Source organism: Candidatus Bathyarchaeota archaeon (assembly GCA_030739585.1).
Classification (GTDB): domain Archaea; phylum Thermoproteota; class Bathyarchaeia; order TCS64; family TCS64.
Window position 1 is genome coordinate 285,348 of sequence record JASLYX010000001.1, and the last position, 57,355, is coordinate 342,702.

General features: G+C 49.6%; 61 protein-coding genes and 2 tRNA genes (1 of these 63 running past the window's edge). 42 read left to right on the forward strand and 21 right to left on the reverse strand.

The window, feature by feature from the left end:
• The 11 genes from QGG23_01435 to QGG23_01485 all read left to right on the forward strand — a co-directional run.
• A protein-coding gene (locus QGG23_01435; GenBank protein ID MDP6048101.1) for a PKD domain-containing protein crosses the window boundary here: on the forward strand, positions 1–891 show its 3' portion. Its footprint begins 570 nt before the window's first position; 891 of the gene's 1,461 nt are visible here — the last part of the coding sequence; its start codon lies off the left edge, out of view; its stop codon occupies positions 889–891.
• Positions 892–1,047: 156 nt separating this feature from the next.
• Positions 1,048–1,671 (forward strand): molecular chaperone TorD family protein, encoded by a 624-nt coding sequence (locus QGG23_01440; protein MDP6048102.1) that lies wholly within the window; start codon positions 1,048–1,050, stop codon positions 1,669–1,671.
• A gap of 518 nt (positions 1,672–2,189) precedes the next feature.
• Positions 2,190–2,612, forward strand: a complete 423-nt coding sequence (locus QGG23_01445; GenBank protein ID MDP6048103.1) for a hypothetical protein — start codon at positions 2,190–2,192, stop codon at positions 2,610–2,612.
• 114 nt (positions 2,613–2,726) lie between these two features.
• Positions 2,727–3,713, forward strand: a complete 987-nt coding sequence (locus QGG23_01450) for a Gfo/Idh/MocA family oxidoreductase (GenBank protein ID MDP6048104.1) — start codon at positions 2,727–2,729, stop codon at positions 3,711–3,713.
• A 299-nt stretch (positions 3,714–4,012) separates the two neighbouring features.
• Positions 4,013–4,474, forward strand: coding sequence for a 30S ribosomal protein S13 (locus tag QGG23_01455; GenBank protein MDP6048105.1), 462 nt, complete (start codon positions 4,013–4,015; stop codon positions 4,472–4,474).
• A 12-nt stretch (positions 4,475–4,486) separates the two neighbouring features.
• Positions 4,487–5,038: a 30S ribosomal protein S4 gene (locus QGG23_01460; protein MDP6048106.1), complete on the forward strand. Its 552-nt coding sequence runs from the start codon at positions 4,487–4,489 to the stop codon at positions 5,036–5,038.
• Positions 5,013–5,423 (forward strand): 30S ribosomal protein S11, encoded by a 411-nt coding sequence (locus QGG23_01465; protein ID MDP6048107.1) that lies wholly within the window; start codon positions 5,013–5,015, stop codon positions 5,421–5,423. Before QGG23_01460 ends, QGG23_01465 begins: the two co-directional genes overlap by 26 nt.
• Complete coding sequence (locus QGG23_01470) at positions 5,377–6,471, forward strand: DNA-directed RNA polymerase subunit D (protein ID MDP6048108.1); 1,095 nt, start codon at positions 5,377–5,379, stop codon at positions 6,469–6,471. The genes QGG23_01465 and QGG23_01470 overlap by 47 nt, the downstream gene beginning before the upstream one ends.
• A complete protein-coding gene (locus QGG23_01475; protein MDP6048109.1) occupies positions 6,458–6,805 on the forward strand; it encodes a 50S ribosomal protein L18e in 348 nt (115 codons plus the stop codon). Before QGG23_01470 ends, QGG23_01475 begins: the two co-directional genes overlap by 14 nt.
• A gap of 124 nt (positions 6,806–6,929) precedes the next feature.
• Positions 6,930–7,874 carry an LLM class flavin-dependent oxidoreductase gene (locus tag QGG23_01480; protein MDP6048110.1) on the forward strand — a complete coding sequence of 315 codons (945 nt, stop codon included), beginning with the start codon at positions 6,930–6,932 and terminating at the stop codon, positions 7,872–7,874.
• A 111-nt stretch (positions 7,875–7,985) separates the two neighbouring features.
• A complete protein-coding gene (locus QGG23_01485; GenBank protein MDP6048111.1) occupies positions 7,986–10,088 on the forward strand; it encodes a thioredoxin domain-containing protein in 2,103 nt (700 codons plus the stop codon).
• Positions 10,089–10,635: 547 nt separating this feature from the next.
• Here QGG23_01485 and QGG23_01490 read toward each other — a convergent pair.
• The 3 genes from QGG23_01490 to QGG23_01500 all read right to left on the reverse strand — a co-directional run bounded on the left by QGG23_01490 (position 10,636) and on the right by QGG23_01500 (position 13,462).
• Complete coding sequence (locus QGG23_01490) at positions 10,636–12,003, reverse strand: hypothetical protein (GenBank protein ID MDP6048112.1); 1,368 nt, start codon at positions 12,001–12,003, stop codon at positions 10,636–10,638.
• A 3-nt stretch (positions 12,004–12,006) separates the two neighbouring features.
• Positions 12,007–12,906 (reverse strand): MoxR family ATPase, encoded by a 900-nt coding sequence (locus QGG23_01495; GenBank protein ID MDP6048113.1) that lies wholly within the window; start codon positions 12,904–12,906, stop codon positions 12,007–12,009.
• A gap of 316 nt (positions 12,907–13,222) precedes the next feature.
• Positions 13,223–13,462 carry a DsrE family protein gene (locus QGG23_01500; protein ID MDP6048114.1) on the reverse strand — a complete coding sequence of 80 codons (240 nt, stop codon included), beginning with the start codon at positions 13,460–13,462 and terminating at the stop codon, positions 13,223–13,225.
• 159 nt (positions 13,463–13,621) lie between these two features.
• Between QGG23_01500 and QGG23_01505 the strand changes: the two genes are divergently transcribed.
• Both QGG23_01505 and QGG23_01510 read left to right on the forward strand, forming a co-directional pair.
• Entirely contained in the window at positions 13,622–14,449 is an 828-nt protein-coding gene (locus tag QGG23_01505) for a hemerythrin domain-containing protein (protein MDP6048115.1), read from the forward strand.
• Positions 14,450–14,454: 5 nt separating this feature from the next.
• Positions 14,455–14,928: a 4Fe-4S ferredoxin gene (locus QGG23_01510; protein MDP6048116.1), complete on the forward strand. Its 474-nt coding sequence runs from the start codon at positions 14,455–14,457 to the stop codon at positions 14,926–14,928.
• 135 nt (positions 14,929–15,063) lie between these two features.
• Here QGG23_01510 and QGG23_01515 read toward each other — a convergent pair whose 3' ends face one another.
• Complete coding sequence (locus QGG23_01515; protein MDP6048117.1) at positions 15,064–15,471, reverse strand: thrombospondin type 3 repeat-containing protein; 408 nt, start codon at positions 15,469–15,471, stop codon at positions 15,064–15,066.
• Positions 15,472–15,971: 500 nt separating this feature from the next.
• Here QGG23_01515 and QGG23_01520 point away from each other — a divergent pair, with 500 nt between their 5' ends.
• Positions 15,972–17,057 carry a hypothetical protein gene (locus QGG23_01520; protein ID MDP6048118.1) on the forward strand — a complete coding sequence of 362 codons (1,086 nt, stop codon included), beginning with the start codon at positions 15,972–15,974 and terminating at the stop codon, positions 17,055–17,057.
• Positions 17,058–17,239: 182 nt separating this feature from the next.
• Here the strand turns inward: QGG23_01520 and QGG23_01525 are convergent, their stop codons facing one another.
• Positions 17,240–18,790: a hypothetical protein gene (locus QGG23_01525; protein ID MDP6048119.1), complete on the reverse strand. Its 1,551-nt coding sequence runs from the start codon at positions 18,788–18,790 to the stop codon at positions 17,240–17,242.
• 324 nt (positions 18,791–19,114) lie between these two features.
• Here QGG23_01525 and QGG23_01530 point away from each other — a divergent pair, with 324 nt between their 5' ends.
• From QGG23_01530 to QGG23_01550, 5 genes are all read left to right on the forward strand, one after another.
• Entirely contained in the window at positions 19,115–20,083 is a 969-nt protein-coding gene (locus QGG23_01530) for an acetamidase/formamidase family protein (GenBank protein ID MDP6048120.1), read from the forward strand.
• A 136-nt stretch (positions 20,084–20,219) separates the two neighbouring features.
• The gene (locus tag QGG23_01535; protein MDP6048121.1) at positions 20,220–21,017 is read left to right on the forward strand and encodes an amidohydrolase family protein; all 798 of its coding nucleotides are present in this window, start codon (positions 20,220–20,222) and stop codon (positions 21,015–21,017) included.
• Positions 21,014–21,733, forward strand: coding sequence for an amidohydrolase family protein (locus QGG23_01540; GenBank protein ID MDP6048122.1), 720 nt, complete (start codon positions 21,014–21,016; stop codon positions 21,731–21,733). Before QGG23_01535 ends, QGG23_01540 begins: the two co-directional genes overlap by 4 nt.
• Before the next feature lie 187 nt (positions 21,734–21,920).
• Positions 21,921–23,567, forward strand: coding sequence for a thermosome subunit beta (thsB, locus tag QGG23_01545; protein ID MDP6048123.1), 1,647 nt, complete (start codon positions 21,921–21,923; stop codon positions 23,565–23,567).
• An 86-nt stretch (positions 23,568–23,653) separates the two neighbouring features.
• Complete coding sequence (locus QGG23_01550) at positions 23,654–24,544, forward strand: DUF4438 domain-containing protein (protein MDP6048124.1); 891 nt, start codon at positions 23,654–23,656, stop codon at positions 24,542–24,544.
• 12 nt (positions 24,545–24,556) lie between these two features.
• Here QGG23_01550 and QGG23_01555 read toward each other — a convergent pair whose 3' ends face one another.
• Positions 24,557–24,844 (reverse strand): sulfurtransferase TusA family protein, encoded by a 288-nt coding sequence (locus QGG23_01555; protein ID MDP6048125.1) that lies wholly within the window; start codon positions 24,842–24,844, stop codon positions 24,557–24,559.
• Entirely contained in the window at positions 24,841–26,388 is a 1,548-nt protein-coding gene (locus QGG23_01560; GenBank protein MDP6048126.1) for a nitrite/sulfite reductase, read from the reverse strand. The genes QGG23_01555 and QGG23_01560 overlap by 4 nt, the downstream gene beginning before the upstream one ends.
• A gap of 188 nt (positions 26,389–26,576) precedes the next feature.
• Between QGG23_01560 and QGG23_01565 the strand changes: the two genes are divergently transcribed.
• From QGG23_01565 to QGG23_01580, 4 genes are all read left to right on the forward strand, one after another.
• A tRNA-Glu gene (locus QGG23_01565) sits at positions 26,577–26,655 on the forward strand.
• Positions 26,656–26,702: 47 nt separating this feature from the next.
• Complete coding sequence (locus QGG23_01570) at positions 26,703–27,017, forward strand: hypothetical protein (protein MDP6048127.1); 315 nt, start codon at positions 26,703–26,705, stop codon at positions 27,015–27,017.
• A 313-nt stretch (positions 27,018–27,330) separates the two neighbouring features.
• Positions 27,331–27,732, forward strand: a complete 402-nt coding sequence (locus QGG23_01575; protein MDP6048128.1) for a hypothetical protein — start codon at positions 27,331–27,333, stop codon at positions 27,730–27,732.
• Between the two features lie 560 nt (positions 27,733–28,292).
• The gene (locus QGG23_01580; GenBank protein ID MDP6048129.1) at positions 28,293–29,537 is read left to right on the forward strand and encodes an MFS transporter; all 1,245 of its coding nucleotides are present in this window, start codon (positions 28,293–28,295) and stop codon (positions 29,535–29,537) included.
• A 15-nt stretch (positions 29,538–29,552) separates the two neighbouring features.
• On the opposite strand, the gene QGG23_01585 is transcribed toward QGG23_01580, so the two are convergent.
• Genes QGG23_01585 through moaA form a run of 6 tightly spaced genes read right to left on the reverse strand, consistent with a single transcriptional unit; the run spans position 29,553 to position 33,280 of the window.
• A complete protein-coding gene (locus QGG23_01585) occupies positions 29,553–30,770 on the reverse strand; it encodes a molybdopterin molybdotransferase MoeA (protein ID MDP6048130.1) in 1,218 nt (405 codons plus the stop codon).
• Positions 30,767–31,270, reverse strand: a complete 504-nt coding sequence (locus QGG23_01590; GenBank protein MDP6048131.1) for a MogA/MoaB family molybdenum cofactor biosynthesis protein — start codon at positions 31,268–31,270, stop codon at positions 30,767–30,769. The genes QGG23_01585 and QGG23_01590 overlap by 4 nt, the downstream gene beginning before the upstream one ends.
• A complete protein-coding gene (gene moaC, locus QGG23_01595) occupies positions 31,267–31,719 on the reverse strand; it encodes a cyclic pyranopterin monophosphate synthase MoaC (GenBank protein MDP6048132.1) in 453 nt (150 codons plus the stop codon). Before moaC ends, QGG23_01590 begins: the two co-directional genes overlap by 4 nt.
• Positions 31,703–32,128: a molybdenum cofactor biosynthesis protein MoaE gene (locus QGG23_01600; GenBank protein ID MDP6048133.1), complete on the reverse strand. Its 426-nt coding sequence runs from the start codon at positions 32,126–32,128 to the stop codon at positions 31,703–31,705. The genes moaC and QGG23_01600 overlap by 17 nt, the downstream gene beginning before the upstream one ends.
• Before the next feature lies 1 nt (position 32,129).
• Entirely contained in the window at positions 32,130–32,378 is a 249-nt protein-coding gene (gene moaD, locus QGG23_01605; GenBank protein ID MDP6048134.1) for a molybdopterin converting factor subunit 1, read from the reverse strand.
• Positions 32,366–33,280, reverse strand: coding sequence for a GTP 3',8-cyclase MoaA (gene moaA / locus QGG23_01610; GenBank protein MDP6048135.1), 915 nt, complete (start codon positions 33,278–33,280; stop codon positions 32,366–32,368). Before moaA ends, moaD begins: the two co-directional genes overlap by 13 nt.
• A gap of 118 nt (positions 33,281–33,398) precedes the next feature.
• Here moaA and QGG23_01615 point away from each other — a divergent pair, with 118 nt between their 5' ends.
• From QGG23_01615 to QGG23_01625, 3 genes are all read left to right on the forward strand, one after another.
• Entirely contained in the window at positions 33,399–34,403 is a 1,005-nt protein-coding gene (locus tag QGG23_01615) for a substrate-binding domain-containing protein (GenBank protein ID MDP6048136.1), read from the forward strand.
• Between the two features lie 94 nt (positions 34,404–34,497).
• On the forward strand, positions 34,498–35,142 hold the full coding sequence (locus QGG23_01620) for an ABC transporter permease (GenBank protein MDP6048137.1): 645 nt from the start codon (positions 34,498–34,500) through the stop codon (positions 35,140–35,142).
• Between the two features lie 2 nt (positions 35,143–35,144).
• On the forward strand, positions 35,145–36,200 hold the full coding sequence (locus QGG23_01625; protein ID MDP6048138.1) for an ABC transporter ATP-binding protein: 1,056 nt from the start codon (positions 35,145–35,147) through the stop codon (positions 36,198–36,200).
• A gap of 388 nt (positions 36,201–36,588) precedes the next feature.
• Here the strand turns inward: QGG23_01625 and QGG23_01630 are convergent.
• Positions 36,589–36,683 (reverse strand) — tRNA-Arg (locus tag QGG23_01630).
• A gap of 199 nt (positions 36,684–36,882) precedes the next feature.
• Between QGG23_01630 and QGG23_01635 the strand changes: the two genes are divergently transcribed.
• The 10 genes from QGG23_01635 (at position 36,883) to QGG23_01680 (ending at position 44,239) form a co-directional block, all read left to right on the forward strand.
• Positions 36,883–37,353 carry an RNA-binding domain-containing protein gene (locus QGG23_01635; GenBank protein ID MDP6048139.1) on the forward strand — a complete coding sequence of 157 codons (471 nt, stop codon included), beginning with the start codon at positions 36,883–36,885 and terminating at the stop codon, positions 37,351–37,353.
• Entirely contained in the window at positions 37,350–38,054 is a 705-nt protein-coding gene (locus tag QGG23_01640; GenBank protein ID MDP6048140.1) for an RNase P subunit p30 family protein, read from the forward strand. The genes QGG23_01635 and QGG23_01640 overlap by 4 nt, the downstream gene beginning before the upstream one ends.
• Entirely contained in the window at positions 38,051–38,371 is a 321-nt protein-coding gene (locus tag QGG23_01645) for an Rpp14/Pop5 family protein (protein ID MDP6048141.1), read from the forward strand. The genes QGG23_01640 and QGG23_01645 overlap by 4 nt, the downstream gene beginning before the upstream one ends.
• A 232-nt stretch (positions 38,372–38,603) precedes the next feature.
• Positions 38,604–38,831, forward strand: a complete 228-nt coding sequence (locus QGG23_01650; GenBank protein MDP6048142.1) for a DNA-directed RNA polymerase subunit N — start codon at positions 38,604–38,606, stop codon at positions 38,829–38,831.
• Between the two features lie 2 nt (positions 38,832–38,833).
• Positions 38,834–39,445 carry a 30S ribosomal protein S2 gene (gene rpsB, locus QGG23_01655; GenBank protein MDP6048143.1) on the forward strand — a complete coding sequence of 204 codons (612 nt, stop codon included), beginning with the start codon at positions 38,834–38,836 and terminating at the stop codon, positions 39,443–39,445.
• 8 nt (positions 39,446–39,453) lie between these two features.
• Positions 39,454–40,296 carry an AmmeMemoRadiSam system protein B gene (gene amrB, locus QGG23_01660; protein ID MDP6048144.1) on the forward strand — a complete coding sequence of 281 codons (843 nt, stop codon included), beginning with the start codon at positions 39,454–39,456 and terminating at the stop codon, positions 40,294–40,296.
• A 6-nt stretch (positions 40,297–40,302) separates the two neighbouring features.
• The gene (gene mvk, locus QGG23_01665; protein ID MDP6048145.1) at positions 40,303–41,286 is read left to right on the forward strand and encodes a mevalonate kinase; all 984 of its coding nucleotides are present in this window, start codon (positions 40,303–40,305) and stop codon (positions 41,284–41,286) included.
• Positions 41,287–42,066 (forward strand): isopentenyl phosphate kinase, encoded by a 780-nt coding sequence (locus tag QGG23_01670; protein ID MDP6048146.1) that lies wholly within the window; start codon positions 41,287–41,289, stop codon positions 42,064–42,066.
• Positions 42,063–43,163 carry a type 2 isopentenyl-diphosphate Delta-isomerase gene (fni, locus tag QGG23_01675; GenBank protein ID MDP6048147.1) on the forward strand — a complete coding sequence of 367 codons (1,101 nt, stop codon included), beginning with the start codon at positions 42,063–42,065 and terminating at the stop codon, positions 43,161–43,163. Before QGG23_01670 ends, fni begins: the two co-directional genes overlap by 4 nt.
• A gap of 101 nt (positions 43,164–43,264) precedes the next feature.
• A complete protein-coding gene (locus QGG23_01680; protein ID MDP6048148.1) occupies positions 43,265–44,239 on the forward strand; it encodes a polyprenyl synthetase family protein in 975 nt (324 codons plus the stop codon).
• A 66-nt stretch (positions 44,240–44,305) separates the two neighbouring features.
• Here QGG23_01680 and QGG23_01685 read toward each other — a convergent pair whose 3' ends face one another.
• From QGG23_01685 to QGG23_01700, 4 genes are all read right to left on the reverse strand, one after another.
• A complete protein-coding gene (locus QGG23_01685; protein MDP6048149.1) occupies positions 44,306–45,310 on the reverse strand; it encodes a 5,10-methylenetetrahydromethanopterin reductase in 1,005 nt (334 codons plus the stop codon).
• A 1-nt stretch (position 45,311) separates the two neighbouring features.
• Entirely contained in the window at positions 45,312–45,569 is a 258-nt protein-coding gene (locus QGG23_01690; GenBank protein ID MDP6048150.1) for a hypothetical protein, read from the reverse strand.
• Between the two features lie 86 nt (positions 45,570–45,655).
• Positions 45,656–46,912 (reverse strand): bifunctional phosphopantothenoylcysteine decarboxylase/phosphopantothenate--cysteine ligase CoaBC, encoded by a 1,257-nt coding sequence (gene coaBC, locus QGG23_01695; protein ID MDP6048151.1) that lies wholly within the window; start codon positions 46,910–46,912, stop codon positions 45,656–45,658.
• A 176-nt stretch (positions 46,913–47,088) separates the two neighbouring features.
• Positions 47,089–47,583, reverse strand: coding sequence for a deaminase (locus tag QGG23_01700; protein ID MDP6048152.1), 495 nt, complete (start codon positions 47,581–47,583; stop codon positions 47,089–47,091).
• Between the two features lie 56 nt (positions 47,584–47,639).
• Between QGG23_01700 and QGG23_01705 the strand changes: the two genes are divergently transcribed.
• From QGG23_01705 to nth, 4 genes are all read left to right on the forward strand, one after another.
• Positions 47,640–47,807, forward strand: coding sequence for a hypothetical protein (locus QGG23_01705; GenBank protein MDP6048153.1), 168 nt, complete (start codon positions 47,640–47,642; stop codon positions 47,805–47,807).
• A gap of 157 nt (positions 47,808–47,964) precedes the next feature.
• Positions 47,965–50,223, forward strand: a complete 2,259-nt coding sequence (locus QGG23_01710; protein MDP6048154.1) for a DEAD/DEAH box helicase — start codon at positions 47,965–47,967, stop codon at positions 50,221–50,223.
• A gap of 14 nt (positions 50,224–50,237) precedes the next feature.
• The gene (locus QGG23_01715; GenBank protein MDP6048155.1) at positions 50,238–51,692 is read left to right on the forward strand and encodes an asparagine synthetase B; all 1,455 of its coding nucleotides are present in this window, start codon (positions 50,238–50,240) and stop codon (positions 51,690–51,692) included.
• Entirely contained in the window at positions 51,692–52,336 is a 645-nt protein-coding gene (gene nth / locus QGG23_01720) for an endonuclease III (GenBank protein ID MDP6048156.1), read from the forward strand. Before QGG23_01715 ends, nth begins: the two co-directional genes overlap by 1 nt.
• A 427-nt stretch (positions 52,337–52,763) precedes the next feature.
• Here the strand turns inward: nth and QGG23_01725 are convergent, their stop codons facing one another.
• The 3 genes from QGG23_01725 to QGG23_01735 form a co-directional block, all read right to left on the reverse strand.
• Complete coding sequence (locus QGG23_01725; GenBank protein ID MDP6048157.1) at positions 52,764–52,928, reverse strand: hypothetical protein; 165 nt, start codon at positions 52,926–52,928, stop codon at positions 52,764–52,766.
• 110 nt (positions 52,929–53,038) lie between these two features.
• Positions 53,039–54,145, reverse strand: coding sequence for a hypothetical protein (locus QGG23_01730; GenBank protein MDP6048158.1), 1,107 nt, complete (start codon positions 54,143–54,145; stop codon positions 53,039–53,041).
• A 6-nt stretch (positions 54,146–54,151) separates the two neighbouring features.
• Entirely contained in the window at positions 54,152–55,357 is a 1,206-nt protein-coding gene (locus tag QGG23_01735; protein MDP6048159.1) for a methionine adenosyltransferase, read from the reverse strand.
• Between the two features lie 272 nt (positions 55,358–55,629).
• Between QGG23_01735 and QGG23_01740 the strand changes: the two genes are divergently transcribed.
• Positions 55,630–56,547 (forward strand): SHOCT domain-containing protein, encoded by a 918-nt coding sequence (locus QGG23_01740; protein MDP6048160.1) that lies wholly within the window; start codon positions 55,630–55,632, stop codon positions 56,545–56,547.
• A 98-nt stretch (positions 56,548–56,645) separates the two neighbouring features.
• Complete coding sequence (locus tag QGG23_01745) at positions 56,646–56,951, forward strand: hypothetical protein (protein ID MDP6048161.1); 306 nt, start codon at positions 56,646–56,648, stop codon at positions 56,949–56,951.
• The last annotated feature ends 404 nt before the right edge of the window (positions 56,952–57,355 follow it).

Genomic DNA, 57,355 nt, shown 5'->3' on the forward strand with positions numbered 1-57,355 from the left:
TTGAAGGTGACCCCCGTTGAAGACGCGGAAGCTACCGGTTTCGGCTCAATTACCACACAGGAGAATCAGGATGCCTTAGGCAGGGGAGTATGGAGCGACTCAACATGGAAGGTCGTTATCACACGCAGAATGGAGACCGGAGACCCCAACGACGCTACGATAAGGGCCGGCGCTGAAACTCCTATAGCCTTCGCAGTGTGGGATGGGACGAGCGGCGATAGAGGGGGTCGTAAATCCGTTAGCTCATGGGTCACATTGAACGTGGACATCTCCGTTCTTAACACACCCCCGGTTGCATCCTTTGACTTTTTCCCCTCCTCTCCTAAAAGTAATGAAGAGATAACCTTTTCCGACAGGTCAGTTGATACTGAGAGTGAAATCGCGTCATGGAGTTGGAATTTCGGGGACGGAGCTAAGTCAGATGAAAGAAACCCCGTCCATGAATATTCTGGTGAGGGGTATTTCTCTGTAACTTTGGTAGTGACCGATTCTGAAGGAGGCCAAAATACGGTATCTAGACTTGTGAAGATTGAGAAATCGCCTCCAACAGCAGATTTCTCATATTCACGAATGAGTCCGACGGTGGATACTGATATCCAGTTCACCGATAAATCCTCAGACTCTGACGGAACAATTGTATCATGGGACTGGGATTTCGGGGACGACTATCACTCCAACATACAGAGCCCGACTCACGAATACGTTGATCCCGGTCGCTACACCGTCACTTTGAAGGTTCTCGATGATGATGGGCAGGAGGACACACATAACATAAGAATAAATGTTCAGCAGATTCCATCTCTGATCCGAACGTCCATATCTCTAGTATTGTTCACCGTGATCGGAGTCATTTTACTATACCTAGGCCTCAGTTTAAGCGAAAAAAAGTAAAGACTGTTCTGAATAAAAGAGGGATGTGGAAAGGATGACAAAATCTAAATTCAAGTGTCACTTTTACGCTCGCGTTCTCAGCATTCATGGTACCATGGTCAATGCTCTGTGGGTAGACTTACGTTCATTCCCAATAAATATGGGACTTGTTTGGTTTTGACATCACAAAGTAGCCTCGTTTCATCATTGACCTACCGAGCCACCCTCTACAGCCTCCTAGCCAAATCCTTAGGCCCTCCACAGCAATCTCTATCCGATTTAGGGTTTCTCCAGGATCTATTCAAAACCTTTGAGACAACGGATATTCTTGCACTTGAGAAAGAGATGGAGACCGTAAAGTTTGAACTCGGTCAGGAAAGCATCACGGCTGATATGTTGAACGGTGAATATACTCACTTATTTCACAGAGGTGCATGCCCTCCATACGAAACATCCTATAACCCTGAGAGAAGCTTCTCCAAGACCAACGATCTGGCAGACATAGCCGGATTCTATATGGCCTTCGGGATTAAACAAAAAAATGAGACTCCAGACCATATTATCTCCGAACTGGAGTTTATGGGGCTGCTTTGCCTCAAGGAGGCCCTCGCCGTGGCCAACTCGTTGCAGGATGAAGCAAAGATATGTTTTGAGGCTAGAAAAATTTTTTTATCTGAACATCTAGGAAATTGGATATCTAAATATAACATACGGATGAGAAAAGAGGCTCGTCTCGGAATTTATCCCTCCATCGCAGATCTGGTTTATGCCCTCGTCACCCTTGATGCTGCTAGCAAGTAACAAGAGGGCCTTAGATCATGATTAAGGGGATGCTAAACGATCGATTCCCCATCGAGACTCAGTATAACGTTCTCAGATGGACGATTCGTATACTTCTTGTCTCCGCATTGATGGAGTTCTTACTCCTAAGGATATTCATGCGTATGGGCATCGTGCTGCCAAGAGGTGGACTGGCCGACGCGATATACAACCTCCTAGTCTTCTTCTTCGGGATTGCATCATTCAATTTGGCCTTTATTTTATCCTCAGTATCTTTAGGCCTAATATCGTTTATAATGACCCAAAAAGCCTACTTAACTTCAGTGATTTCTCTAATCATTTTCTGTGTACTTTTAACTGGTGGAATGCTGATTTCTGGTCCAAATCCTAGAATCTCGTTGATTTATTATTTCTTATCTAGCGCTATCCTTGTAACATCCATCCTATTCTCCATACAGAGGAAAATAGCGCATACATCCTTCACATTGTCTGTAGTTGCAGGTTTTTCAGGTTCATATTATTACATGGTAGCCTCCTCAATGGGTGAATTCGGTTTCACCCTCCCGTTCGTCTTAGAGATATTCAGTCTGGGCGAACTCATAGCGTTGATTGTGCCCTTGATCGCTTTTTTCACCCTTAAGTCTGAATGGGATTGGCGATGCGCCATTATCGCCTTTGTCCTGGTACCCTTTTTTATCATTGCCACAAGGAGTCCTCTTCTCGCTCCCATCGCGACGTGGTCTGTGTATTTCACGCTCCATCTACCTGCCCCCTTCTATGTGGTCGCCTTATGGTTCTATATCTATATGATTGTCGATCTCTTCCAACAAAGGTCTCCTATAGTGTTCTCGTTTCTTTTTCTCTTGCTGGCCGGGCGGATGTTAAACACTATCTATCTCAACCAACTGGCCCTCCTCAGCGTTTTGGTGTTGATCATGCCCCTGTATCAAGGTTCCTCATAAGAACCACCGCGTGCGTCTCTTGACCAGTTCCTTAACAAAAAATAATTAGATATCCCCCATTTTAAACGCGCGGGGCATAACTCTAAATGGATACTAGCCTTGGGAGAAGGGAGATTGAAGATCGCGCAAGTGGGTTTGGGCTCCTTCGGGAGGAAGTGGATGAATGTCATCCTCAGAGATGGAGAATGGGAATACTCGGCCATCGCGACTAGAAACGACAAAGCCCGTGAGGTAGCAGGGGATTGTTGCGGCCTCCCTGAGAGCGCTAGATTCTCTAACTTCGAGGAGATGCTAGAACACTCAAAAGATACAGACGCCGTTCTGATCACGACGCCCTACTTTATGCACACCGAACAGGTCTTGATGTCGTTGAGCCATATGAGGCACGTTCTTGTGGAAAAGCCTCTCTGCGCTTCCCTGGAAGAAGCTCAGAGCATTAGAGATGCAGTAAGGGACAGCAGGATGACCCTCATGGTTGCCGAGAACTACCGTTTTAGTCCAGGATCCATTTTGATGAGGGACCTGATCTCCACGGGTAAGATTGGAGAACCCGAGGCGATATTCATCCAGTACTTTGTAAGACACAGGTTCTCGGAATCCGACTGGAGGAACCAATACCAATACCCCCTACTTGTTGAGAATGCCACCCATCACTTTGACATGCTGAGATATATCACTGCGACGGAGCCCGTCACCGTCATAGGTTCGGCGTTCGGATCAAGGTTGACCGATCACTGGGAGTATCCGACTGTAAGTGCCCAGTACGAGATGACTGGCGGCCTCAACGCCCATTTTGCAGGAAGCTGGGCCTATGATGGCTTCAGGACGCCGTGGGAAGGGATCTGGCGGGTTCACGGCACCAAGGGCTCGATCCTCTGGGATGGAGATATCACGATATCAAAGGGAAACACTAAGCAAACGATACCGGTGGAGACCTTTCCCCCCAGCCATTCACTGAAAAAAGTATTGGATGAGTTCATGGGTGCCTTGCTGGAAAAGAGGAGACCGGCTATAGATATAGAGGATAACATCCAGACTCTTCGGATGGTCTTCTGCGCTATCGAATCTATGGAAAACATGACCCGCGTAACCATCGCGTAAGAAATATTCTTTCAAATATCCACAGCAAAAGGGGATCACACGTTTGCTTGACTTCGATCACATTGAACTTCAACTCCGCGAGCTGATTTCTCTCTCGACGAGAGATCTTTGAATATTACGCGTGCTTCAAAATATACACGCATTTGTAGTGGTATTTCAGTAGATTTTTATCTTAGGCTTTGGGTCTAGTGAAGGTAAGTCTAGAAAAGCATAAAGACCCTATAACGCGCAGAGAGAAAATCATGAATTAATAAGGTTTTTATGCTTTATGTTAACCTACAAAGTCGGGAGGATTCGGCGTGTCCAAAGAATTTAACTATATCGTACGGCTGCATGGTTCCAATCTAGACGGAACTAAGCTTCTACCCTATGCCATGACTGATCTTAAGGGCATAGGTATTCGTGTGGCTAGGACTATGATCAAAAAACTGGCCCTCGACCCATCCGAGAGGCTGGGAAACCTGTCGAAGGGTGACGTGGGAAGGCTCGAAAACATCATCGACAATCCGTCTTCCCATGGGATACCCCTTTGGATGCTTAACAGGCGGAAGGACCCCCAGACTGGCCTTGACCGTCACCTGCTTGCCTCCGATCTCACCCTTGCTCAGAGGCAGGATATCGACGTCATGAGGGAAACCCGGAGTTGGAAGGGGGAGCGACACGCCCGGGGTCTAAAGGTAAGGGGGCAGCGAACCAAGACGACGGCTCGTAAAGGCCGGAGCGTCGGCGTCAGCAGAGCAAGAATTCAACAGAAAAGCTGAGGTGGATAATATATGGGTGATCCTAAGAAAAAGCATAAGTTGTATACGACACCAAAACGCCCTTGGGATTTCGCGAATCTAGAGGCGGAGCTCAAACTGGTAGGTGCGTACGGTCTCAGGAACAAGAGGGAGCTTTGGCGTCATAAGACAGAGTTGAGCACTTTGAGACGAAGGGCTAGGGAGATCGTCTCAATGGGGATCACTGAGAGGGAGCAGTTAGAAACCGATCTTCTCGGTCGGCTCCACAGGCGGGGACTCATTCAGGAGAAAGGTAACCTTGACGATATCCTAAGTCTGAACGTACAGGATCTTATGGAACGGAGGCTCCAGACAGTCGTGTTCAGGAAGGGGATAGCAAAGTCCCTTTTTCAGTCGAGGCAGCTGATCTCACACGGGCACATCAGCATAGCGGGACGCAAGATGAAGGCTCCTAGTTATATGGTAACACGGACCGATGAAGGGAGCCTAGACTACGCGGAGTCTAGCCCTTTCATCATTAAGACACATCCGCTGAGGCAAGATCTAATCATAAAAGAGGATGTGGAGGCAGCCCCTGTTGAGTGAGGGCGAAAGGTGGGCCGTGGTCCACATTCACAGCAGTTTCAATAATACGATTATTCACATGACGGATCTCACCGGGGCCGAGACCATCGCGCTCGCCTCTGGGGGCAGGTTCGTGAAAGCTGATAGGTTAAAGCCCTCGCCGTATGCTGCAATGAAGGCGGCTCAGCACGTCGCTGACGTCGGCCGAGATCGAGGCATTACATCCATTCATATCAAGGTCCGGGCTCCTGGTGGGTCTGGCTCAAAGACTCCAGGCCCAGGGGCCCAGGCAGCCATCCGGGCCCTTGCAAGGAGTAATTTCATGGTAGGTCGAATTGAGGAGTCGACCCCCATCCCCCATGACGGGACTCGTAAGCCAGGGGGCAGGCGGGGTCGCAGGCCTTAGCAGGTCTTATGGAAGTATGGTGTTGAAGGTCAAAGTTCTCAACGTTGACGAGGACAGCGTAAGCTTTCTCGTAGGGGGTGTGGATGTGGCATTTACTAACGCCCTAAGGAGGACCATGATCATGGATGTGCCTTGCATGGTAATCGATGACATTTTCTTCTTTGATAACTCGTCGGTGGTTCCAGATGAGAATCTATCTCAGAGGATCGGGTACCTGCCTCTAAAGACGGATCTAGATAGGTACATTCTCCCGGTGGATTGTGACTGCGGAAGCGAGTTGGGATGCGAAAAATGTCGTGTGGTGCTCACTTTGGATGTGGAAGCGGAGACCGAGACCATCACCGTATACTCGGGAGATTTTATCTCAGAGGATCCTTCAGTGGTTCCCGTGTCTCCTGGAATCCCCTTAACCAAGATCACCCCCGGTCAGGCGGTGAGGCTGGAGGCCTATGCAAGGCTTGGGACAGGTAAGGAGCACTCAAAGTGGCAGCCAGTCTCCATGGCGGTATATCAACACGTTGCTGAGATTGAGATAGACGAGGACCGGTGCACTAACTGCGCAGAATGCATAAGGGCCTGCCCTCGGGACGTGTTCATCCTCGATGATGGTAAGCTAAAGGTAGTGGATGTAAATGCGTGCACCATCTGCGGAGAGTGTGAGAAGTCGTGCCCCGTGGAGCCCATAGCAGTGAGGGCGAGACCTATAGATGACCTGTTCCTATTCACCGTCGAGTCGACGGGTTGTATGGAGCCAGCGAAGCTTGTAACCGAAGCGGTACGGATCCTGTCGGATAAGCTGGACAAGTTCGCGAATAAAGTAGAGCTGGGGGAGACGGCGGATACTCTCAACATCTTCCAAGTGGATCAAGTAGAGCAGGACAGGCTCTACAAAGGGGGCGTCGAGGATATCGATGATGATAATGAGGATTCTACCTCTGGCCTTGATGGCGCAGCTTCTGAGGATGCAGACGGAGACAAGGAGGAGGAAATCGTCTCAAAGGTCGACTTGGACGAAGAGAGAAATGGTGTTTCTAATGTTGAACAATGAACTGAAGATGGCTATCAGGGTCCTCAAGGCAGCCTCCCGTGGGGGAGGTAAGCCGATCTGGGGTGCCCTTGCTGATGAACTAGATAAGCCAAAGCGGCGGAGGGTCGCGGTGAATCTGAGCAGGATCGGCAGGCATAGCGGGGAGGGGGATGTGGTCGCTGTGCCGGGTAAAGTTCTGGCATCAGGGTTGCTGGGTGCTGGAGTGACAGTTGCGGCGTACTCGTTCAGCGAGAGTGCTAAAACTAAGATAATTGCAGCTGGTTCCCGGGCTGTGTCTCTTACGGATCTGCTAGATGAGGGCGTGGCGCCTTCCCGGATCAAGATACTGAAATAGTTTCTCCGTTTAGTTCTGGGAGGGGGATGGATCCTCTCAATGGGGGTCTTACGCGCGAGCGCGGGAATCCAAAAACCTCCTCCGCGTTAAAATCCCTAAATATCTCTGTCCACCCTCTTTAGGTATGGAGTTCGGATATTACATCAGGCCCGCTGAGACCTACGAGGGTATGGTAGAGATGGCTAGGCACGCTGAGGAGCTAGGGCTATTCGGAGTCTTCCTGAACGATCACGTTCACTCAATTGGTGAGGGGGGCAGAGAGCCTTACCTCGAGGCTTGGACGGCCATGACTGGGATAGGCGTACAGACGAAGCGGATCAGGCTGGGTCACATCGTTCTCTTCAACTCTCTAAGGAACCCCGCGTTCTTGGCCAAGTCTGTGGCCACCTTGGATCGGATGTCCAGGGGCCGATATGAGCTCCTTGTTGGTGCAGGCTGGAACGAGGCCGAGTACTTGGGCTACGACCTGATGGAGGGGGGACGGGGGATGCCATCCCCTGGAAAGAGGGTGGATAGGTTCAAGGAGGCACTTCACATCCTCAGGGGAATGCTCGAAAATCCGGTTTACTCCTACGAAGGAAAGTATTGGGTCCTCAAGGACGCTATTAACCTCCCCCCACCTGTTCAGCATCCCATAAGGATTTCCGTAGGGGCCAGCAAGCCTAGGATGATCAATATAGCGGCAAGATACGGTGACGGACTAAACCGCGGAGGGGGACTAGCCTCCCTGGAGAGGACCCAGAAACTCTTGGTACCCGCCCTTGAGAGGAACGGGAAGCGTATTGAGGACTATTTCTTCTCAGGTTTCGCGTCTCAGCTCATAATCAATGAGAGCGACGAGGAATATAATGTATCGGCGAAGAGGCTAGCGAAGAGGTCGAACAGATCATTGGAGGAAGTGAAGCGGGACGGCTTCTTCGGGACGCCAGAGACTTTAGTGGAAAAGTTTAGGAAGGCGAAAGACCTCGGCGTAAAGATGATCGTGGTTTTTGTCAGACCGGTCGCGACCCTCGATGAGATGAAAGAAAGCCTTTCCAGATTCAATGATGATGTCATCAATGAGTTGTAAGAGATGCTCTCAAACATGTGATCTTTTTTTAACTATTACATATTTTTTCTTTAATCACGATTCATAAAAATTTCTAAATGAATATAAATAGTCCTTTTAATGGACCCTTAGTTGTCTGAACAAGGTGGCCCTTTGACCTATTCAAATCCGAACAGGCTGATCCATGAGAAGAGTCCATACCTCCTTCAGCATGGCAACAACCCGGTCGACTGGTTCCCTTGGGGCCCTGAGGCATTCCAGAAGGCGGAGAAGGAAGACAAGCCCATCTTCCTTTCCATCGGCTACTCCACGTGTCACTGGTGCCACGTCATGGAGAGGGAGTCTTTTGAGGATAAGGAGGTCGCCGATGCCATGAATGACGCCTTCATCTCCGTAAAGGTGGACCGAGAAGAGCGCCCTGACATCGACGCTACCTACATGAAGGTCTGCCAGATGATGACTGGGAGCGGGGGCTGGCCACTTACTATCATAATGACCCCGGACAGACGCCCCTTCTTCTCTGGTACTTACTTTCCCAAGGAAAGCAGGTCGGGGATGACCGGGATGTTGGGCCTCATCGCCCATATAAAGGCGCTTTGGGGAAGCAACCGTGAGCGGGCGCTGGACGTGGCGAGCCGGGTTATAGAGAGCCTCCGACTGGAGCCTGAGACGATATCCCACTCTCTGGGAGGAGAAACCCTCAGGTTCGCTTATCTCCAGCTCTCCCAGTCCTTTGACCCAAGGCATGGGGGTTTCGGGAACACCCCTAAGTTTCCTACCCCCTTTAAACTCCTTTACCTCTTGAGATACTGGAAGCGCACTGGTGAAGGGAACGCTTTGGGAATAGTGGAACGGACCCTGCGAGCCATCCGGATGGGGGGAGTCTACGACCAGATCGGTTTCGGTATTCACAGATACTCCACTGACGCCCACTGGTTGGTTCCCCACTTTGAGAAAATGCTCTACGACCAGGCGCTCATCGCCATGGCTTACACAGAGGCATACCAGGCTACAGGAGATCCTTACTATAGACAGGTAACTGAGGAGATCCTCGAATACATAACCACCGAGATGGTCTCTCCCTGCGGAGGGGTTTACTCTGCTGAGGACGCGGACAGTGAGGGGGAGGAGGGCAAGTTCTACATCTGGACGAAGGACGAGATCATGGGGATACTCTCCCCAGAGGAACTAGACATCTTCAACACCGTGTACAACATCTCCAAGGGTGGCAACTACATGGATGAGAAGACTAGAAAGAAGACAGGCAATAACATACTTCACATGAAGAAAACCGTTTCCGTGCACGCCTCTGAGCTGAGCATCCAAGAGGAGTCTCTAAAGCATATTATGGAGCGGTCCAGGATCAAGCTCCTTGAGGCTCGGGACAAACGAATCAGGCCCCTCCAGGATGACAAGGTCATTACAAGCTGGAATGGTCTAGTGATAGTTGCTTTGGCGAAGGCTAGTCGCGCCCTAGGTGAACCTCAGTTCATAGTAGTGGCGTCTAGGATCGTTGATTTCATAATGTCTGCATTGAGGACACCGGGGGGTAGGCTCCTCCGCAGGTACAGGGATGGAGACTCCGCGATCCCAGGGTTCCTTGAAGACTACGCTTTCCTAGTCTGGGGACTCCTAGAGATGTATGAGTCTACATTCGATGTAGATTACCTCAGACTCGCGGTCGAACATAATGTTGCAATGATCGATCTTTTCTGGGATCAAGCAGGAGGGGGCTTCTTCTTCACCGCCGAAGACTCTGAGGAGGTGCTTGTGAGAGGGAAGGATGTCTATGACGGGGCTCTCCCGTCGGCTAATTCCGTGGCGCTGCTAAACCTCATCCGTATAGCCAAGCTGACGAGGGACCCGGACCTAGAGTTAAAGGCATCCGTCCTTATGGATCGGTTCTCAGAGATGGTCTACGCCTCGCCGGGTTCCCACTCGTTTTTCATGACTGCCGTCGACTTTGCTAACGGGCCCTCCTATGCGGTCGTGGTAGTAGGTAAGCGGGGCGCTGAGGACACGGAGGCAATGCTCAGGGCATTGGGTGAGAGCTTCACGCCAAACAAGGTGGTCTTGTTTTTGCCCGACGGTGAGATTCCTAAGATCACTGAGATCGCCAGCTTTGCAAATGACTATGTTAGTATTGGAGGGAGGGCGACGGCCTATGTGTGTGTCGACTTTAGTTGTCATCTACCGGTAACCAGCGTAACTGAGATGCTCAAGCTCATGGAGTGATCTCGCGCACAAGGGATGTTCATGGTACATTCAGGAACCTTTCTGCACTCAGATGCTTAGATCCAGTTCAAGCTAGAAGACATACTATGAATTTGCATGATTGAATAGGCTCTTAGGTCCAAAAGCCCCTACTATATCCACAGGGGTATCATCTCATCCACTTGGACGCTCGTCCTATGCGCGCAAACACAGACACCTTAGACTAGAGAAAACTATCTGGTAACAGGAATAGTCAATATAAAATAACTCCGACCAAACCCTCGTGAGATACCTAGGGGCACGGTTCGACTCCGCGCGCGTGGTAACGATGCTGTTCCAAGATCCGGATCAACTGTTTCATCCTGCTCGTTCCAGACTATGAGAGGCTCGAGGGACAATTGACCGCATCCTCGATTAAGGCCTCCATGTAGTCTGATCTATCGCTGTGACTGTAAGCTTCCGGATGCCTGCATCCAATAAACGAGCGTGAAACGATTCAGAAAAACTAGGCTACATTTCTAGGAGAAGTAAAACTATCACGGATGGCGGAAGAAAAGGTGATTAGATTTCACAGGCGTTCCATGAAGGCCCGCACTTCCTCGAGGAACCCAGATGGCTTCACCGTATCAATGATTGTACCTCCAGCCTCTCTCACTCTTTTCAGGGTTTCCCTAGTATACGGGGAAAATATTTTCCCACTGGCAAGGGGGGAGACGCATGCTATCACATGGATCCCTTGGCCTACCATTCTCTTAATGATGGTGATGTACTCGAGCTGAGGATCGCTTCCGGGTTCTTGAAGCACAAAGTCGCTGAAGTAGAAACAGATCCTTTCCTCCCGCTTTGCTGAAGCCTCCAGTTGTTCCATAGCCCACCTAAGGCTCATCTGGGGTACAGTGCCCCCCCAGGTCTGAACGCCGTGCTTTCCCCTAATGATACTCTCCACGTCCCCCGTCGTCGAAGTCACTAGAATGAGAAGGTTATCGATGATCTGATCGATGTCCTTCTCTTCATGGAGGTCCTTCTGGATGTGGCTGTTGCTTTCATAGAAGATGAGCCCATACCTTTCCTTCCGGAGGCTCCAGAGTAGCGGGATCAGGCTAAGCACTGAATAGTGGATTGATGTGAGCCCTTCCAGCTCGTAAAACATGGTGTTGCTGATATCTAGGATAAAGACGATGGCCTTTTTCTTCTTGCGCCTCTTTCGGATTAGGAAGTCCCGATACAATACCTCCTCCATACTCTTTCCTTGGCTGAAGATGTTCTCCAAGCTCCTCTCCTCATCGATGTCGTCAGTGTCATCCCCCCGCTCGAAGGGCCTTAGCAACGGTTTCATCGAGACCTCGGCGCTCCTTTGGAAACCCCGCCCCAGCTTTAGGAGATTCCTTTTGAGGTACTCGGCGAGGCGCTTTCTAGGGAAGTTATCCCGTTTCCCCTTGTACTTCCTGACGGCGACCTTTAGGAGTTCGTCGTTCCCCGGCCCTACCCCGATATCCGGTTGCCCGAAATGCTCCTTGAGACTATCTATGTTGAATCCAAGAACCGCCTGGGGCTCCCCCTCATCTGGCTTTTCCGAATCGCTCGGGTTATATTTTATGAGGTCATCGCTCCTCTGGCTCAAGAGACTTAGATACTTTTCTTCATTCATATCCAAATCCACTCCCGCTTCATCCGCGTAGAGGAGTATCGCGTGGGCAAGGCGTTCGGCGAGGTTCTGATTCTCCACCTTTGAGGTAGAGACGGCGATTCTCATCAGGTCCCCAAAGGACAGGAATCCCTTCCTGAGGTAGGCGGGGAGCAGGAGTGAGGTCATTGCTATGCCCTGCCTGTAGCTGGGTTTATCAGTCACCTCCTCATTTCGTCTGAGCTGGGTGATGAATTCAGGGATGAAAAACTTGATGATGCTAAAGGGGTACCGGAACTCATCCCGTTGCATGGACTACCCCAACCAGTCCTCCAGGATCTCCTCGACGATGCCTTCCACCGTCTTTTGGGGGTTTCTCACTCTCATCTCTTTTGTAAGAACCGAAGGCGCGAAGAACCGGATAGTTTGATCCAAATCGTCAAACCTCCCCCTGTGTCTATCTACGAGCCGGGTTAGGTAGATCCCAGCCCGGGGCGAGGCGGGTATCTCTAGGTCGGGGTTGGCCCTGGTGGCGTTCAAGATCTCGTAGATCTTGTGTAGGGCGTCCTCGGGGAGGTCGTAGGCAGGGGCGTTTACCTTGAGGATCTCGATCTCAATCTCCCTAGTTGGATATCCCAAGCGAATCCAACACCCTATCCTATCCACCAGCACCCGGGATATCCTGTAGGTCCCAGATGTCTCGACTGGATTCTGGGTGGCTACAAACGCGAACTCGTCGTTGGCTTTGATCATCCCGAAGGGGTAAAGGTTGTAGTGGCGCTCCTCAAGGGGGGCGATGAGGCTGTTCTGGCAGAACTCTGTTGCTCTATTTAACTCATGGGCCACAAAGAGCCCCCCCTCAACCATGGCACTCATCAAGGGGCCCGGCTCAAAGCTCTCAATCGTCCTCCCCCTCCGCACCACAAGAGCAGGATCGAAGGCGCCAACTAGACGGGAGGGGGTGATATTCTCATCAAAGAAGACCTCATAGAACCCCCTGGCTGAGTCCTCTGCGACTTTCCTCGCCAGAAGGGACTTTCCCACCCCTGGGGGCCCCACAATGCACGGGGTAACCTCCGCGTCTATACTGTCCTTTAAGAGGTCGTAGGCGCGAGAATACTGCCCTTTGAGTATGACGGATTTCTTGATCTGGATGCCATCCACAATGCTCCTCCGGAGGAGTTCTCGGAAGCTGAGTTCACTGTCTCCCGACATGGAATCATTCCCTAAGCTATCGAACTACATTTTAAACCTTTGACTTAGCCTGACGTGGCTCAAATCAGGATATTTTTTCTATGCTTTCACACAAATAAAACTCCTTGATCCCGCGCTCGACACCAGCAAGTATCGTCCGAGGAGGCCAGGTTAGTTCAGCGCTCATTATCCCGTGTATGGATCCTAGAAGGACAGGCGTAGCCCTTTGAACAGGACAAACTAGAAGCTGATTACCTGTTCGCTATCTCGGATCCACTTGAAGAGGATATCTATAGAGCCCTCTTCACCCGCTCCGTGATAGCGAAGTCCCGGGCGTTTATATAGGCACTGCACGCCTTGTACTCCACACCGTGTTGATCATAGTAACTAGCATCTTTTCTATATTATAGAATCCGTTAGGGGTTCGCTGCTTGGTCTTGACTGAGGTCACAGAGTCGCCCATGAGGAAGAGGCACAGCTCAATGCCCTGAGAGGTTGCTTTGGAGACCCGTCTTAATACGTTAGAGGTCTTCTCACTCTTGTAGGCGGCGTTATTTACTATGAATGCCCACGCCATACATGGAAAAGAAAGGAGGAATGGGTGTAAATCGCTTCCCCGTCTATTAGGGGGAATATTTTTATATCCATGATATGTCTCTCATATGAAATATTCTTCAGATAACGTGTAAAAAACGTGGTTTGTAGAAGAAATCAAAGCTTGAAAGAGGAGTTTGATGTGACAACAAATGAAACTGATCCAATCCCGTTAGCTGGCTTGGATGATTACATGGAAAGGGGTATCAAAGAGATCATCAGTGAACGCCCCGAGATCGAGGCGATCTTAGAGGACTACGATATTGGGTGTGGTCCCTGCACTGTAGGGCAGTGTCTCTTGAAGGACATCATGGAGGTGCACGCAATACCCCCTGAAGAAGAACTTGAGATGATAAGGAGAATCCACCAGGTAATAGATCCAGATAGCCCATTCAAGGCAAACAAGATACGGAAAAAAAAGTCCACCCAGAAGGTGGTGATCTTTTCTCCACCTATGCAGAAACTTGTGGATGAGCACAAGTTTATCAAGAGACTCGTCGCCCATATCCCCCATATCATCACGTCTATGGACTTAGGGACCGAGGAAGGAAGACAGCGGGTTCTAGACGGGATCGATTTCATCCGCAACTACGCGGACCGATACCATCACGCTAAGGAGGAGGACCTGCTTTTCAAATATTTCGACGAGGATTTGGATATAATCCAAGCTATGTACGAGGATCATAAGAACGCCCGAAATCACGTAAAAAACATAGTCATGGGTATAGAGACCAGGAACTGGGATAATGTAATCACGAACTTGTCCGCGTATCAGGAGCTCCTCACCGACCATATCCGGAAAGAGGACGATATACTATACCCCTGGATGGATCGGAGCATCACCACCGCCCAAGTGGGAACGCTCTTCTCGGCCTTCAACGAGGTTGATCAGAGGTTCGGGGATGCCCCTACGAGATATGAAAAGTTTGTTAATGAACTAGAGAGAGACTATCAGTCAAATGAGGAATGAAGTATATGAAAAGAATTGATGGATGTCCAGGGTCCAGGATATTGGAACTCGGGAACGATGAAGAGAAAACGGAGAATACGGGGAGCATGGGGTCTCAGCTTCGCCAGTGGCCCATTCAATTACACCTTGTCTCTCCTATGGCACCATACTATCAGGGCGCTGATGTGCTTATAGTCGCGGACTGCGTCGCGTACGCAATTGGAGGATTCCATTCGGAGCACCTGAAGGGTAAGGCCATCGGGATCGCCTGTCCAAAGCTCGACTCTAACCAGGAGAGTTACGTGGAGAAAATTTCCATGATGATCGATGATGCCAAGATCAACACCCTTACTGCGATGATCATGCAAGTCCCATGTTGCAGGGGTCTCCTGAATTCTGCTATGGCCGCTCAGAATAAGTCTAAGAGGAAAGCCCCCCTGAAGGTTAAAGTGGTCGGACTAAAAGGTGAGATTCTGCAGGAAGAATGGGTTGCCACCTGACCCCTATCTGCGATATTTTTGTTTTGCCCGGTTTTTTTATACGTATATCTATATTACCCGAATTTAGCCAACTCCGCTAAGGAGCGGGATCCTTTAGTCCCCCGAGTGTATGACCGGTGAATAAACATATGCTCTTTATTTTGATTCCCTTAACCATAATATTGTAGGTATCAAAATTGCTATCCCTAATAGGATCGACTCGTAAGGGAAGCCGGGAATGCCTTTCTTGGAATTAGAGTCTGGATCTCCTGGGAATGTCCCCGCCTTGAGTTCCTCTGCGTTAGAGAATCCATCACTGTCCGAATCCTTCTCTTCTATTCCTTCGAAGATGTTTTTGTTTTCCTCAAAATCCTTGCCAAAGTCGTTGAGTTTCCCCCCGCCAGACGCACTGAGATGGCAAACTCTGCAGCTGCCTCCGAATACTGAGGGAAGGTCATCTGCATATTCTGGACGAGCGTCTATCAACATAAATGGGGAAAATGTGGTGATGCCTAACAGAACCATGCTGATGACCATCAAGCTCCTTAACCTTGCTTTAACCATCAAATCTCAAACATTTTTTCTTACGGTCACTCAAAAGAATTCCTAGTTTTTCCACTTAATTTTTCGAAAAAGGTATTTTTTTCAGGTTTTAACACTCGTGCGTGCAAAGGACCGATACAGAAACTAATCCCAAGCATCTGAAATTCCATAATAATACACTAAGTAATGATATTCATCGTACATACAATCAGTCTAGAATCAGAGAACAGCTAGCGGACTTTTAGTCTCCGGCCATCACAATAGTGCCGGTTTGCGGATGTGGAAAGTTCTAGGATTGATGGCACTTTCGTCCAAATGATCTTGACCAAAGAGATCCAAGTTAAACTACTGTCTATGGAATCCGAAATATCTATCAAACTACTCTAGGAAAAATATGTCGCACGCGACCCGGGGTCGCTTTTACTCTTTTTGTATGTACCGTAGGTCCTCCATGTATTCCTCCGATGAGTAGAATAGTTTGTTGAATGATATTCTGCTTGCACTGGGGAAAGCGCAGTCAATTGAATTATAATAAAATGCGGTATCTTTTTTTCTTCTTAGGACAACCAATTCACATGTCCCATAAAAGAGCAATGACGAATCCATCCATACTTCCAGAACTTATCGATGTATTCAAACACCAGTTAACGTATTGTAATCTAAAACCCGGAGAACTATGTCTCGCAATAACCGACCTTGCCTACAATCCGATATACGCAGATGCTTGTATTGGGTCTGCATTGAGTATCGGAGCTGAAACGATAAAGTTAACTCTTCCATACAATAGACCCCTTCCCCGAAAGGGGTGGGGGGCTGCTCTACAGGAAGCAGACCTGATAGTTTACAGCACAACTCACACCCTCCACTACACAGAAGAAATCAAGTTAGCTTTGAAGGCCGGGAAAAGGGTGCTAATGGTGGTTCAGCCTCTTCACACCCTTTATCGTTTAAAGGCTGACCCCTTGGTTATATTTCGTACCAAGAACGCCGCAGAATATTTGAAAAAATCTGATCAAATACGTATGGTATCCAACGCAGGAACAGACCTGATTATGGAAAGAGGAAATAGGCCTGTTCTTTCCCATTATGGGGTCGCTGATGAACCAGGTCATTCTGATTTCTGGGGTACAGGAATGATCGAGACAGCACCCTTAGAGGACTCTCTCGAGGGAACTATGGTGCTGGATACAGGCGATCAAATGTTCTATATGGCGCGTTACGTGGAGAATCCTGTCAAAATTACTTTCCGAAAAGGGCGGATTACAAAAATAATGGGGGGACTAGACGCATTCTTGATGCGCAAACACATTGAATCCTTCAATGAGGAGAACGCATGGAGGGCAGGACACATAACTTTTGGTACAGATAAAAGGGCTTTATGGACCGCTCAGGCGGTTCAGTTCCCTGAACTGGGTTTCTCTGGGGGCGATGCTGAGTCATATTATGGCAATGTTCAAGTCGAGGTCGGGAGCAATAACGATGTGTATTTTTGTGGAAAAAACAAATCGAAGGCACATCTTGGACACTGCATGTTAAAAACCAGTGTATACCTTGATGACGATCTATTCATTGATAATGGAATGTTTGTACCAAGAGAACTCAATTAAAAACCGCGCGCGATAAGCTCAAATGAATGTCGGGAATAAAGATTAGCCTTCGCAATCACCTCACCTCAGAGCAGTGATTCAAAAAGGAAATGCAATCTACCCATATTTCCAAAGTATTATGCTTAACGTAAATAAACTCGTAATAGAAAAAAACAAATATTTAGACTCAATAGTTTTTTTGTTCAGATATACCTGGCGAACGATGGGTTTCTTTTTGAGTAAAATAGGATGAGAGATACCAGTGAAATACCTATAGCGATCGCGGGTGTAGGGAATCCGGGGATCTCGCCACCAAAATTATTCTCAGTCTCAACAACCTCCACCATGTGTACATGTACACCGTCGCGTGCGCTATTGAATTCTGTTACACTATTGTTTTTGTCATAAGTCCAACCTTCATCCGAATAGTGCCCGAGGCTCGCCTCGAGGGACCAAGTGCTCGCTTTCTCTGGTGCCGTCAGCTCGAGACTATATGTTTTAGTACCATTGCCCTCAAGAGTCTCATGGCTTCCCGTTATCCATGTCTCAGATTCTAGATCGTAAACAACAGGACCTATTTCCGTGGGATTAGTGAATCCATAAGAGATTGTGACCTCCATGGTGAAGGACTCTCCGGCGAACACTTGGGATGGAGCCTTTACATCCGATATGGACGCAAAATAAGACTCCGCTGCACTACTCTGAGAATCCACCTTAAGGAGGTAGACATCGTATCCACCGGCTCCGAATGAATCTGTATATCCCCCTATGACATATTCTCCGTCCCGGGTTATTAAAACGAAACCCCCATAATCCTGTGTTGGGCCTCCAAATGTCATGCCCCAATCCTCCTCCCCTTGAGAATTCGCCTTTACAAGATAAACATCAAACCCACCGGCACCAAAAGAATCAGTATATCCCGCTATGACATATCCTCCGTCCCTAGTCTGCTGAACCGATACCCCCACATCCCAACTGGAGCCCCCGAAAGTCTTACTCCACTCCTCCTCCCCATTCAAACCTATCTTCACAAGATATACATCTGCTGCACCAGCACCGTATGAATCTGTATGCCCGGTTATGATGTATCCTCCGTCCCTAGTCTCCTGAACCGACCATCCTGCCTCATTGTTGGGACCCCCGAAGGTCCTACTCCACTCCTCCTCTCCCTCAGATCCCACCTTCACAAGATAAACATCATACCCACCGGCACCAAATGACAAAGTTTTTCCCGCTACAATAAATCCCCCGTCTTTTGTCTCTTGAACAGAATAACTCTCATCCCAATTGGATCCCCCAAAGGTTCTGTTCCAAATCTCTGTCCCCTGAGAGTCCGTCTTTAAAAGATAAACATCAACCTCACCGGCACCAAAAGAATTTGTCACTCCTGAAATTACGTATCCTCTGTCGCTAGTCTCCTGAACCGAATAACCCATCTCACTTCCGGAGCCGCCGAAAGTAACGCTCCACTCCTCCCCCCCCTTAGAATCAGTCTTCACAAGATAAACATCCCAGAAACCTGCACCATAAGATTCTGTATATCCTGCTATGATGTATCCTCCATCGCTAGTTACCTGAACCGATTCTCCATAATCATTTTTAGAGCCTCCAAAGATCTTATACCACTCCTCCCTTCCCTGAGAGTCCGTCTTTAAAAGATAAACATCCGACTCACTGGCACCGAAGGAATAGGTATGCCCTATTATGATCTGTCCTCCATTGATTGTCTCCTGTGCGAACCATCCAACATCCAAGCCGGATCCTCCATAGGTCTTACTCCACTTCTCTGTTGCAGGCAGTTTGTCTGCTGAAGCCCATGATAATGATGTTAACAACACTGAAAAGATCACAAGTGAGATGACTGCAAATTTTCGCAGTCTTTTTTGTTTTTCCATATTGATGGCTGATGATATAGGTGTGTATGTTGAAAAGATATCGTAAATATTATCATAATTAGTAGAGTTCTTCAGGAATCATAGCAACTTAGTTTCAGGTTTTTTTACTCTTCAAACCAAATTAACTTTGCTGTTCTCTATGGCGGTACAACTCTTATAACTAAAACTTTGGACGTATTCTCTATGTTACACGAGCTCAAAGTGAGCCCCAAGACCATCCACTGGGGTCATTATGACGCCTCCCTCGAACCCGTCCTAAACGTGGACCCCGGTGACACCATAAAGATCAATACAATAGGCCTCCCAAAAGGACATGGCACCGATTTTACTCCCTTTGGGCTCACGCAAGATGAGATACCTCTGGAATTCATCAGGGCCTTGGAGACTGAAACATCTCGGGGGCCAGGAGCGCACACCCTTACGGGTCCAATCTTCGTTAAAAGCGCAAAGCCTCAGGATGTCTTGGAGGTAGAGATTGTGGATATAAAACCCCTCCTTGCCTTCGGGTACACCGCCTTTAGGCCGGAATCGGGGACTATCCCCTACCGCTTTCCCTACGCGAAAACCAAAATTATACGATTCGATACAAAGAAAATTACAGCTGAGCTCCCTGGGGGAGCTAGGGCCTCGTTGAAGCCTTTCTTCGGCTCTATAGGCGTAGCTCCTCCGCCCACAAGCGGCCGAATAAATAGTGGGCCCCCAGGGATTCATGGCGGAAATATGGATAACAAGGAATTAATCCAAGGTTCCAAAATTTATCTCCCCGTCCACGCTGAGGGGGCCCTCCTCTCCCTAGGAGACGGACACGCCCTCCAGGGGGACGGAGAGGTCTCTGGCACCGCGATTGAGACCAGCCTTACGGGCACTATCCGACTTTATTTAAGAAAGGACATGCGGTTAAAATGGCCAATGGCTGAGACCCCCACCCACATTATCACAATGGGTTTCCATAGGGACCTATACAAAGCCACTAAGATGGCTATTCACAACACAATAGACTATCTGACAGAACACCAGGGTATGGCAGAGGACGACGCCTACATGCTATCAAGCATCGCAGTGGACTTCCACATTACCCAGACTGTTAACGGTGTCAAAGGAATCCACGGTCTCTTGGAGAAGACGATTATTGGACAGACTTTTAAAACCTGAAAGAGTTTTTTTCACGCACACTGTTGCAGCGTTATTATCTTACTATTATTTTTGCGCGGTAAAGGGATAAGTATAAAATATTACAGAAGTGAAAAGTATCTTCATCGGGTCAAGGTGGTTCAATCTGATTATAGATATGCATGTACATTTGAGTAATTCACTACCTGACAAGCAATGGATCAAACTTCAATGGCCAGGGACACGAGAATTCATACTAACAGCAGAACAATTTCTTAAAAAAATGGATAAATGCGTTCCATATATTGACAAGGCCGTTATTTTTACGTTCAGATCTTTGCATAGTGAGTCTATGGATGCGATGAAACGTGAAAACGATTATATCCTAAATGTGGTCGAAAAATATCCGGATAGGTTTATTGGTGCTTGCTTAATCGACCCCAGCTGGGATGATAGGGCAATCGATGAATTAAACAGAGTGACAAAGAAGGGGCTACGGATAGTCAAGATAAAATTCTCTTCAGTTCACGTTCCCGCAAACAGCCCCCTGGCCATTAAAATATTTAAGGAGGTAGAAGACCTCGGAATACTCCCAGTTCTCCATAGTGATTGGTCATATTGGACAAATCCATCAATACTTGGAGACCTCCTTCAACAATTCCCTGACACAAAAATTGTCATGCAGCACTTTGGTCTGACCCAGAGCCATGAAGCGCTAGGTGTCGCGAAAAATAACGATAATATCTATGTGGACACAAGCGCCGTCATTCATCCCAAGAACATTTGCTCATTTATTAATGACGTTAGTCCAGACCGGCTGATGTTCGCTTCAGATACGATAAAGGGATACGAAGAAACGATGCCTCAAGAAGAAATGGACAGAGTGACACAGCTGAACCTCCCAGATGAAATAATGGTCAAGATATTAGGAACAAATGCACGTCAACTGCTTAAATCAGTGGGGTTAACACTTTGATTCACGATTGCCACAATCATATTGGATATGACCCGATCTATCAAAGAGAGCGTAGAATAGACGAGCTCCTGAGTGAGATGGATGAAAATAACGTAGATAGCGCCACCGTTTTCCCGTTCCTCAGTAATCCCGATGTGATCAATCAGAACAAGTTAGTGTTTGAAGCAATCAAACTTTATCCAGAACGATTCGTTGGATTCTTCTCAATGAATCCAAAGCTCCCTACAAAGATAGAGTTAATGCACGAATATAGAGAGCAGGGCTTCAAGGGAGTAGTGATAGACCTCCGTTTTGGACCCAGATTCGGGGACCGACAAACCCACGAAGTAATAGAATGTGCATATTTACTTGGCTTCAAGGTTTGGATCCACTCGGATCAGAAAGATGCCCCAATAGGAATTGGGGCATTTGAGATGCTGCTTCAAAAATTCTCAAGAGTACAATTTATACTGAGCAGTATGTATCGGGATGCCTATTACATTGCAAAAAAATATAACAATGTTTACCTTGATACAGCCGTTTTTGAGCTAGGCCAAGATATGACAAAACTTCTACACCCCCTTGGGGCACATAGAATCTTGATGGGATCAAATACACCAAGTGGAATGATCCACCACGAGATGAATAAAATAAAGGGTTCTCCCGAACTCACCTGGTATCAGAAGGAGTTAATATTAGGCAAAAATGCTTCATTCTTTTTACATTTAGACATCTAACATAAAGAAAGACGAAGACTAAACAGCAAGATGTGAATATCCAAAATGGATTTTTTTCACTCGCGCGCGATATATGTTTAATTAACTTAAATTCTAAATAAACACCATGGATATCCAGAAAGAAGAAAACCTTTATATTCCAATTATAGCTGAATTTCGTACTTGAATCTAATTTGGAGAAGATAAAATGGCATATTTGACAAGACAACCTATCTTGATTTTGAAAGAAGGGACTGAGCGGAGCCGTGGTCGCGACGCCCGAAAGTCGAACATGACTGCAGCGCAGGTCATCGCCGAGGTGCTCAAGACGACCTTGGGACCAAGGGGTATGGATAAGATGCTCATTGACAGTCTCGGGGATATCACCATCACCAATGACGGCGCCACCGTGCTCGAAGAGATCGATGTTCAACACCCTGCCGCGAAGATGATGATTGAGGTCGCTAAGACCCAAGACGATGAGGTTGGTGACGGAACCACTACTGCTGTGATTTTCGCCGGGGAGCTCCTAAAGAAGGCTCAGGAACTATTAGAGCAGAATATCCATCCATCCATCATCATCGCAGGATATCAAAAGGCATCTGAAAAAGCTCTAGTCAAACTCGAAAATCTGGCAATTGATGTTGATCTCGACGACAGGGAGACCCTCATGAAACTCGCGAACACTTCTATGAGGAGCAAGACGGTCTCTAATGTCAGGGACCACCTTTCCGGCATTGTTATTGACGCTATATTACAGATTATCGAAGAAAGGAACGGTGAGATCATTGCTGACGTAGAAAACGTTCAGATCGTCAAGAAAGAAGGAAAGAGCCTGAATGAGACGAAGCTCGTTAAGGGCATCATCATTGACAAGGAGGCAGTCCATGATGGGATGCCTAAGAAGGTGGAAAATCCAAAGATCGCCCTTATCGACGCCGCTATCGAGGTGGAAAAGACAGAGTTCGACGCCGAAATCCGGATCCGGAGCCCTGATGCTATCAAGGCATTCCTTAACCAGGAATCTGAAATGCTAAAGGCAAAGGTGGACTATATCGTATCAAGCGGTGCAAAAATACTCTTCGCCCAGAAGGGTATAGACGATGTCGCCCAGCATTACTTAGCTAAGGCTGGTGTGCTCGCTGCGAGGCGGGTTAAGAAATCCGATATGGAAAAGCTGGCCAAGGCAACAGGCGCCAAAATCGTTTCCAACCTTAGCGACCTCAAGGATGCCGATCTGGGGTCCTGCGAGATCGTCGAGGAAAGGAAAGTGGGGGATGACAAGATGATCTTCGTAGAGGGTTGCGATGACCCTAGGGCCGTCGCAATCTTCATCCGTGCGGGACTTGAGCGTATGATTGACGAAGCCGAGCGGGCCCTGAATGATGCACTCTTTGTTATCAGTGACGTTGCAGAGCTTCCCAAGATGGTTCCTGGAGGTGGAGCCATTGAAATGGAACTTTCAAAGGCCGTACGATCCCACGCGACCCAGATTGGGGGCAGAGAGCAACTCGCTATTGAGGCATTCGCGGACGCCCTTGAGGTTATCCCCAAGACTCTGGCTGAGAATGCAGGGCTTGATATCCTCGATTCTATGGTTGCCATCAAAGCAGCCCACGATAAGAAGGGGGGATCAGCTATGGGGGTCAACGTTTATGACGAAGGAGTCATCGACATGCTCGAGCAAGGCGTGGTCGAGCCTATGGCTGTAAAGCTCCAGGCAGTAAAGTCGGCAGTTGAGGTGTCCTCTATGATACTAAGGATTGACGACGTTGTTGCCGCAACTTCCCCAGCGGGCGGTATGGGCGGCCCAGGTGGTCCCCCCGGTGACATGCCCGACATGGATGACATGTAGCACCGACCTTAGATAATCGGGTTTTTAACCCGAACACTTTTTCTTTTTAACTACTATTATGGTTCATTGGAATCTAGGTGTAGCTTTTGTTGAAAACAAACAAGGATAAGCTAGTAAAGATGTCAGTTATCGGCGAGGTAGTTAGCCCTGTGGTGGGCGCCGCCGTCTACAAGGTCTCTGCCAACGGAGAACCCATGATCCTCCCCGGGGTGGGGGGGATCACCTACAACGTGAGGGTAGGTGACCTTGCAACGGGTTGGATGGCAGATCACGTAGAACCCGGTGTAAGCCTAGAGAACAGGGTCTCAGACTCCAGGATGCCCCACGCCCAAAGCAGGGCCCTAAACGTGTTGAGCTGTGTTGGGAACGAGGCAACCGTGGTTACGGGAGATGCCAAGGGGGAGAAAGGCACCGTTGTAGGGAAGCATGGGGGCATCGAGCATGTGATGACCGATTTTCAACCAGAGATCATGGAGAAGCTCGTAATTGAGGACAAGGTCATGATTAAGGCTTACGGGGTGGGGCTCAAACTTCTTGACCTTCCAGAAGTAAGAACCTATAATCTCAGCCCCAGATTTTTGGAGGCCATTAATGCCGATGTCTCTAGTGGGAAGCTGGAGATCCCAGTTACCCATATGGTGCCCGCGGCCGTCATGGGGTCGGGGCTGGGACGGAGTCATGTCTCATCAGGAGACTATGATATCACATTGTTCTGTGAGGAGACTGTAAAAGAATTTGGCCTTGAGGACCTTAGGCTGGGGGACTTGGTCGCGATTGTCAACGCCGACCACAGTTACGGCCGGATCTACAGAAAGGGCGCCATGAGCGTGAGTATCGTGACCCACAGCGACTGCATCAGTGCCGGCCATGGACCAGGGACAACGACCCTCTTCACATCGAAAACAGGTATTATTAAACCCGTGATTGATGCTAATGCCAACATAGCAAAAATTCTTGGACTCAGAGATGACCTTTAGCCCCGTCCCATTTCAAGGTACGTTTGTCTCATCGAACTTTTTTCGAACAACGATCTTCCATTCCGTCCCGTCGAACGGAGCGACCTCCGTATTATACCCCCGTTTCTCAAGAGCTTCAGGGATGTCCTTTACTGATGGAGGGTTATCAAGGACAACCTCGAGGACGTCATCTGAAGAGAGGTCCTCCAGAGCACCCTGTGCCAGGAGCTGGGGATAGGGGCACACAAGCCCCGTGACGTCTATAGAGTATAGTCCGTCTTCGAGTTTGGTAAGCCTTGAATTTTCGTCTTGACTCGTCATTTTATCTCTACCTCAGTGATCTTTAGATATTCTTCTAGCTCCGCCTCAGTGTGGCGCAAGCAGAACTCCTTTAATTTCTCCTCTGGAACTCGGTTTTCCCTGTATTTTCGTAGGAGCGATTCGATCCTAGAGCCGAGCTCCTCATGTTGAACGCTTCGTAGGATACGCCTCCCGAAAACTGGCTCTGGGCCGAATCCACCCCCAAGGAGAATATCGTAGACTTGGACCATCTGACCGTCCTTTCTTGCCGATTTTCCTAGGAGACCTATCTCCGCGATGTTGCTTGGACAGCAGTTATTAGGGCAGCCGCTGGAGTGAAGAACGAAATCTGCAGAATCTAGGAATGTGACTTCGAACACTTCCTCAAGGTGAGCCGTAAGTCTTTTCACAATCTCCTTTGCATGTGGGCTCTGGGACTTGCCACAGAAATCCGAGGCGCATCCCATCCCCATCCAATGGATATTAGGAACGCTGAAGTGAAATCCCATCTCTTCAAGGACTCTTACCAGAGGTTCACTATCCACTACATGGGGGATAATGATGTTCTGAGATGGAGTCAGTCTCAACTCTCCCGAACCGTATTCATCTGCAAGCCGAGAAAACTCAATCATCTCTCTGCTCGTGAGTCGCCCCCCTAAGACAGGGATAGTGACGTAGTGATGCCCTTTTTGGCTTTGGGGATTTATACCAAAGTGCTCCCCCCTGCCGTTAAAGATGGGCCCAATGTATTCCTCAAAACTTAATCCAAGTTTCGTCTCGAGGACTAATAGGAACTTTTCGAGTCCCCATTCGTGGAGAAGCCACTTAAAACGTGCTTTTGCCTTGCTTTCTCGGTTCCCGTTGTCTCTGAACAGCTCAGCTGTGGCGACGGCAAAGTTAAAGGCATCCTCAGGCCGGATGAAGATTCCCGTGGGCTGAGCAAGTCGAGGACCTGGCTGGGTCCTTCCCGTGCTGCCCCCCAAGAGAGGTGTGTAGCCTGCTTCAGCGTTTTTCTTTACTGCGATGAAGGCGAGATCGTTTATCTGGGCCCGAGTACAGTCATGACCGCATCCGGAGATCGATATTTTGAACTTTTTTGGCATATCTAAGAAGTCGGTGTTCCCGTTAAAGAACTTGGTAAGCTTCTTCATCAGGGGGCGCCCGTCCAGCACCTCATCCTCCTCGACCCCAGAGGCTGGGCAGCACACAACGTTTCTCACGTCTCCATGACCAGCTCCCCTAAAGCCCTGTCCACACATATCCGTGTTGAACCCAATCTGATCCAATTCACGGAACACCTCGAGAGCCTCATCAGCCTCAATCCAGTGGAGCTGGATGCCCTGGCGATTAGTAATCTCTATTTTACCCTTTCCATATAACTCAGATATCTCCGCAATCCGACGGAACTGATTTGAGGTCAGAAAACCCCCGGGGATCTTTACGCGAAGGAAATGCGGAGAACCCGTGGAGTTGAAGGGATTGCTATCTCTACCTAGGGAAAATCGTGTGGAAAACTTTTCTATTTCTGATATGATTCTCGTTTGTTCCCTTTTTTGTCCAAACATCTTTCTTGACTCGATTGCTATCTTTTAGCATTAATTATTAATGGTGTACGGAATAGAGTTCATAGCGCTAAATATATAGCTTTATTACTCTAGCCATTTTGGGTTTCAACAGACAAGATGGTGGATTAATTCTACACAACTCTTATGCAATATTTTTATTTCAGGCGATGATAGTCTGGTTAACCTGTGCTCCCGTCGTCTAGTCCGGCCAAGGATGCGGGCCTCTCGAGCCCGAGATCCCGGGTTCAAATCCCGGCGGGAGCACCACGTTCAATCTAGAAAAGTTTTTTGAGGCCTATGGAGGGCCCTGATAATTGTTTATAATCGACCTAGCCTCCCGTTTATCACATGGTCATATGACCGGAGTAAGACTAGCTTCCCGTCCGTTAGACCATAACGACCATATTGTGTCCATCGAACGCATATCTAATCATCGGGAAACTAGCCGCCTGATCCTTCCCACAAAAATTCTTAATGGGCAGAAGGCTAGAAATATTCATGCCCAGGATGCAAATATTTCAGAGGGAGGCAAGGATGCTCACGGAGATGATATCATTGCCTTTATGTCGAGGCTTGTTGAGAACCGGATCATCCCTAGTGAGTCTAAGATGGATCTCCTCATGGCCTAGGAGTGCGCAAAGAATGGCCTCGACGTGGAGGTCGTCAAGCCCGTCTACAAAAAGATTAGCTTTGTGGTCTTGTAAAATGGGGCAACTAAGTAGCCCATTATCTACTTCTACCTGGACCTACCTCCTGAAGAGGACTCCGTGGACTGTCACACGTAACTTTAAACCCGTTACGAACTATAGCCCAGGAGTGAGGACCATATGGCGGATGATCCTATCACCCTTGAGGAGATCATTCATACCCTTAGGTTCTACGTGCTCCCTTTGCCGGAACTTATGAGCGAAAAGTGAGTCCGAATCAGGTGAGGGATAACACTTGGAGATGCATATACCCGTAGCTAGGGCCAATGGAGTGACCGTGTTTTGCCCCTCAGAGGGGCGATACGCCTTCTACAACAGCCCGTACCCCGCTCACCGGCTCTCTACAGGCATAGATATCTACCCCGGGAAGGGATTCGGAGATATTGTTGCCTCCCCCGTCTCAGGCAGGGTAACCCTCATCAGGAAGTTGAAGGTCCCCCAGGCCAGTCGCTTCATAGACCACGGCCACGATACCGTCATCTTCGTGGAGAGCCGGGAGAACCCCCGGCGACTCGTCAAGATTCTCCATGCCGAGCCCTGCGTCCAGGAAGGGGACGTCCTAGAGACAGGGCAGACCCTGGGAACCCTTATCCGGTCTGGTTACTTTGGCTACTCAACAGCCCCATATCCATCTTGAGGTGAGAAGACTGGAAGATCCCTTGCGCGCAAGGGGCGGCCTACACTTCGAGAGACTCCAGGAGATTGGGAATGTACCTAAACTGGGGATTCTTGAATGTCTTGTTTTACAAAGCAAAGCTGAGTATGCGGAGGTCGAGATCAGTGGGGCTTCTCAGTTGGGATTGCAGTGTGAAGTAGGCGGCGCCCCAGGAGTCCTGGACGGAGGGTTCCCCTATTATGGCTGGCTAGGAGTTCATACCGACATTAATCCACCTGAGGTGGGCCCCGTCTATTTATGCGATACGGAGATTGCTGATATCTCAAAAACGGTCCCTATGGGCTGCGTGGCGAGCTGCCGAGGGTTTTCGCTCAATATAGGGAAAATGCGAATCGGTCTTTCAACCTGCCTTTATCCAAGGGGAGACCCTCGCTTCTTTTTGATCCCTATAAGTCATGGGGCGCTAAGTCTAGAGCTTGGGACTCGGTTTTTTATTGAGATCTGCTAGTATCTGATGTCTAGTTAGAAAGGGCTTAAAATTTACGGAGTCTTATTCTAGCGAGTAAACGCCTCAGAGGATTATGATGAAAAGAATCGGTTCAGGGTGGATCCCCCTTCAGTTTCCTAAGAGCTTCGACAAGGACCTGCGATTACTTGTCTATTCCATGGCTTCCCGGCGGCTCTCTATGGGCTTCCTTCAGGTAGTGCGAGCAATCTACTTCGCCATCCTAGGCTTCAGCCCGGTCCAGATAGGGTTTCTTCTCTCTATCGCAACATTCGTGAGTGCCCTCCACTATATAGTGATCGGTCACCTCTCAGACCGATTCAGCCGTAAAGTTTTTTTTATTCTTGGAGGGATCTTTGCATCTCTGCGCTTGGTTATCTTCGCAATAAGCTCAGATTTCTGGTTCCTAGCCCTTGGCCAAGGTGTGGGGGCGTTAGGGGAGGGAGCAGGAGCTGGACAACCCGTAGTCTCTGCTTATATTTCAGATAAATCCAAGGTCGTGGATCGTCCGCAGATCTTTAGTACTATTGCGGTGACCAATGCTCTCGCAGCTACGGCCGGTTCTATGTTAGCAGGACTTCCGGTGTTCTTTCAGAAAATATGGGGCGTTGATATCATCAGAGCCCATGCGCTACTTTTCTGGATTGGAGCCTTCGGCTCATTGTTATCCATAATCTTCGTCCTCCCCTTGAAAGACTCCAGAACGAAGAAGGAGGTAGTGGAAACCGGACGAAAATTCTTGAACGTGAGTGACTGGAGGGTAATTGTCCGTTTCTCGATCGTGAGGATCACAAGCGGACTTGGATGGGGATTCATTGACTCCCTTTTACCACTATACTTTTATATTAAATTCGGCGTTTCAGGGGAGGTTTTAGGGCCTATCTTCGCAGCGACTCGGTTCCTAAGCGTCTTTAGTTTTGGACTCATCCCCGAAGTCGTCGATAGATTTGGGAAGATCCAATCATTGGTAGGGTCCCGAATCATCACGGGAATCCTAGCTGTGGCCTTCTCAGTGACTCCGTGGTTTCCAATCGCTGTAGTGCTCATGATTTCCCTTAGAATCGCCATAATGTTCACCATGCCTATCCGCCAAACCTTTGCCACCACCCTCGTCCCCCCAGATGAGATTGCGACCGCCATAGGCGTTAGCAGCTTCGCCAGGATGACCATGAGATCAGTGGCACCCACCATTGCTGGATATATGTTCGAGGCGATAAGCCTCTCCCTGCCGTTTATGATTGGCGCAGGGTTCCTGGTCGCGAACGGTTTACTATATAAGATCTTTTTTCAACAGTCGGATTGTATAAAGGAGAATAACTAGGTAATCAAGTCCTCTCTAGTTGAACAGCGTGACTTCGACCTCAGCTCCCTTTTCAATAACGTCTAGGTTTACCGGGAGTATGATGTAGCCGTCTGCGTATACCATGCTAGTTATCGTCCCGGACTTTTTAAAAGCTGGAAAAGCTGTACCGTTCCTAACCTTAACTGTAAGGAACTGCTCCCTCCCGGACGAGGAGACGAATCGCGTGCTCATCCTTGCGACCAGTTTTCTCGAATGTTCAGGAGGTAGCCTGGCCATCATCCTGAGGGCTGGAGTCAGAAAAATGTAGGCGTTGCTTAGGCAGGAGGTGGGATACCCCGGCATCCCGAAAATGGGAGTTCCCTGGACCATGCCGAAGAGTGTAGGTTTTCCGGGTTTAACTTGAAGGCCGTGGAATAGGACCTCTCCCATCTCCTCCACAATCTCGCCAAAGAGATCTCGGACACCAACGGAACTCCCGCCAGAGAAGATGCCAATATCGTGGCTCGCGGCATCGATAATAGACGACTTGATGCTTTCCTTGTCGTCTGGGACAATCCCTTTTAGGACAGGTTCGCAGCCATTGCTGGAGGCTATCGATGTAAGGGTATATGAATTCATGTCGTATATCTGGCTCGGTAAGAGCTCTGTTCCCAGAGGTTTGATTTCCGAGCCGGTTGAAAATATAGCTACCCGTGGCTTCTCATAGACTCTGATAGTTCCCCGGTTGAGGGCTGCAAGGGCGCCTACCTTTGCAGGGGTCAGGATCTCCCCCAACTCGATGACAGTGTCCCCCTTCTTGATATCCTCCCCTATAGGGGTGGTGTTCGCACTCGGATAGGCCGGCTTCTCAATCTCAACATAGTCTCCTTCGAGTTTTGTGAACTCAACCATGACAACGGCGTCACTCCCTTCAGGAACGGGGCTCCCGGTTGCAACCTGGACGCATTCCCCCTTCTTGACTATTCCCTCAAAGAGCTCTCCCGCGTGTTGCACGCCTATCAGTTTTAACCGACTAGATGTTAAACTGGATGCGGTGTAGGTATCCTCGGCCCTCACGGCGTAGCCATCCATAGCAGACCTTTTGAAGGGAGGCACGAAAAAATCCGCTACAACATTCTCGGCTAGGATCCTAGCCCCTGCACTCTCAATGGGGATCTCCTCTATTCTACCAACCCTACCAATGTTTCTCTCTATCCTCTCAAGTGCCTCCATTCGTGACAGGAGGGTTTTGAAGGGCTTCATTCCAGTCATCTGTTCAGCTCCCATAACATGTGACCTAGTGAGGGAAGTATGATCTCCCTGAGTGCGGTCTCCATTGCTCCCTTGGATCCTGGGAGGCAGAAGATCAGTTTTCCGTGAATGGTGCCCGCAGTAGCCCTGCTGGACATTGCCGCGTGACCGATCTCCTCGAAGCTGAGGCGCCTGAAGAGTTCCCCGAATCCTGGAATGAGTTTCTCTAAGGTTGAGGAGACTGTGGCAACGGTCTTATCCTTGGAGCTGATGCCAGTTCCCCCGCTGGTAATAATAACTTGGACCTCTGGATCAATAAGGAATCGCGTATACATCTCGTGGATCTTGCTGGTATCATTGGGGACGATAACATGGGAGGACACCCTGTGTCCGGCCTCCTCGAGAAGGTGGACCGCGTTCTTCCCAGTCTCATCGGATTCCATCGTCCTAGAGTCGCTGGTAACTATTAGTGCTACAACTGCCTTGACCTTCTGGTCTCTCCTATGCTCTTCTAACTTCAATGCTTTCTCTTCTCCATGACCATCACGTCTGTGATAATCGTCGAGGGGTACTGTCCGGCCGTGTCCTTCTCCAGATATTTTACCATGTCCCAGAGGGTGAGGAGAGCCACGCTTACACCCGTTAGAGCCTCCATCTCTACCCCCGTCTTATAATCCGCCGCGACGCGACACCGTGCCTCTATATAATTCTCTTTTATCTGGAACTCGGCATCCACGGATGTGATAGGAATCGGGTGGCACAAGGGTAGAATGTCTGGCGTTTTCTTGACTGCGAGAATGCAGGCGACCTCTGCAGTTGGTAAGGGATCTCCCTTCTTGATTCTTCCTGACCTGATCTTCTCTATCGTGTCTCCTCTGAGGTTTATCCTCCCAGTTGCCACTGCCTCCCGGTGGACGACTTTCTTATCGGAGATATCGATCATCTTGATTGGGTTATTCCGTTTGTTCATACTCTTTTCCCTCTATCCAGTAATCTCCCTCTGATGTGACCTCCTTCTTCCATAGGGGCACCTTCTCCTTTATGGCCTCTAGGATGTATCGGCAAGCCTCGAAAGCTTCAGGCCTGTGTCCCGCCCCCACTGCGATCATCATGATGTTATTAGAGACGTTTAATCTCCCATATCTATGGACGATGGCGACCTCTTCTATCCTATACTTTGCTATAGCCTCCTCCCTGATGGCCTGGAGCTGTTTAATCGCCATATCCTTGTAGACCTGGATCTCGATTCGGTCTACTTCCCTTCCCTTTGAATTATCCCTTACAGTTCCGACAAATGTAACTATAGCTCCAATTCCTCCGGATCTGATGCTCCCGACGATCTCATCAATAGAGAACTTTTCACTCGTTACCTTGATCATGTCATCCACCACTAACGGGCGGGAAGAAAGCAATAGTATCGGCCTCATTTAGTCGTGCATTATTTTCGACGTATTCTCCGTTGACTGCATAGAGGACCGTCTTCTCATTAAACCCCTCATATTTTTTATTGATCAATTCCCTTAAGTCATCGGTTGTAGTACCCTCGGGAATCTCGAGTTCTGTACCGGCTGTGCCTGTTAACAGCCGGAAGGATGCAAAAAACTTAAGGTTCACCTTCATGGTCTCCATCCCCAGAATGGCTCCCTTTTTGCTACAGCTTTCCTGAAGGCCGTTTTAATGTTCTCCCGGCTCCCTCCATTCCTCAGCAAGGAGACTGCCTCTACGTGGTTGTCCTCCCTCATGAGGCAGGGCTTCAGCTCCCCATCTGAAGTGAGCCTGAGGCGGGTGCAGTGAATGCAGAAATCGGAGTTATGTATTGGCCTCACTACCTCCACAACCCCCCCGCACTCAAGGTGATATTGGCGCCTTCGATGCATCTCCCGCTCTACAACCTTAGACGAGCGTGCCTCCAGCTCCGCTTCCAGAGGTTTGAGGTCATAATGGTAGTCTGACCAGTCTGTAGTTCCCCTTTCAAGGGGTTGGTACTCGATAAGCTGGAGGGTAACTCCCACTTTAGTCGAGAAATCGATCATCTGGGGGATCTCCTCCGCGTTGATCCCTTTCATGATCACCATATTGAGCTTTACAGGGTTTAGCCCACAAATCTTTGCTTTAGCTATCCCATTCTTAACCCTTTGGTAGGAGGCACTCCCATTGATCTTGCAGAAGATATCGGGCTTTCCCGAGTGGAAGCTGACATTTACCCTGTCGAGCCCCGCCTCTTTGAGTTCACATGCCTTCTCACTGAGGAAATAGCCGTTGGTGGTCATAGATACCTCCACCATATGTGTTGAGACCCTCCGGACAATCTCGAAGATGTCCTCTCGTAAAAGGGGCTCCCCGCCTGTGATCTTTACCTTGCCGATCCCGAGCTCCGCTGCCACGGACACGATGGTCTCAATCTCCTCAGGGGTCGCTTCTCTCTTGGACCCTGATTCCCCCTCCTGGTGGCAAAAGAAGCAATCGAAATTGCATCTCTGGGTTATTGAGACTCTCAGACTGTTCACATCGCGCCCGTGGGGGTCAACCATATTTTCTATGATTTCCCCTTCGATGTTCACGTTTGATTTGTTAATCGTTCCCATCTCCTGAGGTCTCCGTTTCTGCTGTCTGCGGAGTCATTCGGGCCGAAAGCTTAAAACGATATGCATGGATGAACACATCGAGTTGTATATATTTACTGAGCTCAAGAGGACTAGGACGATCATAATTGTGGGTCTCCTAATAACCCTCGTTGGGGTGACTTATGTCGTATGGCCCAGAGCCAAAACTAGCCACCTTATCGTTTCTACTACCACAAGTCTCTATGATACGGGGGTCATCGACCTGATCGAGGACGCCTTCGAGGAGAAGCACCGGATAGATCTCCACTTTATTTCTGTTGGGACGGGTCTAGCGATTGCTCATGCGAAGAGGGGCGACGCGGATATGATCTTAGTCCATGCCCCCGGCAAAGAACAGGAGTTCATGAAAGAAGGTTTTGGTGTCAACCGGAAAATCATTGCCTATAACTATTTCACCATTGTCGGACCTCCCGATGACCCAGCTAGAATCAGGGGAATGGACACGCCAGAAGCAATGAAGACTCTTGTAGGAAGAGGAAGAAACGGCGAGTCCGTTTGGGTCTCCAGAGGTGACAACTCTGGGACACATTCGAAGGAAGTGAAGCTCTGGATTATGGCGGGCTTCGATGACTCGGAGCTGAGCGAGGAGTCTTGGTACCTACAGGCCGGCACAGGGATGGGGAAGACGCTCCAGATCGCCGAGGAGAAGCATGGATACACCATCACCGACATGGGGACCTATTTAAAGTACGGGGAGGCTGGCATCCTGAGTCTGGAGGTAATGGTGGAGTCGGTTCCGAGTCTCCTCAATGTCTACAGCGCCATTGCCGTGAACCCGGATACAGTCATAAATGCCGAGTTTGTGAGTGCTATGGCATTCATCAAGTTTCTTATCTCGGAGCAGGGGCAAGCCATCATCGGCGAATACGGTCTGGAGCACTATGGTAGGAGCCTATTCAACCCCGCCTTAAAGTTGCTGGAGACAGAATCCGATCCTAAAGTAACAAGGTGGATAGAGGAAGCCGCATTCTTTATGGGATCGGAATGCCCCCCAGAATATCGTCGAGGGGATATCAATCTCTACGGGTGAGCCAAATGGACCAAGGATACAAAATCAGTAAAAGGAAGTGCCCCCTGTAACCTCCATTTTACTTCAGGGCCTCAAAGAGGCCTTTACTCTGATAATGACCGGTGACAGAGGACTCATCGAAATAACCTTCAGGGCTATCACCGTCTCTGGCCTCGCCACAGTTCTAGCCTCATGTTGGTCGATTCCTTTCGGCGTCTTTTTAGGTCTAGGGAGCTTCAAAGGAAGACAATTCCTCAAAGGTGTATTCAACGCTATAATGGGGGTGCCAGCAGTCGCCATTGGGCTCCTGTTCTATCTCATTCTATCAAGATCGGGGCCTCTTGGCAGCCTCCAGTTACTCTACACACCCTCAGCAATCATCCTCGGCCAGTCCGTCCTGATTACTCCAATCCTAGTGAGCCTATTAGCGGCGACCGTTGAGACCGTTGATCCTGATATCAAGAGACTTGCACTCACGTTAGGAGCGTCAGAGCTGAAGGCCAACCTCACGGTCCTCGGGGAATCCATGGGGGGCATACTCCTCTCGATATCGGCTAGCTTCAACAGGGCGATCGCAGAGTTGGGTGTTGCCCTCATGCTAGGAGGAAATATACGGGGGGCTACCCGAGTCCTCACTACTGTGATCGCTCTAGAGACGGGGAGGGGAGCGATCCCCCTAGGAATTTCCTTAACCGTCGTACTTATCGGTATAGTGGGCGTTATGAACGCCCTTCTCTACATCGCCCAAAGGTGGCTTTAGGGATGATGGAGCTCTGGGGCGTATACAAAAGATATGGAGAGACAGAAGCCCTACGAGACATATCTCTCAAGATCCGGAAGGGTGAAGTGATCACGGTTTTAGGGCCAAATGGTTCAGGGAAATCGACTCTCTTGAGAATAATTGCCGCGCTCGAGCAACCAACTGGAGGGAAAGTTCTGTTCAAGGGGAAGAAGTTTGACTTTGACGAAATTGGGGGGTGGAGGAAGAGGGCGACCCTCGTGTTCCAACGACCAGTCGTTCTCAGAGGTAGCGTTTTTGAAAATATAGCTTACGGACTCAGGCAGAGAAGTCTCCCAAGAGATGAGGTAGAGGTGCGAGTGTCTGAAGCCCTCTATACGTTAGGGCTTCACGTCCTGGCAAAGAGAAAAGCAAAGAGCCTTTCCGGAGGCGAAAAGCAGAGGCTCTCAATCGCCAGGGCATTAGTTCTGGAGACAGACCTCCTGCTCCTCGACGAACCCACTGTCAACTTGGACCCTGAGAGTCTTGAGATCGTTAAGAACTTGATTCATGGGTTAAGGAAGAGACCAGATATCACAGTTGTGTTCGCTACCCATGATATTGAGATCGCTAGGAATCTTTCTGATAGGGTGGTCTTACTAAGCGGTGGTCAGATCGTCGAAGTCGGCTCGACCCGAGACCTCATGTTAAATCCATCAACCGATATGGCAAGGTTCGTGAGGACTGAGAACGTCTTCACCGGTCACTCAAAGAGGGTTAATGGGGTCTCACATATCATGGTGAATGGTGTTGAAATAGTCGGGGCATTTAGTACAGAGGGTAGAACCACCATTGATGTGATGCCAGAGGATATCCTCATCTCGAAAAGAATCATGGTATCTAGTGCTCGGAATAACTTGCAAGGGAAGATAATAATGGTCGAAGAGATCGATGACATCTTCAGGATTAGAGTGGATGTCGGCGTCGTCTTTACAGTCCAGATTACGAGGAGGTCACTCAAAGAGATGGGTCTCAACGCAGGTCAGGAAGTTTACCTTACATTCAAGGCATCCTCCGTCAGGCTCCTCAAGGCAGAGTAGATCTCAACCTATTAGTAATCCTCTGTTACTAAACAGTGAATACGCGCCCGTTATTTGTTGAATAAGGAGATCAAAGATCCCGCACTGATCCTTAGCCGTGCCCTATACCGAACAGGTTAACGTAGATGTTCACTACTCCTCTTACCCGTAAATATCTGATCCCCCTCGCTGTGAGTGTAGGAATCTCAGTGACTCAGATTTGATATCTAAGGGCGGTCGAGGGTTTGAACGGGCATATGCTCCAGGTCTACTGAGTCCCTCTAGTGGACCGCGTGTACAATATTATACGGATATGGTGACCGGTTATTTTCATCGGCGCCGCGCACGCGATTTTAAGGTTTAAACAACAATCTAATGATCTTACCTATTTTTAGTACGTGCGTAAAGGTGGCGCGGCCGGCAGGATTCGAACCCGCGACATTGGGTTGTCTCCTAGAAGTCTATCCGAAGACCCACGCTCTATCCATGCTGAGCCACGGCCGCAACAATGAACAGAGAAAACGCATCATTAGTTAAAAAATTGTTGCTGATATAACGGTTTGTATTGGATCCAAATCTTCTGCGTGTTATCTCTAGGTATGCTCTTCCTGAATATCCGACTTCGGGTAAAAATACAGGCTATCGCCAGAGAAGATTTATTCCAGCATACTGCAATACCCGCTAGTTAAGGAGCGACGGTCCTATGATTATCCCCATAAACTTGATCAGGGAGATTGAGATCTACACTTTTTCTCACGCCACGGAGGACGAAGAGAAGGTTGAAAAGGCTATAAAGAACCTTCTCCCGGAGGGAAACCAGGACCTCTGGCTCACGAGGAATACGCTAAAAGGATATCACGGAGATCCTATCACTATCGTATCGGGAAAGATACGAACGAAGAAAGGGGCGACCGGGGTCCTCTGGAGAGTGGTGCAGGAGCTTTCATCCCTTGACCAGCAAAGACTGCTGGACGAGCTAGAGGAGAGGTTAGATGAGGGAGGAAACTTCCATATTCGACTTGATAAGCAAAACGCATATCTGGGCAAGATCTGCCTGTTGGAGACAGATCCGGTGAAAATGAAGTTCAGGCTCAGGTTACCCCACGGGAGGGACCGAGCAGAGTATGTCCGCGAAGTTATCCACACTATGATTCTGGAGGACTCACCGACGTGAGGCGATTCGTCGATCTCAACATCCGGGACCCAGGTGATACCCGAGTTCTCACTGAGATGCTGGAACTTGCTTCAAAGCTGGGGTTCAAAGGCATCACTCTATCATCTGAGAGACCTCAACCGCAGATGATGAGAAACAAAGCCTTGTCTGTGGGTATTGATCTCTCGAATAGGATCGACCTGAGGCCTAGGAGCACCAACGAGTTATCCAAGGCCCTCCGGCGTGTCCGCAGAAAATTCGAGATCATAGCCGTCTGTTGCGAAAACAAAACTGTATCAAGGCAGGCAGCAAAGGATCACCGGGTTGATATTCTCACCTTTCCCCCCCTAAGAACCAATAAGAGTCGGGTAGGTTTAGACCGTCAGGGAGCAGCTCTTGCTTCAAAATCTAACTGCGCCTATGAGATTTGCCTCTCCGACTTGCTTGAACCAAGCGTCGACAGAGCAAGGTTCCTGATAGACCTAAAACGGGACATCTCGAACGCGATACATGAGGGTGTGCCCATGGTGGTTTCGAGTGGAGCTGGATCTCCTCTCCAAATGCGGGAGCCTCGAGCCATAGCTTCGATCACCAACCTCCTTGGAATCTCTAAGGACAAAGGCCTCGATGCTGTATCTGAGATCCCCCGAATTATATTGGAAAGAAACCGAGAGAAACTCAGGCTAGGCTTCATCAGCCCAGGCGTAAAGGAGGTCCGATGATGCCAGTGAGGAGTATCGGGAAACGGTACTTAGCCATCTCCGTTGAAGGCGAGGATTCCTACTCGGAACAGGAGGTTTCTTATACACTTTATCAAGCCGTCAAAGGGCTATTTGGTGATTTTGGCGTGTCTTTGCTCCAGCCGAGACTTGTGGAGTACAACGAGGAAACAAGCATAGGAATCATTCGATGCCGTCGGAGCCACATGTGGGAGATGAGGGCCGTCCTTGCGCTGATTACAGAGATATCTAACCAAGAAGTGGCAGTAAGAGTGATGGGCGCTTCGGGGACCATCAAGTCATTGAAACTATCAATTTAAATAATATTTTGGTATCTAACCTAACCCAACCAAAACTAGATGCAAGGAATTCATTTTGAAGTATTTTCTTCATATAGTTATTTTTTTCAGGCTCATATCAACCTTTATATCTGGAGCATCTGTAGATGGTCAGGTGCGCCGAGAAGAAATCATGAGCCGAATTCTCCTCAAAACGGAGTTGAATAGGCTTTAAACCTCTTGCGCGTGATGAAATCAAAGGCTGAAAAATAGAATGATCATACCCGTCAGATGCTTCTCCTGCGGCAAACTTGTTGGGGACAAATGGGAGCCCTACTCCAAGAAGGTGGCCACCGGAGAGCACCCCAAGAAGGTCCTCGATGACCTAGGAGTCGAGAGGTACTGTTGCAGGAGGATACTGCTTTCTCACGTGGACCTCATAAACGATATACTATTGTTCCACAATACTAAAGAGATTGTCGATATCAGAGGCGAACGTTAAATATGGAAATTCAGCAAAGCGATAGCCTCTTGCTTCCTCAAGAGGTGCTTCTTTCCGCGGGTGTCCATATAGGGACCAGGGTCAAGACTAATGACATGGTGCAATTCATATACAAGGTGAGACCAGACGGCCTTTTTGTCCTCGACATGGATAAGATGAACAAGCGAGTCATGACCGCCGCCAAGTTCATCTCCATGATGGACATCTCGAGACTAGTAGTCGCTTCGTCCAAGAGGTATGGGAGGCTTCCGGTCCACAAATTCTGCGAGGTGACCGGCGCGCATCCTCTCATCGGGCGCTTCACATCGGGGACCTTCACCAATCCAACGTATAGCCACTATTTCGAACCAGTAGCGGTGCTCGTCACCGATGCCCTCGCCGATAAACAGATTGTGGTTGAGGCCACGGCAGTAGGCGTCCCTGTGATAGCCCTGTGCAGCACCGACAATAACCTCTCTGATGTTGACCTCGCCATCCCCATCAACAACAAGGGGAGGAGAAGCCTCGCAATAGCATACTGGCTCCTCGCGAGGCAGCTTAAACGGGAGCTAAACGAGCTTACCCCAGAGCAGGAATTTTCGTTCTCCATCGACGATTTTGAATCAACGTTATAGGTGAGACAATGGGCGTCAGGCGACCTTGGGTTGCGGGATCCTTTTACCCCGCATCACCCGGTCACCTAAAGAAGACCATCAAGGAAAGCTTCACCCATCCCCTTGGTCCTGGTAAATTACCCCAGAAAGGGGCTGAGGAGAGGAAGATCATCGGAATCATCTGCCCTCACGCGGGATTAGTCTATTCTGGCCCCATCGCTGCCCACAGTTATTATTCTCTAGCTTCTGAGAAAACTCCTTCAGCGGTGATTATCCTTGGCCCGAATCATACTGGCTTGGGATCCCCGGTCTCAATATGGGGAGAGGGAGCTTGGGAGACCCCGATGGGAAAAGTTGGTATCCATAAACACCTTGCAAAAGAGATCTCAGAAGCGTCTGACCTCATTGAGCTGGATGAATCTGCCCATTTTAGAGAGCACTCAATTGAGATCCAGCTCCCATTCTTACAGTATATTTACAGGGAGACGAGGATCGTACCCATCTGCATGAGGTACCAAGATCTTGCCACCAGTAGAGTGGTTGGTAGAGCTATCGCAGAGTCTGTCGCAGGGATGGATGTCCTAATCCTCGCCTCAACGGATCTGACTCATATGGAAACCAAGGAATCCGCCGAGGGGAAGGATTTTGGAGTCCTCAAGAGGATGGAGTCTATGAACGAGGAGGCCCTCCAATACTGGGTACATTCCCAACGGGTTAGTATGTGTGGATACGGTCCTGTCTCGGCAACCCTCGTCGCAGCGAAAAAGATGGGTGCTACCAAAACCCAGGTCCTCGCTTATAGCACTAGCGGGGATATCACTGGAGACATGTCTGCGGTGGTGGGCTACGTTTCGGCCAAGATTTTGAGGTAGAATGCGATGTCTGTAGAAGCCACAGCGCCTGGGAAGGTGATACTTTTTGGAGAGCACAGCGTTGTATATAACGGTCCAGCCATCGTCATTGCCATAGACCGAAGGGCAAAGATCACAGCCAAGGAGAGAGACGATAATAAAATCAAATTCGACTGCCTCGACCTAGGATTCGAGGGGTACTTCGAGGGAAACAAATACCATCCTATAGTGGGGGCAAAATGGAGGGGGAAGAGGCTCCAGGCTATGCTCGTCTCTGCCAGGACGACGATGGAACGCCTCAATAAACATTCAGGGCTGGACCTCACCGTCCGCTCTGAGATCCCTATAGCCGCTGGTCTGGGCTCCTCAGCAGCAATCTGCGTCTCTATAGTAGCGGCTACAGGGGCTCTTCTAAAGGGTAACCTGTCACCGCAAGAGATCTGCGACATCGCCTATGAGGGAGAGAAGATAGTTCATGGTACACCTAGCGGTGTGGACAACAACATCTCCACGTTTGGAGGAATACTGCGCTTCGAGAAAGGCATTGGCATTGATAGGATCGATTTCAATGGAGTGCTCCCTCTTGTAATTGGGAACTCTCGGAGGAATCGCTCTACTCGAAAGCTCATCGCCCATGTGATGGCCCTCAGGGAAAGAAACCCCGAGCTCATAGACGGACTCATCGACTCAATGGGCGAGGTTTCTCGAAGGGGCCTTGATGCAATCAAAGCAAGGGACTATCCGAAGATCGGGGATCTTATGAACATCAACCATGGCCTCCTCTCTTCAATGGGGGTCTCCATCGCCAAGCTGGAACTCCTCATCCACGCGTCAAGGAGAGCCGGGGCATACGGTGCCAAACTCACTGGGGCGGGTGGAGGTGGCTGCATGATCGCCATCACCAGCTCCGAGAAATTACAGGATGTCAGCCAAGCTATCTTCCTAAGAAAGGGGGATCCCCATATTGTAAAAATCAGCTATGAAGGGGTCAAGGTCAGGAGGATGGGATGACTGCAGGTCCTTAAGCTCGGAGGTTCAGTGATCACTATCAAGGACCAGGATTTCACGGTCGACTATAGGAATATCCGGAGGCTTGCTGAGGAGATTAAAGCCGCCTGGCCTACGCCGGTGGTTATTGTCCATGGCGGGGGCTCCTTCGGCCATCCGATGGCTAAGAAATATGACATTACTGATGGGGTCACCTCAGATCGGCAGATCCATGGTTTCGCTAAGACTCACCAGGCCATGGTGGAGCTCAACTCCATAATAGTGAATGCTTTCCTAGATACTGGGCTACCGGCTATTTCGGTGAGCCCATCGTCCTTCATCGTCACAGATGACGGGAGGATTTCCAAGGTTGATCTCGAAATCATGGGCAAGCTCGTCGTACAGGGTGTTCTTCCATTTATATTCGGGGATGCAGTTCTAGACAGGAAGAAAGGGTTTACTATCCTCTCAGGGGACCAGCTCGCCGTGCGCCTAGCCGTCTCCCTCAAGGCCACTAAGCTCATCTTCGGGGTCGATGTAGATGGTATCTTCACATCTAACCCTAAACTTTTCCACAAAGCGAGGTTGATTGAGCGTTTGGAATCCGAGAAGGTCGAATGTTTCGCCAAAATCGGAAAGTCTCTCTCTACTGATGTAACCGGTGGTATGCTAGGGAAGATCTCTGAGGCCAGAATGGCGGTCCGAGAGGGGATCGATGTCCTATTTGTGAACGCTACGGAGCCAAACGTGATACTTAAAGCCCTAAAAGGGGAACCCGTAACAGGGACCATCCTGACGGGGTGAGGACGCTGACTGAGATCGAGAAGAGAAAGGAAAGACACCTAAAATTATCGCTGGACGAAAACGTCCAGTCCGATATGGGAACGGGGTTTCAAGACGTCAGGCTCATCCATAATGCTCTCCCCGAGATCAATCTCGACGAGATAGACACGGGAGCGGAGTTCTTCGGGAAGAGACTCAAGTCACCCCTTATCTTCTCGGCGATAACAGGGGGAACACTGTTCGCTAAGGAGATAAATTCTACCCTTGCCGAGGTCGCTGAGGATCTCGGGTTAGGGATAGGGGTAGGCAGCCAGCGAATTGCCCTTGAAGACCCCACCTTAGAGCACACATTCAGGGTTGTGAGGGAAAAGGCGCCATCTTCTCTGGTTATGGGGAACATCGGCTGCCCTCAGCTCAGCATCGGCTGGGGCGTTGAGGAGGCGGAGCGATGTATCAACATGATAGGCGCAGATGCCCTCGGGATCCACATGAATCCCCTTCAGGAGGCCGTCCAACCTGGTGGAGATACACAGTACTGGGGCGTTTTGGAGAAGATAAAGGCGATAACGGGCGATCTTGGGACGCCAGTGGTGATGAAGGAGACAGGGGCCGGTATTTCTAGGGAGGCCGCCCTGAGCCTGGAGGCTGCCGGGGCATCGGCTCTGGAGTTGAGCGGCGTGGGAGGGACGAGCTGGGCTGCTGTAGAGCATCACATTGCAAGAGTCGATGGAAAAAAAAGTAAAGAAGCCCTTGGTAAGACCTTTTGGAACTGGGGAATACCTACGGCGATAAGCGTCGTAGAAACCAGCGGATCTACGGATTTGAAAATTATCGCTTCTGGAGGAATAAGAACAGGTATAGAGATGGCTAAGGCGATAACTTTGGGTGCTGATGCCGTTGGAATAGCGAAGCCCTTACTCGAGAAAGTGGTTGAAGGCAAGGGGGCCCTCGTAGATCATGTGAATAACATCCTTAGGGAGTTCCGAACCGCGATGTTCCTCGTAGGGGCCAGGAACGTGGAGGAACTCAAAGCAGTACCCGTCATCGTCCTGGGGAAAACCTCGGAATGGCTTAGGTTGAGGGGATACGACCTCCGGAGTCTGGCAAACAGGAGATAAATCCTGGAGGGTTTGGAGGTTACTTTGATCAGGTTTATACGATTCACACATATTATCGGAAGAGGGGAATAACGGTTCAAAACTTGATTTCAGAGAGACTAATGGTCAGCGCTTTGAAGGTCGATGACTACATATTCAATCTTCTTGAGGACCGGAAACCAGTTGTTCTATACGAAGCTTCGAGGCACCTCTTCCATGCGGGGGGGAAGCGTCTCAGGCCTTATCTCGTATTAAAATCCTGTGAGCTCGTAGACGGAAACCCCCACCTTGCCCTCCCATTCGCAGCTGGTCTGGAGATCCTCCATAACTTTACGCTTATTCATGATGACATAATGGACAAAGACTCATTCCGGCGAGGTAACCCTACAATTCACTCAAAGTGGGGGGTCCCCATGGCCATTGCAAGCGGAGACCTCCTGTTCGCGAAAGTCTACCAAGCCATGTACGCTCCGTATTTTGACGGTTCTTTACCCAGCGAGAGTGTGCTCAAGTCTATAAAGGCCGTGACGGATGCCACAATCAGCATCTGCGAAGGCCAGGTCCTCGATATTTCATTCCCAGATACGAGGGACGTCTCCCCGGAAGATTATATCCTCATGGTCGGAGGCAAGACCTCTGCACTCTTTAGTGCCTGTGCCAAAATAGGCGCTATCGTTGGGGGCGCCAATAGAAGGGAAGTAAAGATGCTTGCCTCCTTTGCATGGGATGCAGGGATTGCCTTCCAAATCGTGGACGACATCCTCGGTTTAACTGCCAATGATACGACCCTTGGGAAGCCCATAGGAAGCGACCTAAGGGAGGGGAAAAAGACCCTCATCATGGTATACGCCCTAAAAAATACCGCATCAAGAGAGAAGGAGAATCTACTCAGAGTGCTCGGAGACCAGAATGCAGATTCACAGGATATAGATGCTGCCATCGAAATCTTGAGATCCAGTGGCGCAATCAATTACGCCAAGAAAAAGGCAGCGGAGTACGTTAAGAGCTCTAAGGAGAGCCTTAAGGTCTTCCCAGATATCCAAGCCCGGCAGGACCTGTTAGAGCTGGTCGATTATTTCAGCTCCAGGGACTACTGACCTCCTAGAATTATTGATCAGATTTTTCGTCAACGGTGATGATTAGTAAAAGCTTGGCGAAGGGATTTAGTTCTCCTTAAAGTGTGGGAGGATTTCCTTACCGAAGAGGTCGATTGATGCCCGCATATTTGGCCCCAGTGGGCTCCCCGTAATGAAGTGTGTTATTCCTTTTTTAAAGATGGTGTCAATCTTCTCTGTGCATTGCTCCGGGCTACCACAGACGGTGAACGCGTCTATCATCTGCATGTCGACCGACCCAAAGGCCTCATCCCAGTTTCTGTTAGCGAGATCATTCTGTATCTTTTTGGCCTTCTTCACTGGAATGCCATGTTTCTCTAGGATAAACGGAGGGCTTCCTGCAACAATATAGGCAACTACGGGCACTAGGGGCTTTCTAGCCTTCTTCTCTGTATCGGCTACAGAAAATGAGGTATACGCTGCAATATCCACCTCTTTAGGATCCCTTTTTGCTTTTTCTGAGCCCTTACGGATGAGCTTTACTGCTCTCTCGATGTCATCAGGATGGCTAGCGTTGATAAGAGCCCCGTCACCGATTCTTCCGGCAAGCTTAAGCATCTTTTGGCCTTGGGCTCCAATGTAAAGAGGTATAGGATCAGTGGTTTTAAAGTTGAATCTGGCCCCGCCAGTAGTTTTGAATATTTTTCCGTCATAGCCGGCTTTCTCCCGGACGATCTGGCGCCGGATAATCTCTACGGCTTCCCTCACCGTCCTAAGTGGAGATTTCATCTCCACACCCGCCGTCTCAAGAGTAGTCTTGTCCCCTGCCCCGATCCCACATATCACGCGACCTGGGGCGATCTCATTGAGGCTTGCGACACTCTCTGCGGTCATCACCGGGTGGACCATATATGGGTTTGTGACTCCAGGGCCCAGTTTAATATTGTCGGTGTAGTTAGCGATAATCGCAAGGCTAACGTAGACGTTCCTGTTATTGAAGTGATCCGTGATCCAGATACTGTCGTATCCCAATCTCTCGGCTTGGATAGAATAATAGGTGGTTTTCCAGAAGGGCTCCAGAGGGACGAACTCTATACCGAATTTCAAAGCCATATCATTTTCCTCCTAGGTTCATTTCGTTTAGGATGGCTTTGGTTCGCTTCTTGTCGGCCTTCAAGGCTGCTTTTAAGAGGTATCTCAGCCCCTCATCGCTGGATAGCTGGTTCTCTTGCCATTTGTGGAGTATCCCTTTGGCGAGGGAGCTAGGGACAGCCGCGCCATCCTTAACCTCGAGGATGACATCAGTGAGCTTCTCGGAAAGAACGTTTCTCTCTTCCTTCTGTATCCTCTCGATAATTTCCTTATAGCTCATATCGCTAGGGTAACCACCATGTTCACTATATCCTTTTCGATGATCGATCCAACCCAAAGGTTCGAGGGAAAGAATGTGAGCTCCAACTATTTCATGCACATCTTGGATTTCACTATCGTTAATAAACGGGAGGCTATCTTTTCTTTTTCCCTGAGGGTTAAGTGCTCATAGCTCCCCTTCTTGTCGATGATGAACGCCTCATTAGTCTCGTGACCAAAACCCACTTTTGTTCGGGCAACGTCGTTCGCCACGATGAGGTCCATGCCTCCGGTCTCCATCCGAGTTTGGGCTTTTTTTATTAGATCCTCGTCAGATACGTTGTATTCCGCCTTAAAGCCTACGAGGAAAATCTTTGGTCTGACTTTTTTGACCCTATCGATAATCTTTGGCCTCGCAATTAGATCGATCCGCCAGCTCCCGCTACCAGAGGACGTCTTCACCATGTCTCTCTCCTTTATGCCAAAGTCAGCGGCCGCAGCAGAAAGGACGGCCAAGTTATATTGAGAGCTCTTGAGCTCTTCAAGAACCGCGTCTAACATCTCAGTTGTCGTCTCGACTGGGATCACCTTTGCACCAGTGGGAGGTTCTGCAGAGCCTGGACCATAAACTAGGGTCACTTCTCCTCCTCTCTCAAGAGCATCTCTAGCTATAGCAATCCCCATTTTTCCAGAACTCGGGTTTGTGATGAACCTGAACCCGTCGAGGTACTCCCTAGTGGGTCCTGCGGTAATCAAGACACGTACTCCCTGATAATCTCTCCGGACCGTAAGCTTGGAGATAACTGCCTCAACTATCTCTTCCGTGGTGGATATTTTTGCCATTCCCTCCTCGAATCTAGGTATGAGCACCTTAACCCCGATGGATCTTAGTTTTTCCACATTCTTCATCACGATGGGGTGGCGGTACATGGAAGCGTGCATCGCCGGGACCATGATGATGGAAATCCCGGTGCCTATTGCTGTGGTGAGCAATGTGGTAATAGGTGTATCATCAATGGCCGTGGCCGCTTTCCCTATGGTGTTGGCCGTGGTCGGAGCTACCAGGATGAGATCGGCTCTATGTAGGTGCTCCCCCCCTAGGGTGATATGTTCAGTCTCTCCTGTAAGCTCTGTGACCACGGGGTTCCCCGTAGACCACTCCATCATATGGGGGTGAATTACCTTCTGTGCCATCTGGCTCATGACCGTGTAGACCTCCGCTCCATATCGCATAAGTTCCCTGGCGATCTCGGGGCTTTTAATCGCAGCAACGCTACCTGTCACGCCGATGACGATCTTTTTGCCACTCAGCTCGTTCCCTTTGGTTCCGATTATCTGCTTGGAGGTGTGTTCCCCGAGGCTCATATTTCCTCAGCTTCGCTTATGGGGGCTATGGATATTAATGTTTCAGCGCGCGCGAATAAAATATTCTAAAGAGGAGATTAGTAAAATCCTGTTGCTAACCGCGCGCGAGCGTTCGCATCTATAAAAAGTCGCCTTGACTGATAACTTCTTTTGTGACGAGGTTTAGTCTTCCAGCCTCAATCTTTTCTTGCCTTGTTGATCTCCTTAACGTACCAAGCGGTGTCCCTCTGGACAAAATCTCGAACATCAACCCGGACCGGCTGGCCCTTCTCATCTAATAGCACTACCTCATCGATCTCGGAGTTGATGATCTTCCTCTGGCACCTCTGACAGGGTTCGGCCCGGGTGTATCCACCGTCAGGATTTAATCCTGCGATGTAGAGTTTCGCCCCGATTCTGTCGCTGCGGTTGGAGTTGATGATCGCGTTCTCCTCTGCGTGGACGGCTGGGCAGAGGTCATAGGCCTTATTTGCAGGTTGATTCTTCATGTCCTTTATACACCCCACCTCAAAGCAGTTGATGACTCCTCTGGCGTTGCCGTTGTACCCTGTCCCTACGATAGTGTTTCCCTTAACAATAACTGCCCCGAACTTGCGTCTCAGACATGTAGACCGGGCGGCTACCGAGACCGCTATCTCCAAAAAGTATTTTGTCTTGTCGGGCCTATCCAACGACTAACCTCGTCATCCCATTGTCGCAAACTTGCTTAAAAACTCTTGAGGTGAATTTGTCACGGCCGCGAGTAAACCCATCAAACGTTGCCTGCGAAAGGTTTGAGGGCAAGCGGATGGATGGCTTCGATATTGCTGTAATGGAGATTTCACTTTGTTTTCAGGAGATCGACGGCGCGATCAAGAAATATATTTCATGCCTCGATCCTTCAGCTGTCATCTGAGAGGGACAATCGGTTCGAGCATCCATTTCCCTTGAGAGTGGGGTGATTATTGTCGCCTACGTAAGGCTCCTTAACCTCTTTTGCATTTACCCCATGGACGATTCCCTCTATGGTTTAATATCCCCCTACCGAACTATCTAGCCGAAGGGCTGAATATTTGAGGATCTCCGAGCTAGATATCTCCGATGCGATCAAAGACCTCCTAAGCTCCAGAGGGTTTGACGAGTTGTATCCTCCCCAGGCCGAGGCAATCAAGGCCGGGGTGCTGGAGGGCAAGAGCTTGGTCATGGCGAGTCCCACGGCCAGCGGCAAGACCCTCGTCGCAGAGCTCTGTGCCTTCAAACACATCCTGGAGCAGGGTGGGAAGGTTCTTTACCTCGTGCCCCTCAGAGCCCTAGCCTCAGAGAAATACGAGGATTTCCAGACTTACTCTAGCCTCACTAAGCAGGATGGAAATAAGATTAGGGTGGGCGTCAGCACCGGTGACCTCGACAGCCGGAAGAGCTGGCTCGGGGACTATGATATAGTGGTGACCACCAACGAGAAATGCGACTCCCTCCTCCGGCATAGGTCTCCCTGGATGGAGGATGTCTCCCTGGTCATCGTCGACGAGGTCCACCTCATTGGGAACGACAGGGGCCCCACCCTAGAGGTAGCGCTGGCAAGGCTCCGGCAGTTGACGCCCGAACTCCAGGTGCTCGCCCTCAGCGCTACTATCAGGAATGTCGATGAGGTTGCGGAATGGCTAAACGCTCAGTGGATTGAGACCAAGTGGAGACCCGTCCCCCTTAAGGAAGGAGTGGCCTTCAACGAAAGGATCATCTTCAACGACGGCTCCACTAAAAGACTGAGGCCCCTCAACAGGCTTGATCCCATCAACATAGCGATGAACTCGGTTCTGGATGGAGGACAGAGCCTGATCTTCGTGGAGAGCCGTAGGCGAGCCCAAAGCATCGCGAGGGAGGCCGGTAACGCACTCCGGGGCACCAACAAGAAGAAAGCGGAGATGAGGCTCCTAGAGATCTCCACGATGATCTCAACCAGGGGAGAGAAGACCCGCCTATCAGACGATCTCGCCTCTGCCGTGGCAGGGGGTGCCGCATTCCACCATGCTGGTTTGAGCAGCGCCCACCGTAAGATCGTTGAGACTGCTTTCAAGGGTGGTTTGATCAAGATCCTCTCTGCAACGCCTACTCTAGCGGCAGGCGTCAACCTACCTGCTAGGACAGCGGTTATTGCCAGCTATAAGCGGTTCAGACCGGGGTACGGTATGTATCCCATATCTGTGTTAGAGTACAAACAGATGAGCGGAAGGGCGGGGAGACCCCAGTACGACGATGCTGGAGAGGCGATCCTCATTGCGTCAAGCTCCGACGAGCAGGACGCGCTCATGGAGGACTATGTCACCGCGAAGCCGGAGAGACTCTTTAGCAGGCTTGCCCAGGAGGCGGCGATCCGGGGCCACACCCTCGCTGCTATCGCCTCCGACTATGCGCACACTGAGCCGGGGCTCATGGACTTCTTTGGGCAAACCTTCTACGGGTATCACTACCCTCTGGGAAATATCAAGCTTATCCTCGCAGGGATCCTTAGCTACTTGCGCCGGGAGGACATGATCCATCATGAGGGAGACTACATATACGCTACCGATTTTGGGCGTAGGGTCTCCGAGCTCTATATCGACCCCCTTTCCGCCGTGGTCTTGAGGGACGGTCTTAACCAGGACGACATCAGTTTCACTGATATAACGTGGCTCCACCTCATATGCCACACCCCTGATATGCGTCCCAAGCTCAGGCCGAGAAGAGGGGAGATGGTCGCTATCGAGAACTTCCTGGAGGAGCACCGCCATGAGTTGACGGTGAAACTAGCCTCGGACTACGATTACGTCGATTATGAGACCACTCTCGGAGAGCTCAGAACCACCATGATCTTGAAGGCATGGATCGATGAGACCTCCGAAAACGACCTATTCGAGAAATATCGCGTATCCCCAGGGGACCGATACAGTGCAGTACACAACGCCAACTGGCTCCTCTACTCTGCCTACGAACTCGCTAGGGTCTTAGGAACAGACAAGCATCGAGGCCATATACGGACACTAAGGGACAGAGTGAGGTATGGCGTAACTGAGAAGCTGCTCCCCCTGGTACGGCTGCAGGGTATCGGAAGAGTCCGGGCCAAAGTCCTTTACAACTCGGGTTTCAAATCAGCCTCCATCTTAAAGGCCGCTCCACTGGCTAGGCTTGTCGAAATACCCCTAATTGGGCCGAGTCTCGCGAAGACTATCAAGGAGCAGATTGGAGGGGTCGTGGACCAGGACGAGTGGAGGCGTCTCGATACTGACACGTCGGAGCAGCGTTCCATCACTGACTTTTTCGAGAAGCCCAGAGATAAACCCAAATCGGACCGCTGATAGATCAATTTGAAATGGGAAGGTTCGCAGCGATTCTCAGCAAGAGAGGCCAGAACGTATCAAGAAATATGGTCCAAATGCTTCGCGCTGGAATCAATCAGGCACCAGATGTCCAAGGGGTCTCCACCGGTGGAGTTGCTATCATCAAAGGGAGAATCAAGCTCTCTGATCTACCGGAAACACCCATTGCCCTCGGGCACTCTCTCACCAAGATCCACCCGGAGGACCCTCCACAACCTCTCACCCAATACGGATATTCCTTCTCTATCGAGGGCAGGAACCTGAGAGGGACGGGTCAATCTACCGCCAGTTCAACCGGTGATGCACTCGGCAAAGACCCGGTGGAAGGGCTCACCCGCTTAGTGACTGGAGGAAAAGGGACATTTGCAATAATAGCCCTATATAATCAAACCCTCCTTGGTGCCAGAGACCCAGTTGGTACAATCCCTCTTTACTATGGGGAGAATGAGAATATCGCGGCGATGGCCTCGAGCATGAAAATGTTGTGGTCTATTGGAGCTGAAGCACATACTCTCGAACCGGGCTCAATGTTAAGGATAACTGAGGAGGGGACCGCCATAGAGTCTGTATATGTCTTAACCCAACCCCCTCTCAGGGCAATCACTCTCAGCGAGGCTACCCTGGAGCTAGATAAGCTCATGACAGACTCCGTCGCAGCTAGGACATGGGGCTTAGCTAAAGCATCCCTCGGATTCTCAGGGGGAATCGACAGCAGCATTCTAGCCTACTACCTCGATAAGGCAGGAGTCGAACTCGATCTCATCTGCGTTGGCCTAGAGAATTCCAGAGAGTTCGAAATAGCAGAGATCGCTGCTGAGGCTCTCGGTCTCCCCTTGAGGCTCGAGGCATTTACGGTTGAGGACGCGGAGAACGACCTTGACGGGGTGCTCTGGAGCATCGAGGATCCAAACCCGATGAAGGCATCCATCGCTATCCCCCTCCACTGGGCGGTGAGAACGGCTGCCGAGTATGGATCTAAAGTGTTTTTCTCGGGGAACGGGAGCGACGAACTCTTCGGAGGGTATCACAGACACGCGCAGGAGTACGCGGATCACGGTGAAGCCGTTGTCACGTCTATATTCCGGGATGTCTCCGAGTCCTACAGGGTCAACTACGAGAGAGACCACATGGTATGCATGGACGCAGGGCTGGAGCTCAGGCTTCCCTTCTCGGACCAAACCCTTGTCCGGTGGGGACTCTCGATCCCCCCGAATCTCAAGCTCTCAGGGGGACCAAGGTCGCCGAGAAAAATCGTATTGAGAAGCCTCGCAAGACTCCTTAAGTTATCGGAAGAGATAGCCGGGAGACCCAAGAAGGCCATTCAGTACTCAACCGGAGTGAACCGTGCGCTGAAGATGCTTGCAAAGAGGGAGGGCAAGACCACGAGAGATTACATTTCTGAGAGGTTTCAGAACCTGAGAGACAAAAATATGCGGAGACTGATCTGATGGAAAAACAAGAGAGCATGACGGCTATTTCAAACCTCATGAGGGAGCATTATGGAGACCTTGACGTGGGACCCGAGAGGCTACTAGACCCTTATAGGACCCTCATCAACTGCGTCCTGTCCCACCGGACCCGGGACGAGAACTCGAGCAGGGCATCGCGTAACCTCTTCTCAGAGATTGATGGTCCGTTGGACCTCCTGGACATGGACCATGCGAAGCTTAAGGATTTAATCCACTGCTCGGGTTTCTACAACCAAAAGGCCAGAAACATCATCGCTATCAGCCATGTTCTCGTAGACGATTACGGTGGAATGGTCCCCAATGACAGAGACACGCTTATAGGACTCCCCGGCGTGGGGCCGAAGACGGCAGACATCGTTCTCAGCTACGCCTTTGGGAAACCGGTAATAGCTATCGATGTCCACGTCTCGAGGGTTGCGAGGAGGCTGGGTCTCGCTCCGGACGATGGGGGTCCTAAGTGTGTGAAGGAGTCCTTGGAGAGTCTTATGCCCCCCGACTCATATAGATTCGCGGATCACGCATTCGTGAGGCACGGGAAAGAATTCTGTCGAAACAGCAACCCCCGGTGCACTGAATGCTTCCTTAGCAAACTCTGCTCTTACCCTAGCTCTCAAAGCCAATAAATATCCCTGAGGAGAATCCAAAACCATCTCCTAGATTAAGTTCGAGGAGATGATCACCGATATCTACGGTACTCCCACCACCAAAGCCCACCAAATCTCCACTGGGGCGATCTAGGCCATCCGGTACCTCGAAGCCAGAGGGATCTCAGTCATTCTCACATTTTCTCGAACCTACCCTCAACCTCCTTAGGAGTTCTTAGGGACAAGCGAGGGCATCATCTGATAGAACAGGGACCACGTAGCTTTAAACCAAGAAAGCAGTCCTTTAAGGATAACGAAGATTGCCGAGAGGTGTATCATCGACTTAATTGGATTTTGGCCATAAGGTGCTTGAAGAATAGACCAACAGATACAACATGATGTATCTCACGATCTACCAGACAACCGATAGGGAAGACGTACTCAGGGGCCTCTAAGAGTTCCCATATCAAGTTTCAGTGATAGCAGCTTCTACTATCACGTCCTTGAGATAGCTGTCTATAACAGGAAGGATCTCTAGGAAACCGCGGAGATGATGGTAATTGAGACATTCGAGATCGTCACGATTGGCGATAGAGAGGTGGACATGTAGCTCCTCCAAAAAGCGGGACATGGTGTAGCAGTAGGGGATGCAAATGTAAAGCTCGATGGAATCGTCGATCTTGTGACGAAAGTAGCGAACGGAGAATGATTCAGTGAGGCAGTTGAGCCGCTCTTCTAATCTCAGCCTTGTTTCGAGTGCGTGGCAACTGCATCCGAGATCCTTCGGAGCCCTTCCATAGCGTGCTTATATGCATGCCAGCCTCCCATGCCGCACTCGGGTCCAGCGTAGGGCACGTTTTCGGGGCCAAACGCTTCGACCATGACATCGAGCCTCTTAGCCATCAACCCGGTCTCCTCGATGAAAATAGTCGGGTCGATCCTCTCATGTCGTATCTCGGTCCACACATCGCCGACCTTTTGTTGAATTTTCCCCGTGATCCCCTCAGCTTTGAGGCGGGCCTCGATGAGATCGTCAAAGAGGGTCATCGCTATGCTCGCCTTGAGCCGCTTCCCGGTCTCTTGGAGGCGCCTCTTTGTTGAGTCGAGGGTATATAACGGATCCCCTACATGGGACTCTGCCAACTGGAGACTATCAACATCCCAGAAGATGTCGTCAGAGGTGTCATGGAGGTGCATGCTTGTCTCTGCTCCCTTGGAGATCACGGCTCGGCAGATCTTGTCCCATGCTTTTATGAGGGATTCTCTACCGTCTGACCCATAGTCCAGCAGAGGATCATTAAGGAATCCGAGGACAGGCTCATCTATACATACAATGGATACCTCGCCGTTCCTGCCATTAAAAAGGGACTGGGAGACGATGTCCGCAAGGGCTTCCCCCAGATCCTCGAATAGCCTTGCGTTCTTGACTGGGAAAAAGGATGCCAGTGTGTAGGGCCCCGTCACGCATACCTTAAGGCGCACCCTTTCTAGCCCCGTTAGGTCTCGTATCATCGAGGCGTTCTTCCTTATCACCTCGATCTCGGGGACAGGCATGTTTGGTTTCGCTGAGGGACTATCGAAGGCCATGTAGCCATCAGGGGCCTTCTCGATGCCCCTAATGAGCTCGAAGTACATCTCGTTCATATCGCGGAACTGTGGGAAGTTTGGGACGTCTATCCCCGTATTCACTTTGTCCACGAAGCCTCCGACAACCTCCCGTTCAAAGACATCGACGGCATCCGAACTGCCGACCAGGGAGAGGAGCGACCCGGACCTCCTGGCCCCCTCACAGATAATGGACTTATTCACCCTGAGGGGGAGGCTGCCGACATCATACGATAGAACCATAGAGACTCAACAGATGTTTATCTTACCCGTGGCGAGGTCATTGCAGAACTGGTCGAGGTGCTCGAGCTCATAGGCCATAATCTCCTCGATCCCTGGGGTGACATCACCCACGGTGAACCCCTCTCCAAGTACCACTTGGGCTGAGCAGACCGCTGGCATGTCGATGGATTGTCCTATGGCGCTCACAAGCCAGACATAGACCTCCTTGACTCCAGGGACGTTATCCGCCACCCTGTTCGCGATCCTATAACTGAGGAGGTTATAGATCTTGCCAACGTGGCTTACCGGATTCTTCCCGGCTGCGGCCTCGGACGCCATTGGCCTATTCAAAGGTATGACTCCGATAACGTTATTTCCTCTTCCCACCTGACCCGAGTCCCCTGTATCGATAGAGCTCCCAAGTACTGTGAGATAGAGGCCGTTAATGCCCCGTCCTTTTCGGTCAAGGACATTTAACCCAATGTTCACTTCGTTGAAACCATACTTAGAGTCTATGAAGCCGTTGATTGCATCGTAGATCTCCGATTTCTTCCTAAAGTAGTCGGTCTCGCTCTTAATGAAACGGTCGACAAAGGCCATCGCGACGGTAAGATTCAGGTTGTTTCCGTCCCTGAAGCCCATAATCTTGATGTCCTCCCCAGACTCTGGGTACTGTTTCTTGAACCCCGGGGTGTTAAGGTAACCCTCAAGATCTAGAATTAGTTTCTCAGTCCTACTCAAGGGTGCAAAGCCTACGGCTGCCGAGGTATCGTTCGCGCCGAGGTATCTACCCTTCCTCTTGAATATGTCTTGGAGGGATGCCGCTCCTGGTTTGATGAAGCTCTGGTGCTTCAAGTGCTCGGGTTCTATAAATCGGAGCTTCTCCTTGAACCATTTTTCCGTACTCTCAACTGCGATCTCTTTGACCGGCACGTGTTCATCCCCCACATCAAAAGTCGCCCGGTCCCCATATACCATGAGGATCTCTTTGGTCATCTCACCTCCATTATAGGCGACCTCTGAGCCTCCCGCACCAATCAACCCCTTGTCCAGGTTATGGTGGAGAATGGTCCCAAATCTTTTCAGGTATTCCTTAGAGAGCTCGATGGAGACCTGATTCATAACTGAGTCACATATCGTGTCAGGGTGACCGAGTCCCTTTCTCTCACAGACTTCTAAGGGATTGGCATCAAGGGCAAGCTGCTTCAACTCTTTTACTAGAAATTTATTCAAATTCACATACCAACCTAACTCTATTATTCCTCAGGGAATCATCGAAAGTAATGCATGTATCTTTTTAAATATGTCTATGGCTCAAATTAAGAATAAACGTAAGATTTACCCATAAAGATTCTTAATGGAATAATATTTTCATCATCACTTTTTTTTCCAGTGTTTACGCGGAATCGGATCATTTGTTTCATTTGGATCGTGTTCTCTAATCCAAAACAATTATCTAGACAGAGTCCGTCATTCATCTCAGTCCGTACTAAAGGCGCATTAGGATGAACGAGGAATTTACCCTCTGTAGCAGTTGTGGGAAGCAGACCCCAAAATACCAGTTCTGTATCTATTGCGGCTATAACCTCCGCAAGGATAGGGGAAAAAGAATCCAAGCTCCTGAGGAAGAGCGTTTAACCTTAGAATCCCAAGAGACCATGAAAAGCATTGAATCTGAGTCACTCAATTTTTCCGAACTTCCTGGTGAAACCATCATGTCTCCGTTTCCGACGGCCCTCGCGATGGGCCTCACTTTAGATGACCAGATCGCGCAGGCGAGAAGGGAGCTTTTGAATTATCAAATCTGGAGGATCAAGCTCTGCACCATCCTCAGCGAGCAGGGAACGTCGACCCAAGTGTTCACCAACATCTGGGATGATTATGGAAAGGAGGTTGTACGGATCCAAAAAATGATTGCGGAGACCCTAGGAGCAAGGGAGACCAGCTACAAAGATAAGAGAGTCGAACTAGAGAACGCTAAACTAAAGTTGGAGGAGCTCAGGGTTAGGGTTGCTATCGGAGAGATTTCCGAGAGCGACTTGTTGATAAGGACACCTAGTATACGGGCTGATATCGAGAGCCTGGAATTTGAGGCCTCCCGTTTTTCGAAACAGCAGGGCGGAGAAGAAGCTATACACGGGGGCTGGTTACCCAGGGAGATGTTAGATTATGAACAGTCGGCAAGGACCCTTATGTATGAGATTCATAGTCTCGTAACCGAGGGAAAGCTTAGCACTGAACTTGGGGGAAGATTGGAGGAAGAGATTGGGGAGATCCAAAGCTACTTTTCATCCATGATTGGGACGCAAGGTGGGCAGGATATACGGAACGAACTCGATACGCTTGAAGTCAGGTACAAGGTTGGAGAGATCACTCTGGATGAGTTTGAGTCTCTAAAAAGGGACTTAGTCTCCAGTCTCTAGCGTCATTAGGAGAATTACACACGCGATTCTATTCAAAACAAATAACTGGTTAAGCAATACTAAAATATCCTAGAAGCTGCTTTCATGAGTGTTCTCTGATGAATGATAAATCACTCGGCCAATTTATCATGGGTTTAAGCATCATCATTATGGTGGGGTACTTCGTATGGGCTTTTGCTCCCATGCTGGGGCCTGCAGTGACAAACCTAATAACACCTGAGATGAGTGAATGGGCATTCCGCTTTCCGGTGATCCTCGCAGTCTATCTTTTGCTGCTGGTCGTCGCTTGGATAGGTTATACAATGGCGACTACTCCTCCGCCAATACCTCTCGAGAGCCCTCTGGAGATCGAGAGAGCAGAATATGATAGCACCCAGAGTGGAACAAAAGATCAGTCAAGCTGATGATTTCATCCTTTTTTAATATGGTATGGAACCCTATGGTTTTGTATCTTCCCGAATCTTTCTGATTTCTTTTTGTTAACGTTTATTGAGATCAATTAAAACGTCTAGACTTATTTCTCAAACATTTAATTAAAACCTACTCTCCTTAGAATGGTTGTTAAAATTTGGAAAACCTTAAGATAAACTGGTAACCGTGAGGCGTGGATATCTATTCCTAGACCTTCCTGTATATGATGTGACATGAAGATGATGCCCCGTTTCAATCTGCAATTTATGGGAGTTTTGGTCTTTCCGGTCACGTTTCTCGTGGGGGCTTCTCAAAGTAGTCGCCGTTGATGTCATATCCTTTAAAATCCCCTTTTGGATCGGGAACGGCGGATGGATTCGGGTCATTTCCACTATAT

What these genes read in the sequence shown, in the direction of transcription:
- QGG23_01715 (MDP6048155.1), top strand. Translation starts at nt 50,238, where the DNA reads ATGGGAAGGTTCGCAGCGATTCTCAGCAAGAGAGGCCAGAACGTATCA.
- QGG23_01685 (MDP6048149.1), bottom strand. Translation starts at nt 45,310, where the DNA reads ATGGCTTTGAAATTCGGTATAGAGTTCGTCCCTCTGGAGCCCTTCTGG.
- coaBC (MDP6048151.1), bottom strand. Translation starts at nt 46,912, where the DNA reads ATGAGCCTCGGGGAACACACCTCCAAGCAGATAATCGGAACCAAAGGG.
- QGG23_01615 (MDP6048136.1), top strand. Translation starts at nt 33,399, where the DNA reads ATGGATGAACACATCGAGTTGTATATATTTACTGAGCTCAAGAGGACT.
- QGG23_01680 (MDP6048148.1), top strand. Translation starts at nt 43,265, where the DNA reads ATGGTCAGCGCTTTGAAGGTCGATGACTACATATTCAATCTTCTTGAG.
- QGG23_01645 (MDP6048141.1), top strand. Translation starts at nt 38,051, where the DNA reads ATGATGCCAGTGAGGAGTATCGGGAAACGGTACTTAGCCATCTCCGTT.
- QGG23_01600 (MDP6048133.1), bottom strand. Translation starts at nt 32,128, where the DNA reads ATGATCAAGGTAACGAGTGAAAAGTTCTCTATTGATGAGATCGTCGGG.
- QGG23_01730 (MDP6048158.1), bottom strand. Translation starts at nt 54,145, where the DNA reads ATGGTTCTATCGTATGATGTCGGCAGCCTCCCCCTCAGGGTGAATAAG.
- QGG23_01620 (MDP6048137.1), top strand. Translation starts at nt 34,498, where the DNA reads ATGACCGGTGACAGAGGACTCATCGAAATAACCTTCAGGGCTATCACC.
- QGG23_01470 (MDP6048108.1), top strand. Translation starts at nt 5,377, where the DNA reads ATGACGGGACTCGTAAGCCAGGGGGCAGGCGGGGTCGCAGGCCTTAGC.
- QGG23_01585 (MDP6048130.1), bottom strand. Translation starts at nt 30,770, where the DNA reads ATGACTGGAATGAAGCCCTTCAAAACCCTCCTGTCACGAATGGAGGCA.
- QGG23_01740 (MDP6048160.1), top strand. Translation starts at nt 55,630, where the DNA reads ATGAACGAGGAATTTACCCTCTGTAGCAGTTGTGGGAAGCAGACCCCA.
- QGG23_01535 (MDP6048121.1), top strand. Translation starts at nt 20,220, where the DNA reads ATGCATGTACATTTGAGTAATTCACTACCTGACAAGCAATGGATCAAA.
- mvk (MDP6048145.1), top strand. Translation starts at nt 40,303, where the DNA reads ATGTCTGTAGAAGCCACAGCGCCTGGGAAGGTGATACTTTTTGGAGAG.
- thsB (MDP6048123.1), top strand. Translation starts at nt 21,921, where the DNA reads ATGGCATATTTGACAAGACAACCTATCTTGATTTTGAAAGAAGGGACT.
- QGG23_01490 (MDP6048112.1), bottom strand. Translation starts at nt 12,003, where the DNA reads ATGCAACGGGATGAGTTCCGGTACCCCTTTAGCATCATCAAGTTTTTC.
- QGG23_01530 (MDP6048120.1), top strand. Translation starts at nt 19,115, where the DNA reads ATGTTACACGAGCTCAAAGTGAGCCCCAAGACCATCCACTGGGGTCAT.
- QGG23_01745 (MDP6048161.1), top strand. Translation starts at nt 56,646, where the DNA reads ATGAATGATAAATCACTCGGCCAATTTATCATGGGTTTAAGCATCATC.
- QGG23_01475 (MDP6048109.1), top strand. Translation starts at nt 6,458, where the DNA reads ATGTTGAACAATGAACTGAAGATGGCTATCAGGGTCCTCAAGGCAGCC.
- rpsB (MDP6048143.1), top strand. Translation starts at nt 38,834, where the DNA reads ATGGAAATTCAGCAAAGCGATAGCCTCTTGCTTCCTCAAGAGGTGCTT.
- moaC (MDP6048132.1), bottom strand. Translation starts at nt 31,719, where the DNA reads ATGAACAAACGGAATAACCCAATCAAGATGATCGATATCTCCGATAAG.
- QGG23_01580 (MDP6048129.1), top strand. Translation starts at nt 28,293, where the DNA reads ATGATGAAAAGAATCGGTTCAGGGTGGATCCCCCTTCAGTTTCCTAAG.
- QGG23_01555 (MDP6048125.1), bottom strand. Translation starts at nt 24,844, where the DNA reads ATGACGAGTCAAGACGAAAATTCAAGGCTTACCAAACTCGAAGACGGA.
- nth (MDP6048156.1), top strand. Translation starts at nt 51,692, where the DNA reads ATGGAAAAACAAGAGAGCATGACGGCTATTTCAAACCTCATGAGGGAG.
- amrB (MDP6048144.1), top strand. Translation starts at nt 39,454, where the DNA reads ATGGGCGTCAGGCGACCTTGGGTTGCGGGATCCTTTTACCCCGCATCA.
- QGG23_01635 (MDP6048139.1), top strand. Translation starts at nt 36,883, where the DNA reads ATGATTATCCCCATAAACTTGATCAGGGAGATTGAGATCTACACTTTT.
- QGG23_01460 (MDP6048106.1), top strand. Translation starts at nt 4,487, where the DNA reads ATGGGTGATCCTAAGAAAAAGCATAAGTTGTATACGACACCAAAACGC.
- QGG23_01690 (MDP6048150.1), bottom strand. Translation starts at nt 45,569, where the DNA reads ATGAGCTATAAGGAAATTATCGAGAGGATACAGAAGGAAGAGAGAAAC.
- QGG23_01445 (MDP6048103.1), top strand. Translation starts at nt 2,190, where the DNA reads ATGGGTGAATTCGGTTTCACCCTCCCGTTCGTCTTAGAGATATTCAGT.
- QGG23_01495 (MDP6048113.1), bottom strand. Translation starts at nt 12,906, where the DNA reads ATGTCGGGAGACAGTGAACTCAGCTTCCGAGAACTCCTCCGGAGGAGC.
- QGG23_01510 (MDP6048116.1), top strand. Translation starts at nt 14,455, where the DNA reads ATGAAAAGAATTGATGGATGTCCAGGGTCCAGGATATTGGAACTCGGG.
- moaA (MDP6048135.1), bottom strand. Translation starts at nt 33,280, where the DNA reads ATGGTTGACCCCCACGGGCGCGATGTGAACAGTCTGAGAGTCTCAATA.
- moaD (MDP6048134.1), bottom strand. Translation starts at nt 32,378, where the DNA reads ATGGAGACCATGAAGGTGAACCTTAAGTTTTTTGCATCCTTCCGGCTG.
- QGG23_01625 (MDP6048138.1), top strand. Translation starts at nt 35,145, where the DNA reads ATGATGGAGCTCTGGGGCGTATACAAAAGATATGGAGAGACAGAAGCC.
- QGG23_01500 (MDP6048114.1), bottom strand. Translation starts at nt 13,462, where the DNA reads ATGGCGTGGGCATTCATAGTAAATAACGCCGCCTACAAGAGTGAGAAG.
- QGG23_01480 (MDP6048110.1), top strand. Translation starts at nt 6,930, where the DNA reads ATGGAGTTCGGATATTACATCAGGCCCGCTGAGACCTACGAGGGTATG.
- QGG23_01515 (MDP6048117.1), bottom strand. Translation starts at nt 15,471, where the DNA reads ATGGTTAAAGCAAGGTTAAGGAGCTTGATGGTCATCAGCATGGTTCTG.
- QGG23_01465 (MDP6048107.1), top strand. Translation starts at nt 5,013, where the DNA reads ATGTGGAGGCAGCCCCTGTTGAGTGAGGGCGAAAGGTGGGCCGTGGTC.
- QGG23_01650 (MDP6048142.1), top strand. Translation starts at nt 38,604, where the DNA reads ATGATCATACCCGTCAGATGCTTCTCCTGCGGCAAACTTGTTGGGGAC.
- QGG23_01560 (MDP6048126.1), bottom strand. Translation starts at nt 26,388, where the DNA reads ATGTTTGGACAAAAAAGGGAACAAACGAGAATCATATCAGAAATAGAA.
- QGG23_01725 (MDP6048157.1), bottom strand. Translation starts at nt 52,928, where the DNA reads ATGTCCCGCTTTTTGGAGGAGCTACATGTCCACCTCTCTATCGCCAAT.